Raw genomic sequence first — 57,671 nt, forward strand, 5'->3', positions numbered from 1 at the left:
TGCTGGCGCCAGCTTCGTCATCACGCAGTACCACACCTCGGTGATGTTCGCGCCGAAAGTGGTGGGCACTGCCAATGCCGCTGCCGCCGGCTGGGGCAATGCCGGCGGCGGTGTCGCCCAAGCCGCCATGCCGTTGCTGATGTCCGCCATGGTGATGCTGGGCGTGACCGAAACGCTGGGCTGGCGCGCAGCCCTGGTCGTGCCGGGCGTGCTGATGATCGTCATGGCCTTCGTCTACTACAACTTCACGCAGGACTGCCCGCAAGGTAACTACAAAGAGCTGCGCGCTGCGGGCGTGGCCATTGAAGGTGGCAAGAAAGGCGGCTGGTCTTCGTTCAAACTGGCTGCCGCCAACTACCGCGTATGGCTGCTGTTCATCACTTACGGCGCCTGCTTCGGTATCGAGATCTTCATTCACAACATCGCCGCGATTTACTATGTCGATCATTTCAAACTGACGCTGGCACAAGCCGGCATGGCAGCGGGTTCCTTTGGTCTGCTGGCGCTGTTCGCGCGGGCATTGGGCGGCTGGGCGTCCGACAAATTCGCCGCTGGCGGCAACCTGAATAACCGCGTCATCCTGCTGTTCGTGCTGATGCTGGGCGAGGGGGCTGGCCTGCTGATGTTCGCGCACGCAGGCAATGCCGTACTGGCCATCGCCGCCATGCTGTTCTTCGGCCTCTTCACCCACATGGCCTGCGGCGCGACTTACGCCGTGGTGCCTTTCATTGACAAGCGCGCCCTCGGTGGCGTGGCCGGTATCATCGGCGCGGGCGGCAATGTCGGCGCAGTCGCTGCCGGCTTCCTGATGAAAGGCCTGGGCGATACCCAGCAGACGCTGAGCATCCTTGGTGTGCTGGTCGCCATCTCCGCACTGTGTGCGCTGGCTGCGCGCTTCAGCAGCGTCACCGTACAAGAAACCGCCATCGCCACCGCCTGAAGGAGCCGCATCATGAAAATTATCGTTATCGGTCATGGCATGGTTGGCCACAAATTCCTGGAAAGCCTGGCGAACAGCGGTGCCGGCAATCTGCAAGTGACGATATTGTGCGAAGAGCCACGTCCTGCTTACGACCGCGTACACCTGTCCGAATTCTTTTCGGGTAAAAGCGCCGAAGACCTGTCGCTGGTAAAGCCAGGCTTCTTCGACCGCACTGATATGGTGCTGCGCCTGAATACCCGTGCCACCGACATCGATACCAAGGCAAAGACAGTCACCATCGCCGATGGCAATGTACTGGGCTACGACAAACTGGTCATCGCTACCGGTTCCTTCCCATTCGTGCCACCGCTGCCGGGCAAGGATCGCCAGGACTGCTTTGTCTACCGCACCATCGAAGACCTGGAAGCGATGCTGGAATGCGGCAAGCGCGCCAGGACCGGCGTGGTGATCGGCGGCGGCCTGCTGGGGCTTGAATGCGCCAAAGCGCTACGCGACATGAAGCTGGCGACGCACGTCGTCGAGTTCTCGCCGCGCCTGATGGCTGTGCAGGTGGACGACCACGGCGGCCGTGTGCTGCGCCGTAAAATCGAAGAGCTGGGCGTCACCGTTCATACCGGGAAAAATACCACCGCCATCGTCGATGGCGCCGAAGCCACGCACCGCATGGAGTTTGCCGACGGCGGCCATCTGGAAGCCGACATGATCGTATTCTCGGCCGGTATTCGTCCGCGCGACATGCTGGCGAAAGAAGCGGGCCTCGCCGTCGGCCCGCGCGGCGGCATTGAGATCAACAACAACTGCGTCACCTCCGATCCGGACGTCTACGCGATTGGCGAGTGCGCGCTGTGGGGCGGCATGATTTTCGGCCTGGTCGCGCCGGGCTATGAAATGGCGCGCGTCGCCGTCAGACACCTGCTGGGCGAAGCGGCAGAATTTGCCGGCGCCGACATGAGCACCAAGCTGAAACTGATGGGCGTGGACGTTGCGTCCATCGGCGACCCGCACGGCAAGGAAGAGGGTAGCCATGCTTATCAGTTCATCGACGAGCGCAAACAGATCTACAAGAAGATCGTGGTGTCCAGCTGCGGCAAATACCTGCTGGGTGGAGTGATGGTTGGCGACGCCAGCGAATACGGCACGCTGCTGCAAATGATGCTGAACAGGATCGAGCTGCCGGAATCGCCGGAGTTCCTGATCCTGCCGCAGTCCGATGGCGCGGCCAGGCCAGCGCTGGGCGTGGATGCATTGCCGGATTCTGCACAGATCTGCTCCTGCAATAACATCTCCAAAGGCGCGCTGTGCGCTGCGGTGGCGAACGGCGCCTGCACCATCGGCGAACTGAAAAGCTGCACCAGCGCCGGTACCGCATGTGGCGGTTGCGTCCCACTGGTCACGCAAGTGATGAAAGCCGAGATGAAGAAGCAGGGCATGGAAGTGAACAACCATGTCTGCGAACATTTCGCCTACTCGCGTCAGGAGCTGTTCCATCTGATTAAAGTCGGCCAGATCAAGTCTTTCAGCGACCTGCTGCACAAACACGGTAAAGGCCTGGGCTGCGACGTTTGCAAACCGCTGGCCGCCAGCATTCTGGCCACCGTGTACAACGACTTCGTGCTGAAGAAGGAACACGCCAGCCTGCAAGACACCAACGACTACTTCCTTGGCAATATCCAGAAGGACGGCACCTATTCGGTCGTGCCACGCATGCCCGCTGGCGAGGTTACGGCGGATGGCCTGATCGCTGTCGGCCAGGTCGCCAAGAAGTACGGCCTGTACACCAAGATCACCGGTGGCGCCCGCGTGGACCTGTTCGGCGCCCGCGTTGAACAGCTGCCGCTGATTTGGGAAGAGCTGATTGCAGCGGGCTTCGAGTCCGGGCACGCTTACGGAAAATCGCTGCGGACGGTGAAGTCCTGCGTCGGCTCGACCTGGTGCCGTTACGGCGTTGATGACTCCATCGGTCTGGCGATTGAACTGGAAAACCGCTACAAGGGCCTGCGGACACCGCACAAGATCAAGTTCGGCGTCTCCGGCTGCACCCGCGAGTGCGCGGAAGCACAAGGCAAGGACGTCGGCGTCATCGCCACCGAAAAGGGCTGGAACCTCTACGTCTGCGGCAATGGCGGCATGAAGCCACGCCACGCGGAGCTGCTGGCGACCGAGCTGGATAAGGCCACGCTGGTCAGGTACATCGACCGCTTCCTGATGTTCTACAGCCGCACCGGCGACCGCCTGCAACGCACCAGCACCTGGCGCGAGAATCTTGAAGGCGGGCTGGATTACCTCAAGCAGGTGGTGGTGCAGGACAAGCTGGGCATCGGCGCCGAGCTGGAAGCCGATATGCAGCACGTGGTCAATACCTACGCCTGCGAGTGGAAAGAAGCGGTCGAGAATCCGGAAACCCGCAAGCGCTTCCGTCACTTCGTCAACAGTGACAAAGGCGATGAGAACGTGCTGTTCATGGAGGAGCGTGGCCAGATTCGTCCAGCCACCATTGAAGAACGCAAACGCGTTATCCCTATCGCAGTCAAGGCAGCTTAAGGAGAAGACCATGCATCGTGATATTCAAACCGATCACTGGATCGCCGTGTGTGACCTGGACGATATCGTGCCTAACACCGGCGTGTGTGCCTTGCTGAACGAAGCACAGGTGGCCGTGTTCCATGTGGACGATGGCGGCCCGCGTGTATTCGCCATCGATAACTACGATCCGAATTCCCAGGCCTCGGTGCTGTCGCGTGGCCTGGTCGGCTCGCTTGGGGAGCGTATTGTCGTGGCGTCGCCAATCTACAAGCAGCACTTCGACCTGCAAACAGGCGAGTGCCTGGAAGCGCCCGAGTATTCCGTTGGTACTTATCCTGTCCGCATCGACGGCGGCAAAGTCTGGGTCGGTCTATGAAACCCGCGCTGGTCGTGATCGGCAACGGCATGGCCGGCATGCGTACGGTCGAGGAGCTGTACAAGCTTGCGCCGGATATGTACGACATCACGGTGTTTGGCGCCGAGCCGCACGGTAATTACAACCGCATCCTGCTGTCGCCAGTGCTGGCGGGCGAGAAGAGCATTGACGACATCATGCTCAACACGCGTGAGTGGTATGAACAGCACAACATCACGCTGCACGCCGGCGACCCGGTGACGCATATTGACCGCCGCCAGCGCATCGTGCGCGCCCGTTCCGGGCTGGAAGTGCGCTACGACCGTTTGCTGATCGCCACCGGCTCCAAGCCTTTCATCATTCCTGTGCCCGGCCACCAGTTGAACGGTGTGCTGGCCTTCCGCGACATTCAGGATGTCGAGAAGATGCTGGCGATGGCGCGCAATCACCGCAATGCTGTCGTTATCGGCGGTGGCCTGCTGGGACTGGAGGCGGCAAATGGCTTGCAGCGTCAGGGCATGAGCGTCACCGTGATCCATGTGACCGATACGCTGATGAACCAGCAGCTCGACAAACCTGCCGCGCTGCTGCTGCAAAAAACGCTGGAAGCCAAGGGGCTCAGGTTCATGATGGGCGCGCAGACGGAAGAAATCCTTGGCCTGGACCGCGTAACAGGTGTGCGCTTCAAGGATGGCACGGAGATTCCTGCGGACCTGGTTGTCATGACTGCGGGCGTACGCCCGAACATTGAGCTGGCCAAATCCGCTGGTCTGCACTGCGAACGCGCGATTGTGGTTGACGACACGCTGCAAACCTACGATCCGCGCGTCTATGCGGTTGGCGAATGCGTGCAGCACCGCAGCGCTACCTTTGGCCTTGTGGCGCCAATCTGGGACCAGACCCGCGTATGCGGCGCGCACCTCGCCGGTGCCGGCGTTCGTCGCTATGTCCAATCGACGTCGCCAACCCGCTTGAAGGTGACGGGCGTGGAGCTGTACTCGGTGGGGGACTTCATCGGTGGCGAGGGCAGCGAAGACCTGGTGCTGCGCGACGCCCGCCGCGGTGTCTACAAGCGGCTGGTACTGAAAGATAACCGAGTCACTGGCGCCGTGCTGTATGGCGATGTCAAGGACGGGCCGTGGTACTTCAACCTGATCCAGAACCGCAGCGACATCACACCAATCCGGCAGACCCTGTTATTTGGCGAAGCCCTGTCCACCCGGGCTGCCTAGAACCAAAGCGAGAAGCATCTTGAACCTGTCTACCGACCATCTGGCTGTCCGTACCACCTGTGCCTACTGCGGCGTGGGCTGCGGCGTGCAAGCCACGCCAAAGGACGACGGCAGCTTCGCCATTGCAGGCGACAAGCTGCATCCGGCGAATAAAGGGCGCCTGTGCGTCAAAGGCTCGGCATTGGGCGAGACGGTCGGCCTGGAAGGCCGTCTGCTGTACCCACAGCTGCGCGAGGCCGATGGCCTGCGCCGCGTATCGTGGGATGAAGCGCTGGACAAAGTCGCTGGCGAATGGCGGCGCATCATCGCCGAACATGGCCCCGATGCGGTCGCGCTGTACGTTTCCGGCCAGCTGCTCACCGAGGACTATTACGTCGCCAATAAGCTCATGAAGGGCTACGTCGGCAGCGCCAATATCGACACCAACTCGCGCCTGTGCATGTCGTCCGCCGTGGCGGGCTACAAGCGCGCGTTCGGCGAAGACCTGGTGCCGGTCTGCTACGATGATCTGGAGCTGGCCGATCTGGTCGTGCTGGTCGGCTCCAATACTGCATGGTGCCACCCGATCCTGTTCCAGCGCATCCTGAAAGCCAAAGAAGCGCGGCCGGAAATGAAGCTGGTGGTGGTCGATCCACGCCGCACCGCGACCTGCGAGCTGGCGGACCTTCACCTGCCCGTGAAAGCCGGTACCGACGTGTGGCTGTTCAATGGCTTGCTGAGTTATCTGTCGCGCATCGGTGCTGTCGATCCGCGCTTCATCGAGCAGCATACCAACGGCTTCGAAGCAGCGCTCGACGTCGCCCACGCAGACTGCGCCGATCCGGCCGTGGTGGCAAAGATCTGCCGCATCGAGCTGCCGGTGCTGATGGAGTTCTACGAACTGTTCGCCGCCACGCGCAAAACCATCACCGCGTATTCGATGGGGGTGAACCAGTCGTCGGCAGGCACGGACAAAGCCAACGCCATCATCAACTGCCACCTGGTTGGTGGCCGTATCGGCAGGCCCGGCATGGGACCGTTCTCCATCACTGGCCAGCCGAACGCCATGGGCGGCCGTGAAGTCGGCGGGCTGGCCAACATGCTGGCGGCGCACATGGATCTGGAGCGTGCCGAACATCGCGATGTCGTGCAGACCTTCTGGGAGTCGCCAGCGATGGCAGACAAGGGCGGCCTGAAAGCGGTTGATCTGTTCAAGGCGATTGAGGACGGCAAGGTCAAATCGGTCTGGGTCATCGCCACCAATCCCGTCGTCAGCCTGCCCGACGCTGACCAGGTGCGCCGCGCGCTCGACAGGTGCGAGCTGGTGATCTCCAGCGATATCATGCAGGACACTGATACCACGGCCTATGCCGACGTCCTGCTGCCGGCGCTGGGCTGGGGCGAGAAGGATGGCACGGTGACCAATTCCGAACGCCGCATCTCACGCCAGCGCGCCTTTCTGCCCGCGCCGGGCGAAGCACTGCCAGACTGGAAAATCCTGTCGCTGTTCGCACAGCGTATGGGCTACAGCGGCTTTGATTTCTGCGGCCAGCACGGCGTGTTTGACGAACATGCGCGCCTGAGCGGTTTCCGCAACGCGGTTGGAGATGTCCCGCGCGCTTTCGATATGTCGGGCCTTGGCGGCCTGAATCAACGCCAGTACGATGAACTGGAGCCGACGCAGTGGCCGGTGCGCCGCACCGCCAACGGCGAGCTGCAAGTGGATGTGCGCCTGTTCGAAGATCATGTGTTCGCCCATACGGATGGCAAGGCACGCTTCATCGCCACCGTGCCGCGCCTGCCGAAACATGCCGTCAGCGAGGACTACCCGCTGTCGCTGAACACGGGTCGTGTGCGCGACCAATGGCACACCATGACCCGCACTGGAAAGTCCGCCACGCTGGCCGACCATATCGCTGAATCCTTTGTCGACATGCATCCGCAGGATGCGCTCCTGAGCGGCGTGCGTGACGGTGAACTGGCGCGCGTCACGTCGGAATGGGGCGCCATGGTGGCGCGCGTGCAGCACGGCGGCGGCATCCCGCGCGGCAGTGTATTCATCCCCATCCACTGGAACGGACAGAACGCGTCGGATGCCCGCGTGGGCGCGCTGGTTAATCCGGTCGTTGATCCTGTCTCCGGCGAACCGGAATTCAAACACACGCCGGTGCGCGTGGAGCAGTTCCGCGTCAACTGGCATGGTTTCATCCTGAGTCGCGACGCGGTGAACCTCGACAGCGTCGCCCACTGGACGCGCATTCAGGGTCGCGAGTTCGCGCGCTACGAACTCGCGGGCCGCAACACCGTCAAGGACTACAGCGGTTGGGCGCGCGGCCTGTTGGGTGTCGACGATCCCGATGCCGACTGGCTGGAGTACGAGGACAAGACCGCTGGCGTGTACCGTGCCGTGCACGTGGTGAACGACCGCATCGAACAATGTATTTTCATGTCGCCGCGCCAGGACATGCCATCGCGTGCCTGGCTGGCCAGCCTGTTCGTCAAAGAACAACTGAGTGAGATCGATCGCGTTGGCCTGCTGGTCGGCATGCCGGTGGAGAAGGGCGCGGATACCGGGCCTACCGTGTGCTCTTGCTTTGGCGTCGGCCGCAACACCATCTGCAACGCCATCCGCGAAAAGGATCTGAAGACGGTGCCGGAGGTGACAGCCTGCCTGAAAGCAGGCGGCAATTGCGGTTCCTGCGTCCCGGAGATCAAGAAGATACTGGTACAAACCCGCACGGAGGCAGCAGAAATAAGGTTGTGATTATGGTAAGCTAGGCCTGTCGATCGCTGGATCACAGAAAAAGAGCGCGCGCATGTCTATCCGTGAAAACTTCTCCGATGCTGATATGGACCAGTGGCTCAACGATAATCGAGTCACTGAAATCGAATGTCTGGTGCCTGATTTGACAGGCGTTGCACGCGGTAAGATTCTGCCGCGCGCCAAATTTACGCAGGACCGCGGCATGCGTATTCCGGAAGCGGTGCTGGGCATGACCGTCACCGGCAACTACCCGACCGAAGACCCGGCCTACGACCGCGCCATTTCCAACACGGACCGCGACATGATCCTGCGCGCGGACCCCGGCAGCATTACCACCGTGCCGTGGGCCATCGACCCCACCGCGCAGGTGATCCACGACTGCTATTTCGCCGACGGCACGTTGGTGGACTTCGCGCCGCGCTCCGTGCTGCGCCGTGTGCTGAAACTGTATGCGGACAAAGGCTGGACGCCAGTGGTGGGGCCGGAGCTGGAGTTCTATCTCACCGAAAAAAACATCGATCCCGATCTGCCGCTGAAAGCACCGATAGGCCGCAGCGGCCGTTCCGAAACCACGCGTCAGGTCTACAGCATCGACGCCGTCAATGAATTCGATCCGCTGTTTGAAGATATCTACGACTACTGCGCGCTCATGAATCTCGACGTGGACACGCTGATCCACGAAACCGGCGCGGGCCAGATGGGCCTTAACTTTCAGCACGGCGATGCAATGGCGCTGGCCGACAATGTGTTCTACTTCAAGCGCACCTTGCGCGAGGCGGCGCTCAAGCACCATATGTACGCCACCTTCATGGCCAAGCCGATGGCGGGAGAACCCGGATCGGCCATGCACGTGCATCAAAGCGTGAGCGACACCGCCACGGGCCGCAATATCTTCAACCTGCCGGACGGTTCGCCATCGCCGCACTTCCGCCACTATATCGGCGGCCTGCAGCGCTATACGCCAGCCGCGATGGCGATACTGGCGCCGTATGTGAACTCGTATCGCCGCATCGTGCGCCACACGGCGGCGCCTATCAACATCCAGTGGGGCATGGATAACCGCACCGTGGGCTTCCGCATCCCCATCTCCGGTGTGGAGCAGCGGCGCGTGGAAAACCGCATCATCGGCGCGGACGCCAATCCCTATCTGGCGATGGCGGTGACGCTGGCGTGCGGCTATCTGGGCCTGGTCGACCAGCTGGAGCCGACGCCCATGTACACCGGCAGCGCCTACGACCATTTATACGAGCTGCCGCAAGGCCTGCCGCAGGCGCTCACGCTGTTGCGGCAAGAGGACCGGCTGCGTGATGTGCTGGGCGAGCGCTTTATCGACGTCTACACCGCGATCAAGGAACTGGAACACCAGGAGTTCATGACGGTCATCAGCCCGTGGGAGCGGGAACACTTATTGCTGCATGTTTGAGCGCTGCCTTTATAATCACCGGTTCGGCAAATATTATTTTACTTTTTTAATAACATGACCATAGAGCGAGCTGCTGAACCTTTCCTCCTGATCCGCAACCTGGTTAAGGAATTCGACGGCGTCCGTGCCGTCAATGACGTCTCGGTCGCGATCAACAAGGGCGAAATCTTCGCACTGCTGGGCAGCTCGGGCTGCGGCAAGTCGACGCTGTTACGCATGCTGGCAGGCTTTGAGACGCCTACCTCCGGCAGCATTACGCTGGCCGGCCAGGACATCGTCAGCGTACCGCCATACCAGCGCCCTATTAACATGATGTTCCAGTCGTATGCGCTGTTCCCGCACCTGTCGGTCTGGGACAACATCGCTTTCGGCCTACGCCGCGACGGCCTGCCGAAGGACGAAATCGCATCGCGCGTGGAAAAGATGCTGTCGCTGGTGCAGCTGACCGAATACGCCAAACGCAAACCGCACCAGCTGTCGGGCGGCCAGCAGCAGCGCGTGGCGCTGGCGCGTTCGCTGGCCAAGCGTCCGCAGTTGCTGCTGCTGGACGAGCCGCTGGGCGCACTGGATAAGAAGCTGCGCGAGCGCACGCAGATGGAACTGGTCAGCATCATCGAAGAAGTGGGCGTGACCTGCGTGATGGTGACCCACGACCAGGACGAGGCCATGAGCATGGCCACCCGCATCGCCGTCATGAGCGCTGGCCGCATTTTGCAGGTTGGTGCGCCGGACGAGATCTACGAAACGCCGAATTGCCGCTTCGTTGCCGACTTTATCGGCAGCGTCAATCTGTTCAACGGCAGCGTCGCTGTCGATGAAGCGGACCACGTCATCATCGATACGCCGGAGGGCAAGCACTACGTCACCCACGGCATTACCGGCACCATGGGCATGCCGGTATCGGTGGCGGTGCGTCCCGAGAAGATCGCGCTGCAAACCGAAGCGCCAACGCAAGAGCAGCGCGCCAAGGCGGTGGAACACGGCTATAACTGCGTGCAGGGTGTGGTCAGTGGCATCGCTTACTTCGGCAACGAGACCAGCTATCACATCACGCTGGACAGCGGCATGGTGCTCAAGGTGTCGCGTACCAATGCGGCGCGTCACGATGAATCGGCACTCAAGCGCGATCAGCGCGTGTATGCATGGTGGGACGGCTCCGATGTCGTCGTGCTGACCCGCTAAGGCAGGCCGTGATGAACTTCCTCAAGAACCTGTTCAAGAATCCGGGCCGCAGCCTGGTGATCGGCGTGCCTTTCGTGTGGCTGTCGTTTGCCTTCCTGGTCCCGTTCCTGATTGTGCTGCGTATCAGCTTCACCGATCTGGATAGCAATGGTGGCAATCCTTTCGGCACGCTGATGACCGTGGCCGATGGTGTGCTGACGCTGAAAGTCAAAATCGCCAATTACCTGTTTATCGCAGAAGATGAGCTGTATGCGCTGACGTATCTGAACTCGCTCAAGTTCGCTGCGATTACTGCGGCGCTGTGCCTGATCATCGGCTATCCGTTCGCCTACTTCATGGCGCGCGCCAAGCCGACGCTGCGTCCGGTGCTGCTGATGATGGTGATGATGCCGTTCTGGACTTCCTTCCTGCTGCGTATCTACGCGTGGAAGGGCATCCTGGCCAACAACGGTATCCTCAACAGCTTCCTGATCGATATTGGCGTGATTACCGAACCGCTGCATCTGATGAACACGCAGTTCTCGCTCATCATCGGCATGGTGTACGCGTACCTGCCGTTCATGATCCTGCCGCTGTACGCCAACCTGGTGAAGATGGACCTGCGCTTCCTGGAGGCGGCGGCCGACCTGGGCGCAACGCCGTGGCAGACCTTCTGGCGCATCACCGTGCCGCTGTCGAAGTCGGGCATCATCGCCGGCACTATGCTGGTGTTCATTCCCGCCGTGGGCGAGTACGTGATTCCGGAACTGCTGGGCGGTCCTGAGACGCTGATGATCGGCCGCCAGCTGTGGGACGAATTCTTTACCAATAACGATTGGCCGCTGGCGTCTTCGGTGACGGTGGTGGTGATCCTGCTGATTCTTGTACCAATGGCGATCTTCAACAAATATCAGGCAGAGCAGGGAGGCCGTAAATGACCAACTTCCTGCAACGCTGGTTTGGGCGTGGCTGGCTGTCGCTCGGCTATCTGTTCCTGTACATCCCGATTGTGGTGCTGGTGGTGTTCTCGTTTAACAGCTCGCGCCAGGACATGGTGTGGAGCGGTTTCTCGACGCAGTGGTACACGGCGCTGCTGAGCGACCAGGAAATCATCAGCGGTTTTGGCCTGTCGCTGCGCATTGCGCTGCTGACGGCTTGCGGCTCGGTGATCCTCGGTACCTTTGCCGCCTTCGTGCTGGACCGCTATCAGCGCTTCGCCGGCCGCACGCTGTTCACTGGCATGGTGAGCGCACCGCTGGTGATGCCCGAGGTGATTATCGGCCTGTCGCTGCTGCTGATGCTGGTGTCGGTGCAGAAGATGTTCGGCTTCCCGGAGCGTGGCCTGGTCACCATCTGGCTGGGCCACACGCTGCTGGGCATGGCCTATGCTACCGTGGTGGTGCAATCGCGTTTGCAGGAGATGAACAAGTCGCTGGAAGAAGCGGCCATGGATCTGGGCTGCCGTCCGTTCCAGGTGTTCTTCCTGGTGACGCTGCCGAATATCAAGCAGGCGCTGGGTTCCGCATGGCTGCTGACGTTCACGCTGTCGCTGGATGATGTGGTGCTGTCGGCCTTCCTGTCCGGCCCTGGCTCGTCGACAATGCCGATCGTGATTTTCTCGCGCGCGCGCCTGGGCCTCGATCCACGCGTGAATGCGGTGGCGGCGCTGACGATTCTGGTAGTGTCGATTGGCGTGATCGCTTCCAGTCTGTACATCGCCCGCGCCGAGCGTCTGCGCCAGAAGCAGATCTCCAACGCCGCCAAGGGTTAATCCTTGTAACCCTGGCGATACTCCCAGAAGGCGCTGGCAATGAAGATTGCGGCGCCACACCACAGAACGGCGGGCAGCGCATTGATGCCCGCCGTTTGCATGAGCACTCCCGTCACCAAAGGTCCGCCGGCGCTGGTAATGCCCCAGCTGGCGTTGACCACCGCGCTGGCTGCAACCAGCGATTGGCCGTCGAAGCGCTCGCCGCAGGCGACCAGCGACAGCATATAGATCGCGCCAGCCACGGCGCCCAGCACCAGCAGCAGCGTCCACCACAGCCATGGCGTACCAGCAGCGAAAGGCAGTATGGGCAGCAGTACGCAGACGGCGATGCCACAGCCGATGTGCACCTTGCGGCGGCCCACATGGTCGGCCAGCCAGCCGAAGGCGAATTGCAGGGCCGTGTCGCCGACCAGTACCACGGTGGCCGACAGTACCGCCAGTTCGGTCGCTATGCCGTGGCGCATGGCGTACAGCGGCAGCAGGCTGAGTGCCACCGTGTCGAACATGGCGAAGAACGCGGCGCCAATGGCGATCATCCACATGCGCGGCAGGATGCGCTGCCAAGCAACCGGTGGTTCGTCTTTGTCGCCGTGCGCGCCGCCGCTAATCAGCAGCATGCCGGGCAGGGCAAGCAGGAACAGCGCGCCACATGATGCAAATGGCGGTACGCTGCCGCTCAGGCCCGCCACCATGGCGGGACCGATCAGCTGGAATAGCGTGAATGCCGTGGTGTACATCGCCACCACGCGCCCGCGAGAATTCTCCGGCGCCAGATTATTGACCCACGCTTCACCGATGGTGAACAGCACGCCCATGCAGGCGCCAAATATAAAACGCAGTACGCCCCATGCCAGCAGGCTATCGGTGGCTTCCATCAGCGCGGTGGACAGCGCAGCCATGATGATTGCGCCTATCATGCAGCCGCGCGGCCCGTGTCCTGCCACCCAGCGCGAGACGAAAGGCGCGGCGGCTAAAATGCCGAACGCGCTGCTCGCCGTCATGATGCCGATGATGCCGGAGCCGATACCGCGTTGGTCCAGCGTCAGTGCGGTGAGCGGAATGGTGGCGCCCAAGCCCAGGCCGACGACGCCAATGCTGGCAACGAGTGCGCTGAAATCACGCCATGGCATATTCTTCATGCGTGCACCTCCGCTGCGATGATGGCGCCCAGCTGGCGGCCGTAGTCGGTGATCTGTTCCGGCGTACAGTAGGCGTAGCCGACCAGCAGGCCGCGCCGCACTGGAGGCTTCATGTAATACGTGGACAGCGCCTTGACGGAAATCTCCTCTGCGGCCGCACGCTGAGCCAGGGCGACGTCGTCAACGTGGTCTGGCAGTTCAATCACAAGATGCAGGCCCGATTCTTCTTTGGAGATGGTGACGCCTTGTGGCAGCCGTTGCGCCAATAAACGGCGCAGCAATTCGCGGCGCGCGCCGTAGGTCTGGCGGATCTTGCGCACATGGGCGGTGAAGTGGCCCAGCGTAATGAAGTCCGTCAGCGTGGCCTGCACGGTCAGTTGACCGGGACGCTGCAAGTCATACAGCGCGCTGCGGAAGGCGGGGATCAAGGCCGGCGGCACCACGAGATAACCGACCTTGATGCCGGGGTAGAGCACCTTGGAGAAGGTGCCCATGTAAAGCACACGGTCATCGTTATCCAGGCCTTGCAGCGCGGCCAGCGGCCGGCCGGTGTAGCGAAATTCGCTGTCGTAATCGTCCTCCAGTATCCACGCGTCCTTGCGCACGGCGACATCCAGCAGCTCGCGGCGGCGTGCGAGGCTCATCACCGCTCCCGTTGGATACTGGTGCGATGGCGTGACGTAGATCAGGCGCGGCTTGGTGGCGAGGTCGGATGCATTCAGCGCCATGCCGTCGCCATCCACCGTGACCGGCCGCAGTTTCAGTTCGCGCGCCTGGAACACGCGGCGCGCACCCCAGTAGCATGGATTCTCGACCCAGGCGGTATCGCCCGCATCGGCCAGCAATTGCGCGCACAGGTCCAGCGATTGCTGCGTGCCGCCGGTAATCATCACCTGCTCAACCTCTACTTTGACCGAGCGTGAGATGCGCAGGTATTCAGTAATTGCCTGGCGCAGTGGCAGATGACCGCCGGACTGGCCGTAGTCCAGCAGGTCGTTGCGGGCTTCGCGCCAGACGCGGTTTTGCAGCCGTTGCCACAGCTTGAACGGGAACGTGGAAAAGTCAGGATCACCCGCTGCAAAAGGCTGTATCTCGAATTGCGGGCCGGCCGCGTAGCTGGTCAATTCCTGTCCGCGCTTTGACAGCAGCGCAGCACGTGGCGCCGCGCGTGCCGACGTCCGGCCTTTGGGTTGCACGCCAGTGCCGCGCATGGACGCGCTATGTGCCTGCAAATCCGCCACATAGGTGCCACTGCCTTGTGCGCTGGTGACATAGCCTTCAGCTGCCAGTTGTTCAAACGCGGCGATGACGGTATTGCGCGCGATGCCCAGATCACGCGCGAGATCGCGGCTGGACGGCAGCTTGCTGCCCGCCCCCAGACGCTGCTGATGGATCGCATCCTTTGCTGCCTCATAAAGACGGCGTTGCTGCGATAGGCGAGGATGGAAACTGGTTTGCGCCAGTGCGTGCGCAAGCAGGTCGGAAGTTGGGGACATCTGGAAAGTGGTTCTATCAAAGATCAAAAAGTGGTGCTAACAATAATACCAAAAAAAGCATATTATTGAGTCAAATCAAATAGATGAAAGCTCCTATGCGTAGCCCTATCGTTTTGGTTCCTGCGTGCGTCAATCGGATTGGCGCACATCCGTATCACACCGCGCAGCTTAAATATGTGGCGGCGGTGGCAGACGGCGCGCACTGCACGCCGCTGATCGTGCCTGCGTTGGGCGCAAACACTGACTTTGAAGCGCTACTGGCGCTGGCCGACGGCATCATGCTGACCGGCTCTCCATCCAATGTCCATGCCAGCTTATATGGCGAGGACGTACTTGATCCTTCGCTGCCGCAAGATGCGGCCCGCGATGCCACAACACTGCCGCTGATACGCGCTGCCATCAAGCGCGGTATTCCGATGCTGGCGATTTGCCGCGGCTTTCAGGAAGTGAATGTGGCGCTGGGCGGTTCGCTGCATCAGGCGGTGCATGCAGTCCCTGGCATGGCCGATCACCGTGAGCACAAGGAGCACACACTGGACCAGCAATACGCACCATCACACCGCGTGCTGCTGGATCCTGGCGGGCGCATGACGCAGATACTGGGCGGAGCCGCCGAGATCATGGTCAATTCGCTGCACGGGCAAGGCATCCACCGGCTGGCGCCTGGCCTCGTGGCCGAAGCACACGCTGATGATGGCCTGGTCGAAGCCTACCGTGTGGCGGACGCCAAAGGATTTTCGCTCGCGGTACAGTGGCATCCAGAGTGGCGCTTTTCCGAGAACCCGGACTCCGTCAAATTATTCAGAGCCTTTGGCGACGCCTGCCGCGCCTACAAGGCCACCCGATAAAAACTAATGAGAGAAGCAAATGGCAATTCGAGAAAATTTTACTTACACCGATATGGACCTGTGGCTGAACGAGAAGCACGTCACGGAAATTGAATGCCTGGTGCCCGACCTGACTGGCGTGGCACGCGGGAAGATCCTCCCTCGCGGTAAATTCACACAGGAGCGCGGCATGCGTATTCCTGAGGCGGTGCTGGGCATGACCGTGACCGGTAACTATCCAACGGAAGACGCGGGCTACGACCGCGCCATCTCCAGCACTGACCGCGACATGATCCTGAAGGCCGATCCGACCACCATCACGATGGTGCCGTGGGCTACCGATCCGACCGCACAGGTGATCCATGACTGCTATTTTGCAGACGGCCGCCTGGTCGACTTTGCGCCGCGCTCCGTGCTGCGCCGCGTGCTCAAACTGTACGCGGACAAGGGCTGGAGGCCAGTCGTGGCGCCGGAACTGGAGTTCTACCTGACCGCCAAGAACAGCGATCCTGACCTGCCTCTGAAACCGCCTATCGGCCGTAGCGGCCGTGCTGAAACCAGCCGCCAGGTCTACAGCATCGACGCGGTGAATGAATTCGATCCGCTGTTTGAAGACATCTACGACTATTGCGACCTAATGAATCTGGACGTCGATACGCTGATTCACGAAATCGGCGCAGGCCAGATGGAGATTAACTTCCTGCACGGCGAGCCGTTGGGTCTTGCGGACAAGGTGTTCTTCTTCAAGCGCACCTTGCGCGAAGCAGCGCTCAAGCACGATATGTACGCGACCTTCATGGCCAAGCCGATGGCTGGCGAACCGGGATCGGCGATGCACGTGCACCAAAGTGTGGTGGACAGCAAGACCGGCAAGAACATCTTCAGCGCAGATGACGGCTCGGCCTCGCCGCTGTTCAAGCACTACATCGGCGGTTTGCAGCGCTACATGCCGTCGGCGATGGCGATTGTGGCGCCATATGTAAATTCCTATCGCCGCATCGTGCGCCACACGGCGGCGCCGATCAATATTCAGTGGGGTATGGATAACCGTACGGTGGGCTTCCGTGTGCCGGAATCCGGCGTGCAGGATCGCCGCGTGGAGAACCGTATTATCGGCGCGGATGCCAATCCGTATCTGGCGCTCGCGGTCACGCTGGCCTGTGGCTACCTTGGCATGATCGATCAGGTTGATCCTACGCCGATGACCACTGATAGCGCCTATGACCTGAAGATCGAGCTGCCGCAAGGCTTGCCGGAAGCGCTGCAGTCGCTGCGCGCGGAAGACCGCCTGCGCACGGTACTGGGCGAGCGTTTTATTGACGTCTATGCCGCCATCAAGGATCTGGAACATCAGGAATTCATGACCGTCATCAGCCCGTGGGAGCGCGAGCACCTGCTGCTGCACGTTTAAGGAGCCAGTCTATGACTAACTACGATACCAGCGCTATCCAGAAGCTCGATACGGCGCACTACATCCATCCCTTCACCGATCACAAGGCCTTGGGCGAGAAGGGCGCGCGCGTGATGGTGCGCGGCGAAGGCATTTATCTGTGGGATTCGAACGGCAAGAAAATCATCGACGGCATGTCGGGGCTGTGGTGCGTGAATGTGGGCTATGGCCGCACCAGCATTTCGCAGGCGGTGTACAAGCAGATGGAGACGCTGCCGTTTTATAACAGCTTCTTCAACACCACCAACCTGCCGGCGGTGGAGCTGGCGGCCAAGCTGGCGCAGATTTCGCCACCGCAGTTCAATCATGTGTACTTTACCGGTTCCGGCTCGGAAGCCAACGACACCAATGTGCGTATGGTGCGCCGTTATTGGGATGTGCTGGGCTACAAGGAGCGCCACACCATCATCAGCCGCCACAACGCTTATCACGGCAGTACCATGGCCGGTGCTTCGCTGGGTGGCATGTCAGGCATGCACGAACAGGGCGGCTTGCCGATACCGGGTATCGTGCATATTGAACAGCCTAACTATCTGGAATCGGGCAAGGGCATGACGGAGGAAGCCTTCGGCATCGAGGCTGCTTCCTGGCTGGAGAAGAAGATACTGGAGGTAGGACCGGAGAAGGTGGCGGCGTTTATCGGCGAGCCGATTCAAGGCGCGGGCGGCGTGATTATTCCACCGTCGACTTACTGGCCTGAGATACAGCGTATCTGCGACAAGTACGGCATCCTGCTGATTGCGGACGAAGTGATTTGCGGTTTTGGCCGTGTGGGCCGCTGGTTCGCGTCCGAGCTGTTTGGCATCAAGCCGGACCTGATTACGTTCGCCAAGGGCGTCACCTCCGGTTATGTGCCGCTGGGCGGCGTGCTGGTTGGCGACCGCGTTGCCAAGGTGCTCATCGAACAGGGCGGCGAGTTCAATCACGGCTTCACGTATTCCGGCCACCCGGTGGCTTGCGCTGCGGCGCTGGAAAATATCCGCATCATTGAAGATGAAAAACTGATCGACCGCGTAGCCAACGACACCGGACCCTATCTGAAGAAGCGCTTTGCGGAGCTGGCGGACCATCCGCTGGTAGGTTACGCGAACAGCTGCGGCTTTGTGGCCGGCTTGAACCTGGTGCGTAGCAAAGGCGCGACGGTACACGACAACGTGGCCTTCGATGAATCTCAGGCGGTCGGCATGATCTGCCGTGGCTACATGTTCGGCAATGGCATGATCATGCGTGCCGTCGGCGACCGCATGATTATCGCGCCACCACTGGTGCTGACCACGGCGCAGATCGACGAAATGCTGGCGCTGATACGCCATTGCCTTGATCTGACTTACGCGGATCTGAAAGAACGCGGCTGGGTATAAGGAGAATACGATGACGATTAACTGGCATGACAAGGCTGCCGCCGTCCAGGCAGATGGCCGCGCTTTCATCAACGGCGAACGTGTGTGGGCAAAGTCCGGACAGCAGTTCGAGAATCTGTCGCCTATCGACGGCCGCAAGCTGGGCATGGTGGCGCGCTGCGATGGCGCTGACGTGGATGCGGCTGTGGCAGTGGCGCGCGCGGCGTTTGAAGACCGCCGCTGGGCAGGCAAGTCGCCTGCGCAGCGCAAACGTGTGCTGATCAAGTTTGCTGACCTGATGCAGAAGTACGGCCAGGAACTGGCGCTGCTCGAGACGCTGGACATGGGGAAACCCATCAAGTACAGCCAGACGGTGGATGTTGGCGGCGCTGCCAACTGCATCCGCTGGTATGGCGAAGCGATTGACAAGATCTATGACGAGATCGCACCAACGCCAGCCAACAGCCTGGCATTGATTACGCGCGAACCAGTCGGCGTGGTGGCCGCCATCGTGCCGTGGAATTATCCGATGCTGATGGCGTCGTGGAAGATCGCACCTGCGCTCGCAGCGGGCAATAGCGTGATACTCAAGCCTTCGGAGAAATCTCCGTTGACGGCATTGCGCCTGGCGGAAATTGCACTGGAGGCAGGCATTCCACCCGGTGTGTTCAATGTGCTGCCGGGTTACGGTGCGGAGGCTGGATCGGCGCTGGCGCTGCATATGGATGTGGACTGTATCGGCTTTACCGGTTCCACGCGCGTGGGCAAGCAGATCATGCAGATGGCGGGACAGTCGAATCTCAAGCGGGCCTGGACGGAGCTGGGTGGCAAATCGGCGAACATCGTTTGTGCGGATTGTCCGGATCTCGACGCTGCGGTGGAATCGGCCATCGGTTCGATCTTCTTTAATCAGGGCGAGAGCTGCAATGCGCCTTCGCGCCTGTTTGTGGAGGCGTCCATCAAAGAGCGCTTCATGGAGAAGGCGCTTGCCATGGTGCCAGCCTTTGAACCGGGTGATCCGCTAGACGAGAACACGATCATGGGTGCGATCGTCGATGCCACGCAGCTCAAGACCGTGTTGGGCTATATTGAATCCGGCCATGCGGATGGCGCCAAGCTGCTCGCAGGCGGCAAGCAGGCGCGTACCGAGACGGGCGGCTTCTACATCGAACCAACGCTGTTCGATCAGGTGGACAGCAGCATGACTATCGCGCGTGAAGAAATCTTCGGGCCGGTGCTGTCAGTGTTGAGTTTCACCGATGTGCGGGAGGCGGTACGGCAGGCGAATGCCACCAGCTACGGCCTGCATGCTGCCGTGTGGACGTCGGATATGAGCAGGGCGATACAGACAGCGCGCGCGCTGCGTGCAGGGACGGTGCACGTCAACCAGTATGACAGTGACGATATTACCGTGCCTTTTGGCGGCTACAAGCAATCTGGCAATGGCCGCGACAAGTCGCTGCACGCCTTTGACAAGTACACAGAATTGAAGACTACATGGATACAAATAGGATAGCGGAACTGCAAGCGGAGCTGGCGGCGCAAGGCGTGCGTTACGTCTTTGCGCAATTCACGGATATTCACGGTGCGGCAAAAGGCAAGCTGGTACCACTGGCGCATCTGGGCGATATCGTCATGCCAGGGGCTGGTTTTTCGGGGCCATCGATCTGGGGCACAGGCTTGCCGCGCAATGGTCCGCGCTCGGAATACTATGGACGTGCGGACCTGACGACCTTGCAGCCCATGCCGTGGCTCCCCGGTTATGCACGTGTGGTGCTGGACGGCCATGTGGCGGGCGAGCAGTTTGATGCTTGCCCGCGTCAAGTCCTGCGCAAACAGGTAGCGCGATTGGCAGCCCGTGGCTGGACGCTGAATGCAGGCCTTGAACCAGAGTTCTTCCTGCTGCAAAAAAGCGCAGGTGGCTATGACGCCGAAGCTGATGACGCGCTGGAGAAGCCATCCTACGATACCAGGAGCTTGCTGCGTCAACGCACCTTCCTCGACAAGCTCACGACCTCGCTGAATGAATGTGGCCTTGGCGTCTATCAGATTGACCATGAAGACGCGACCGGCCAGTTTGAAGTCAATTATCACTACGCCGATGCACTACGCGCAGCGGACAACTTCATGCTGTTCAAGATGGCCGCGCATCACATTGCGGAAGAAGAGGGCATGCTGTTCTCCATGATGCCCAAGCCATTTGCCGAGCGCCCCGGCAGCGGGCTGCATTTCCATTTGTCGCTCGCTGACGCGAATGGCAAGCAGATATTCGCTCACGGTGCGGCGGATAGTGCGGAGCCGCAGGGCCGTGACCTGGGTTTCTCGCCGCTGGGCTATCAGTTCCTTGCAGGTCTGCTACGTCATGCGCCGGCATTGACAGCGCTGTGCGCGCCGACCGTCAATTCATATAAGCGCCTGATGTGCGGGCAGTCGTTGTCCGGCACAAGCTGGGCGCCGGCCTTCATCGGCTATGGTGACAATAATCGCACGGTAGTGGCGCGCACCGTGCATCAGCGTATCGAGTGGCGCCTGCCTGACAGTGCCGCCAATCCTTACCTCGCGCTCGCAGGTGTGATTGCGGCCGGACTGGATGGTATAGACCGTCAACTTGATCCTGGTGATCCAGTTAATCATGACGTCTATGAGATGAGCGATGCGCAGCGTGCCGGCTTGGGTTTGCAACTGCTGCCGCAAAACCTGGGCGCGGCAGCAGCGGCGCTAAAGGCGGACAGCGTGTTGACCGAGGCGCTTGGCACGAACATCGTCAACGAATTCACCGCGCTGAAAAGCGCTGAATGGATAGAGTACAGTCAGCACGTCAGCGCCTGGGAAACCGGGCGCTATCTAAACCGCTTCTGAGGAGGGCGCGATGAGCCAGGCCATGAAGGACTTTCTACGCGAGCGCAACATCCATGAAGTGGAATGCGTTATCGCGGACATGACTGGCATCGCGCGCGGAAAAATCCTGCCCAAGGATCTGTTTCTCCGCGAAGGCGAAATGCGCTTGCCAAAAAGTGTGTTGCTGAACACCGTCAACGGCGAACAGCCGAACAACTTGCCCTACGTTGGCGCGACCGATCCCGATATGATCTGCGTTCCCGATCTGGCAACGCTGCGGCAGGTGCCATGGGCAGCGGAGAACGTCGCACTGGTGATCCACGATTGCCAGAATTTCGACGGCTCACCGGTAGGCCTGTCGCCGCGCGCCGTACTGCGCAGAGTGCTCAAGATGTACGAAGATCGAGGCTGGCAACCGGATGTGGCGCCGGAGATGGAGTTTTATCTGGTCGCCCGCAGCAGCAATCCGCACGAGCCACTGGCGCCACCCATGGGCCGCAGCGGCAAAACAGAATCGGGGCGACAGTCCTACTCGATTGATGCGGTGAATGACTTCGATCCCTTCTTCCTTGAGCTATCGGCGTTCTGCAAGCAGCATGACCTCGGCGTGGAGACGCTGATCCATGAAGCGGGAGCGGGGCAAATGGAGATCAACTTCACGCACGGCGAGGCGCTGGAACTGGCCGACCGCGTGTTCCTGTTCAAGCGCGCCGTGCGCGAGACGGCGCTGCGGCACGGGATCTTCGCCACCTTCATGGCCAAGCCAATGGAGACAGAGCCGGGCAGCGCAATGCACATCCATCAGAGCGTGCTTGATACGACCAGCGGCGATAACATCTTCTCGCGCAAGGATGGCGACGCCAGCGATTTGTTCTTCAACTATATCGCCGGGCTGGAAAAGTATATTGCGCCTGCCACCCTGCTGTTTGCGCCGCATGTGAATTCCTACCGTCGCCTGTCGCGCTTCATGTCGGCGCCCACCAATGTGCATTGGGGCTATGACAATCGAACGTGCGGCATACGCGTGCCGAATTCCGCGCCGATTAACCGGCGCGTAGAAAACCGCGTACCAGGCGTGGACGTGAACCCCTATCTGGCGATGGCTGCCACGCTGGCCTGCGGCTACCTCGGCATGACGCAGGGTCTCAAGCCATCTGCGCCGACTTCAGGCAGTGCGGAGCACGTGCACGACCAGCTGCCACGCAATCTGGAAGATGCCATCCAGCGTCTACGCGAATGCAAGCCATTGAGCGAAATGCTGGGCGAGCTGTTTGTGCAGGCGTTCTGCGAGGTGAAGGAACTGGAATTCGCCACCTACAGCCGCGTAATCAGCTCGTGGGAGCGCGAGCATTTGATGCTGCTGGTATGAACACGCGTGCAGGCCTGAACTGGCAACGCGTGCAGGCGCTTGCTGCGGCGGAGCGGGCCAGCTATGTCGCCCGCAATCCCGAATCGGCACGGTTGGCCGAAGACGCCGCGCGGCACCTGCTGTTTGGCGTGCCTATGCACTGGATGAACGATTGGTCGACGCCATTCCCGCTCACCGTCCGCGAAGCTTCGGGCGCCCGCTTCCGCGATGCGGATGGCCATGAGTATGTCGACTTCTGCCTGGGTGACACGGGCGCCATGTTCGGCCACGCGCCGCAGCCGGTGGCGCGCGCCATCGCCCGCCAGTCAGCGCGCGGCTACACGGCGATGCTGCCGTCAGAAGATGCGGGTCCAGTCGCGGCCGAATTGTCGCGGCGTTTTGGCCTGCCATATTGGCAGTTCGCCTTGTCCGCGTCCGACGCCAACCGATTCGTACTGCGCTGGCTGCGTGCCGCAACGGGGCGCAGCAAAGTCCTGGTTTTCAATGGCTGCTATCACGGCACTGTGGATGACGTGTTTGTCGACCTGGTCGACGGCGTGCCGACGCAGCGTGATAGCCTGCTTGGCCAGGTACACAAGCTGACCGACCACACGGTTGTGGTGGAGTTTAATGACCTGTCAGCGCTGGAGGCAGCACTGGCGCAGGGAGACGTCGCTTGCGTATTGGCCGAACCGGTAATGACCAACATCGGCATGGTCCTGCCGCAGCCGGGCTACTGGGAAGCCGCGCAGCAGCTCATCAAGCGCCATAGCACGCTGCTGGTGATCGACGAAACGCACACCATCAGCAGCGGCACAGGCGGTTACGCCCGCGCGCACAACATGCAGCCAGATGCACTGGTCGTCGGCAAGCCAATCGGCGGCGGCGTCCCTTGCGCAGTATATGGATTTACGGAAGAACTGGCGCGCCGTGTAGAACACGCCAAACGCAGCGCCCCGCCGGGCCACTCCGGTGTCGGCACCACACTGAGCGCCAACATGTTCGCCATGGCGGCAATGCGCGCGAACCTGGAAGAGGTGATGACCGAGCAGGCCTACCAGCACATGTTCGCGCTGGCGGGCCAACTAGCAGACGGTTTGCGTGCAGTAATCGCACGCCACCAGCTACCATGGTGCGTCACGCAAATCGGCGCCCGCACCGAATTCCAGTTCAGCGCCACAGCGCCACGCAACGGCACCGAGGCCCACGCCGCCATGGACGGCGAACTGGAACAAGCAATCCACCTCTACCTGCTCAACCGAGGCCTGCTGATCACACCCTTCCACAACATGCTACTGGTTTGCCCAGAGACGGCCAGCGCCGACATAACTCAACTTCTGGGCGCATTCAACGACTGCCTGACAGCCCTATAGAAATTCGGGGCAGTTTAGAAGCAGTGTTCCAGCGCCGGGAAACTGCCGTCCTTGACGGCGGTGACGTAGGCGCTGAACGCGGCGTCGATGCTGGTCTGGCCTTCCATGAAGTTTTTCACGAAGCGCGCTTTGCGGCCCGGGAAGACGCCCAGCAGGTCGTGCATCACCAGCACCTGGCCGGAGCAGTCCGGGCCGGCGCCGATGCCGATGGTTGGAATCGCCAGCAGGTCGGTCACTTCTTTGCCCAGCGCCGAAGGAATCGCCTCCAGCACCACCAGCGATGCGCCGGCGGCTTGCAGTTTCAGCGCGTCTTCTTTCAGCAGGTCGGCGCTTTCGGTGGTTTTGCCTTGGACCTTGTAACCGCCCAGCTGGTGCACGGATTGCGGCGTCAGGCCCAGGTGGGCGCAGACCGGCACGGCGCGGTCGGTCAGGAATTTGACGGTGTCGGCCAGCCATGCGCCGCCTTCGATCTTGATCATGTGCGCGCCAGCCTGCATGACCTGCACGGCGTTGGCATAGGCGGTTTCCGGCGTGCCGTAGGCGCCGAACGGCAGGTCGGCGACGATCATCGCCGACTTGGTGCCGCGCGCGACGGAAGCGGTGTGGTAGGCGATGTCGTTGACGGTGACCGGCAGCGTCGATTGATGACCAGCGCAGACCATGCCCAGCGAATCGCCGATCAGCAGGATTTCGACGCCGCAGCGGTCCATCAGTGAGGCGAAGCTGGCGTCGTAGCAGGTCAGCATGGTGATTTTTTCACCGGCGCCGCGCAGCGTGGCCAGGGTGTTCACGGTGACGGCTTTGTTCACGACCGCTTTGGCCGGTGCAGGTGCGGTGGCGGAAGCAGGCTGTTGGCCCGCGGCCAGTTCGTTTCCTTGCAAATAACCAGACATGGTAAATCCTTTAGATGATGAGCTCAGACCGCGATAGTGTAGTCCTGATTGCTATCGCTTGCAGAAAGTTAGACGAGAGGCTCTATGCCTTGATCGGCCACGCCGGCGGCGTATTGCGCAGCGGCGCCCTTACCGGGGATGTGGATGGCGGGCGCCAGCTCCAGCAGCGGCACCAGCACAAACGCGCGCTCGGTCATGCGTGGATGCGGGACGGTCAGCGTGGCGCTGTTGATCACGGCGTCGCCGTATAGCAGCACGTCCAGGTCCAGCGTGCGCGGGGCGTTGCGGTAAGGCCGTTCGCGGCCATGTGCCTGCTCGATGCCTTGCAGCGCCTGCAGCAGCGCTTCCGCATCCAGCGTGGTGGCGATGCGGGCGACGGCGTTGATGTAGTCGTCGCCGGAGGAGTCAATCGGCGCGGTGCGATACAGGCTGGAAGAGGCCATCAGCGTGCAGCCGGGCTGGCGTTGCAGGCGCGCCAGTGCATCCAGCACGTTGGCGCGTGCATCGCCCAGGTTGGCGCCGATGCCGATGTAGGCGATGGCGAAGCCAAATGGCGCCTGATCGTCCTTCAGTGTGGCCGGTCCCAGACCGGCGCTAATCACGGAGTTCATGATGGTGGTGCAGCTCAGTCGGCGCTGTCATGGCCGGCGTCGGCGCCTGCGTTGTCGGCGCCGCCTTCTTCACCGCGGTTGCGGTTACGGCCGCCACGGCGCGGGCCGCGCTTGCGCTTGGCGCCACCGCCGGCAGCACCTTCACGGTTCGGCTGGCTGGCCGAGTTGAGCAGCTCTTCGCGGGTGATTTCGTCGCCCTCGTAGAAGGCTGTCCACCATTCGCCCACTTCGGCGTCGATCTCGCCGGACGCGCAGCGCAGCAGCAGGAAGTCGTAGCCGGCGCGGAAGCGCAGGTGCTCCAGCAGCTTGTGCGGCGCCTTGCCGGTGCGGCGTTCGAAGCGCGGCTGCATGGCCCAGATGTCGCGCATGTCGGAGCCTATCTTGCGCTGCAAGGCCAGCTTCTCGGTCTGCGAGTCCAGTACGTCGTCGGCCGCCAAGTGCAGGGCCGGGATGGTCTGCTCGCCCGCTGCGCGGTAGGCGGTCCACTTCTCCAGCACCTGGTGCCACAGCAGCGACGCAAACAGGAAGCCTGGCGACACGGTCTTGCCGGCGTGGATGCGGGCGTCGGTCGAGTCCAGCGCCAAGGTCACGAACTTGACGCCCAGCGGCTGTTCCAGCACCACGTCCAGCAGCGGCAGCAGGCCGTGGTGCAGGCCTTCCTTGCGCAGCTGCTGCAGGCAGGCCAGCGCGTGGCCGCTCATGAGCAGCTTGAGCATTTCGTCGAACACGCGCGCGGCGGGCACGTTGTTGATGAGCGGCGCCATGACCTTGATCGGTGCACCGGTTTCCGGCTCGATCGAGAATTTCAGCTTGGCGGCAAAGCGCACCACGCGCAGCATGCGTACCGGGTCTTCGCGGTAGCGCGCTTCCGGCTGGCCGATGATGCGCAGCGTCTTGGCGCGGATGTCTTCGATGCCGCCGTGGTAGTCCAGCACCTGCTGGTTGGCCGGGTTGTAGTACATGGCGTTGATGGTGAAGTCGCGGCGTTCTGCGTCTTCCGCCTGCGAGCCGAAGGTGTTGTCGCGCAAAACGCGGCCATGTTCATCTTTCGGCGCGTTGGCCGAGGTGGTGCCACGGAAGGTGGTCACTTCCAGCAGATCCTGGCCGAACATCACGTGCACGATCTGGAAGCGCTTGCCGATGATGAAGGCGCGGCGGAACAGGCGTTTCACCTGCTCCGGCGTGGCGTTGGTGGCGATGTCGAAGTCTTTCGGCTTCACGCCCAGCAGCAGGTCGCGCACGGCGCCCCCCACCACGAAGGCTTCATAGCCGGCTTCCTGCAGGGTGCTGGTGACGCGGACGGCATTGTTCGACAGCAGGCGCGGGTCGATGCCGTGGGCCTCGGGGCCGAGCACGACGAGGGTATTGCGTCCGCCCTTGCTGCTCTTATCCTTGGTACCCAGGATTTTGCGGATCAGTTTCTTAATCATTGAATAGGTCAATTAAAGGCCAGCCTTGCGCGGCGGCGTGCGTTTTCAGTTTTTCATTGGGGTTGGTCGCCACCGGATGGCTGACAATCGACATCAGCGGCAGGTCGTTATGCGAATCGCTGTAGAAGTGGACGGTGCCAAAGTCTTCCAGCGTCTTTCCCATTTTTTCCAGCCAGGCCTTGGTGTGGACGATTTTGCCCGGTCCTTGCGTCGGCGTGCCAACCAGCTTGCCGGTCAGGTTGCCGTCGGCGTCGACTTCCGGCATGGCGGCGATCAGGTGTTCCACGCCCAGCGCCTTGGCGATCGGCGCGGTGACGAAGTGGTTGGTGGCGGTGACGATGGCCACCAGGTCGCCGGCGTCCACGTGTTTTTGCAGCAGCGCGCGCGCTGCCGGGCGGATCGCCGGGGTCACCACTTCGGCCATGTACTGGGCCTGCATTTCGTCCAGCCTGGCGCGCGGGAAGCCGGCCAGTGTGCCGAGCGAGAACTCCAGGTATTCTACCGGATCAAGCGTGCCGGCCTGGTATTGGGCGAAGAATTCCTTGTTGCGGCGGTCGAATTCCACTGCGTCGACGGCGCCGGTGCGGACCAGGAACTGGCCCCATTCGTAGTCGGAGTCGATCGGCAGCAGCGTGTGGTCGAGGTCAAAAAGGGCGAGATTCATCATTCTTTCGCTTCCGCCTGCAGCCACTCGCGCAGCAGCGGCAGAGTGATCGGGCGTTGGGTTTCAAGGGAATATTGGTCCAGCGAGTCGAGCATGGAGGACAGCGACCGCATGTCACGCTGGAAGTGCGACAGCAGGTAGGGTATCACGCCCGCCGACAGCGTCAAGCCGCGGGCGGTCGCGGCGGCGGCCAGGGCGGCGATCTTTTCATCGTCGGTGAGGCCGTGGATCTGGTAAATCAGGCCCCAGCCCATGCGCGTGCGCAGGTCCTCGCGCACCGGCAGCACGGCCGGCGCGACGTTGCCGCTGCAGACCATCCAGGCGTTGTTGGCGCGGATTTCGTTGAACAGCGCGAAGGCGTCGATCTGCGCCAGCGGCGACAGCTTCTCGCAATCGTCCAGCAGGTACAGGTCCACCTCCGGCGAATAGACGAATTCGGATTCGATCGAGAACGGCGAAATATAGCGCGCGCGCAGCTGATCGGCCTCGCTACCGGTACTGGCCAAGGCTTTCAACAGGTGCGATTTGCCGACGCCGACCGCGCCCCACAGGTAGGCGAAATGCTCGCGCGAGGTGCGCGAGGCGAATTGCATCATCAGCGCTGCCGCTTCGGCATTCTGTCCCACCTCGAACGATGCGAGGCTGTGCGTTGGCTCGGCGCCTAAATCGAGCACCAGCTGTTTCATGGCGTTCGCCTTGTGGTCTTTTGCATAACTATTTTTTGTTTCACGTTACGCATTATAAAAGCTGCTGCTCAGATAGTGGCGTCTAAGGTGTTTGAAGGCCACCATGAGCACCGCCGAAGCGGGCAAAGCCAGCAGCACGCCGACAAAGCCGAACAGCTGGCCAAAGGCCAGCAAGGCAAAGATCACGGCCAGCGGATTGAGGCCGATACGCTCGCCCACCAGGCGCGGCGTCAGGAAGAAGCCTTCCAGCACCTGGCCGCAGCCGTAGATGATGGCCACCGCAATCAGGCCGCTCCAGTCGGAAAACTGCAGCACGGCCGAAATCAGCGCCAGCACCAGGCCCAGGCCAAAGCCCAGGTAGGGGATGAACACCAGCAGGCCGGTGATGATGCCGACCGGCAGGGCGACGTCGAAGCCGGCAATCGCCAGCGCCACCGAGTAGTACACGGCCAGCACCAGCATCACCAGCAGTTGGCCGCGCAGGTACTGGGCCAGCAGGACGTCGACTTCCTGCGCCATGCCCATGGTGGCGGCGATGTAGCGGCGCGGCACGCAGCCGGCGATGCGCGCCAGCATGGCGTGCCAGTCCAGCAGCAGATAGAACAGCACCACCGGGACCAGCACCACGGTGGCGATCCAGCCCAGCACGGCGGTGCCGCCGACGCGGGCCGAGTTCAGCACCGCGCTCCAGATAGCGTCGCCGCTGGCGGCCATCTGTTCCGAGGCCAGCTGCTTGATGCCGGCGCTGTCCAGGCGCACCTTGACGCCCAGTTCTTGCAGTTTCGGCGCCAGCACATCATTGGCCTTGGCCAGGAAGGCCGGGATCTGCCCCTGCAGCAGCGGGATTTCCTTTTGCAGCACCGGCACCACGATCAGCACCAGCATGGTGATGGCGGCAAAGAACAGCGTCACCACGATCAGCACCGACAGCGCGCGCGGCATGGTGATGCGGCGGCCGAAGCGCAGGCGGTCCAGCCGGTCCACGCCCGGATTGAGTGCGTACGCGAAGATGGCGGCGGCCAGGAAGGGCGTCAATACCGGTCCCAGCGTCACCAGCAGGAAGAAAAACGCCGCCCAGACCGCCAACCAGAATGCCGTTTGCTTTTGCTCTACCGTGAGGGGAAATGGCATGGAGGATGAATTCGATGGTTAATAAAAAGGCGGTTGGACGGGGCAATTTTGATAAAATAGCGGATCGACTTGGTTTGGGCGCCGATTTTTGCGCTTTTTCGGGTGTTTTAGTTGAGTAAACATCACGAAAACAGGTCTCCGCCTTCTATTTTACCGCCTCCGCTGCGAAATACACCATGAGCCAAACTTCTAATGTTTCCCTGTCCTACCGTGACGCCGGCGTCGATATCGACGCGGGTGATGCTTTAGTCGAAGCGATCAAGCCTTACGCCAAGCGCACCATGCGCGAAGGCGTGCTGGCCGGCTTGGGCGGTTTCGGTGCGATGTTCGAGATTAGCAAAAAGTACAAAGAGCCTGTACTGGTCTCCGGCACCGATGGCGTGGGGACCAAACTGAAACTGGCGTTTGAACTGAACCGTCACGACACCGTGGGGATCGACCTGGTCGCCATGAGCGTCAACGACATCCTGGTGCAGGGCGCCGAGCCGCTGTTCTTCCTCGACTACTTCGCCTGCGGCAAGCTGGATGTGGCCACTGCGTCCAACGTCATCAAGGGCGTGGCCCAGGGTTGCGAACAGGCCGGCTGCGCGCTGATCGGCGGCGAAACCGCTGAAATGCCATCGATGTATCCGGACGGCGAGTACGACCTGGCCGGTTTCGCAGTAGGCGCGGTCGAGAAATCGAAAATCATCGACGGCACCAAGATCGCGCCGGGCGACGTGGTGCTGGGTCTGGCCTCGTCGGGCGTGCACTCGAACGGCTACTCGCTGGTGCGCAAGATCATTGAAGTATCGAAGCCGGACCTGAACGGCGACTTCCACGGCCGTCCACTGGCCGACGTGCTGATGGCGCCAACCCGCATCTACGTCAAGCCGCTGCTGGCGCTGATGGAATCGATCGAAGTCAAAGGCATGGTGCACATCACCGGCGGCGGCCTGGTGGAAAACATCCCGCGCGTACTGCAGCCTGGCCTGGTGGCTGAGCTGGACGCGAAATCGTGGACGCTGCCACCGCTGTTCCAGTGGCTGCAACAGCACGGCGGCGTGGCCGATGCAGAAATGCACCGCGTATTCAACTGCGGCATCGGCATGACCGTGATCGTATCGGCAGACAATGCCGCTGCGGCCAAGGCGCAGCTGGAAGCGGCTGGCGAAACCGTCTACACCATCGGTAAAATCCGCGCCCGCGTGGGCGACGAGCACCAGACCATCGTCGTGTAACTGGTGACGGCTGCATCAGAAAGCGGACCTTGATGGTCCGCTTTTTTTATTGGTGGTCGGGTGGTGGCGGTGGGCCACCTTCCGGCATTGCCGCCAGCACTACACCAGCCTTGCGGCAAGTGCCGCTGACCGTTTCGCCGTGACGGCCCGTGAACTGCACCTTGGCGCCTTCCGCCTTGCCCTTGCAAGCCGCCACTGCTTCGGCCGGCGGCCCATCCGGTGGCGGACCATTCTGCGCCGAAGCGCCCAGCGCACCACCGGCCAGTACGGCCACCAACATCCAACGTTTAATCAACTTCATCAAAACCTCCTGTAAGTGAGGCATCGATTGTCGGCCGGGGCGCTGTTAGCTGCCGTCAAGGCGCTGTAAAGCACAGTAAATTATCTCCGGCGTTTCGCACCACCATGACGGTGCAAGTCTTCAATATCGATATTGAAGACAATTCCGGCGGACATCTGGTTTGGAAGCTCATGGGCTTGCCTGGCAGTATTGACTAAGGGAGGATTTGTTACGATGCACCCCGGTGAATATCTCGTCCTGTCCTATGTCGAACCTTATAAAAAAAGGTCGAGCCGAGTGCGGTTCGACCTTTCATGTTTCCGCCGCGCGAGGATGCGGCTTAGCGCTTGAGGATTTTTTCTACCGGGGCAGGGCGCAGGCGGAAGGCGTCGGGCAGGCCGGAGCCGAGCAGGGGGCGCAAATACATGCGGAAGGCGTCGGTGACGTCGGTGCCGCTGGCGCTGATGAACTCGTCCTCCATGACGCGGGTCTTGCCGGCCACGTCGGTCAGCGGCAGCAGTTCATAGTCGACCGAGTAGAAGCCGGTGCGCCTGATGGCCACCGAGCCATCGCGGCCGCCCCACATGGCAAACTGCACGGCTTTCTCGCCGACCTCGCGCGCTTCGCGCTGATCGACGTCCGAGACGCAGCCGATGAACGAGCGCTGCAAATAGCCAAACGTATCGCCGCGCACGCGCTTGATGCCGAGCTTGGCCTTGATCTCGTCGCACAGCAGATCAGCCAGCGCGCCGGTGCCGGACAGCTGTACATTGCCGTGTGCATCGCGTTCGACTTCCTTGGCCAGTAGCGTGGCGATCGGCTCGCCGCTGGCATCGTGAATGCCTTCCGAGACGGCGATCACGCAGCGGCCATAGCGTGCGTACACCGCCTTCACATCGGCCAGGAACTGGTCCAGCGAAAATACCCGTTCGGGGAGGTAGATCAGGTGCGGGCCATCATCCGGGAATTTCTTGCCCAGCGCGGCGGCGGCGGTGAGGAAGCCGGCATGCCGGCCCATCACCACGCCCACGTACACGCCGGGCAGCGCGGCGTTGTCCAGATTGGCGCCGGCAAACGCCTGCGCCACAAAGCGCGCGGCCGAGGGGAAGCCCGGCGTGTGATCATTGCCGACCAGGTCGTTGTCGATGGTTTTGGGGATGTGCATGCAGCGCAGCGGATAGCCGCCGGCCTGCGCCTGCTCGCTGACGATGCGCACCGTATCGGACGAATCATTGCCGCCGATGTAGTAAAACTGTTCGATCTGGTGCGCCTTGAGCACCTTGAAGATTTCAGCGCAATACGCCAGATCCGGCTTGTCGCGCGTCGAACCCAGCGCGGAGGAGGGCGTGGCGGCCACCTGCTCGAGGTTGTTGCTGGTCTCGCGCGTGAGGTCGACCAGATCCTCGTTGATGATGCCGCGCACGCCATGCAGCGCGCCATACACCCGCGTCACGTCGCGGAAGCGGCGCGCCTCCAGCACCACGCCCGCCAGCGACTGGTTGATGACAGCGGTCGGCCCGCCTCCCTGTGCGACCAGAATTTTTCCCGACGACATGCTCGCTCCTCCGTGTAAGGTTGAAAGGCTTGCTGCTCCGAGACTATAGCGCGAACCTCAGGGCTTGCCGATATTCTTCTCGAGGAAGCGCTCGACCCGGCGCCAGAAATCTAGCCGGTTCTTCACCAGCCGCCAGCCGTGGCCTTCTTCCTCGTACCACACCCATTCGACGTTGGGATTGGTCTTGCGCACCGCATCGTAAAACAGGCTGCCGTGTATCATCGGCACGCGCTGGTCGACTTCGCCATGTGCCAGCAGTAGCGGCTGTGTGACGCGGGCCGCTTGCTGCAATGGAGAGGTGGCCTTGAACTGGGTTGCGTCTTTTTCGAGGTCGCCCATCAACACCGGGAAACCGTACTGCTTGTAGACGTCATCCAGGTCTGACTGGCCGCTCCAATGGCCCTTGTTCCACATCGGGATGTCGGTGATGCCTGACCAGGAAATGCCGCACTGGTACAAGTCCGGGTCGTTAATCAGACCCATCAGCGTGGCATAGCCGCCGTAGCTGGCGCCGGCGATGCAGATGCGTTTGGGATTGGCATAACCCTGGGCAATCGCCCAGCGCGTGCCATCGGCGATATCGTCCTGCATCTTCAAGCCCCATTGCTTCCAGCCGGCCATAAAATGCTTGAGGCCGTAACCGGTGCTGCCGCGATATTCCGGCTCCAGGACGGCGTAGCCGCGTGAGGCCAGGAACTGCGATTCCGCGTCCCAGTCCCAACTGACGCCACGCATCCACGGGCCGCCGTGCACCAGCACCACCATGGGCAGGTTCTTGCCGTCGCTGGCCTTGGGAGTGGTGAGGTAGGCCGGGATTTCCAGCCCGTCACGCGCCTTGTAGCGCACCATGATTTTGTGCGACATCTGGTCGGCCAAGATGGCCGGACGGGAACGGCCCAGAATTTTCAGCTGGGCGGTTTTGGTGTTGTACAGGCTGAACACGGGCGGCTGGACGTCGGAATTCGAGGTGACCAGCACGGTGTCATTCTGCGAGCGGCGCGCCACCGCGATCATGTTGTTGGTGCCTGGTAGTGTCGCGTCCACCGCCTTCTGGACGGCTTGCATGCGCTCGTCCACCCAGTAGGTGCCGTGCGCATCGACCTCGTAAGTGAAGCCGAGGATCTTCTGGTCGTCGGCAATCATCTCGCCTTCAAAGTCATAGCCGGGCGTGCTGATGATCGGTATTTCGCTGCGCTCCTGCTTGGTCAGGTCGTAGCGGAACAAGGCATCGGCGCCATTCAGGCCGGCGGTGACGTACAGGTCGCCGGCCGGGCCGAAGAAGCGCGGCTGGAACAAATTGTCAACGCTGTAGATGTCCTGCCTGGCCACCTGCTGCCACGGCTGGCCGTCGTGCTCGCGATAGTAAATCGACTGTTGGTTTGCCTTGGAGGCAAAGGCGATGCGCGGCACGCCCTTGCGGTCGACCAGCCAGCCGTCATTGTTGCGCGGCCGGTCGGTCTTGATGGCCTTGCCGGTCAGCGTGTTCAGGTGCATCAGGTCGCCGTTTACCTGTACGTAGACAAACTCAGAGTTTTGCGCACCCCACTGGCCGGCCAAGTAGCTCTCCACCGGCAGGTTCGACAACTGGTTGAAGTTGTAGTCGTAACGGCCTTGCCGGATCAGTTTGGTCGGCTGGCTGCCGTCGTAATTGGTGGCGAACAAACCGGGCCAGAAGAACAACTCGCCGGCGGCGCGGTTGAGGTCGGTCAGGGTGTAGACCAGGCGCTGGTCGCTGATCCACTGAAAATACGCCACGTCGGAGTCGGCATAGGCGGCCGCCAGCTTCATCTCGCCGCTCTCGACGTCGATGGTCACCAGGTAGACCCGGCCCATCGGCTTGGCCATGCTGAAGGCGACGTGGCGGCCGTCCGGCGACAGTTTGGCCGATTGCATGGCGGGGTTGTCGAAGAATGCGCTCAAGGGGAGCGGGGCGCTGCGGGCCGGCGCCAGCGCGGCGCAGGCGCACAGCAGTAGCGCGTGCAAGACCTTTTTCATGGCACCGCCTTGCCGATATTCTTGTTCAGGAACAGCTCGACCCTGCCCCAGAAGTCGATGCGGTTCTGCGGCAGCGCCCAGCCGTGGCCTTCTTCGTTGTACTCCACCCATTCCACGTTCGGGTTGCTGCGCTTGACCGCATCGTAGAACTTGAGACCGTGGTTGATCGGCACGCGTACATCGGCGCCGCCATACGCCAGCAGCAGGGGCTGTTTGATGCGCGACGCCTGCAATAGCGGCGAGGTGGCGTTGAGTTGTTCGGCATCCTTGACGCGGTCGCCGATCAGTTGCGGCATGCCGTACTGCTTCCACCCGTCCGACAGGTCGGAACTGTAGAACCAGCCGCTGTCGTACATCAGGTTGATGTCGGTCACGCCGACCCAGTTGATGCCGCATTTGTACAGGTCAGGGTCCTTGGCCAGGCCCATCAGCGTGGCATAGCCGCCGTAGCTGGCGCCGGCGATGCAGATGCGGTTGCCATCTGCATAGCCCTGCTGGATCGCCCAGCGCGCGCCGTCGGCGATATCGTCCTGCATCTTCAAGCCCCATTCCTTCCAGCCGGCCAGAAAGTGCCGGGTGCCGTAGCCGGTACTGCCGCGGAATTCCGGTTCCAGCACCGCATAGCCGCGCGAAGCCAGGAATTCGGCGTCCGCATTCCAGTTCCAGCTGCCGCCGCGTATCCACGGGCCGCCATGCACCAGCACCACCATGGGCAGGTTCTTGTTCTTGTGCTGGCCGCCTGGCGGCAGCGTCAGCCACACGGGGATTTTCAGACCGTCGCGCGCCTTGTAGTAGTAGAGCTCGCGCGGTCCCATCTCGGCGGCCTGGATCTGCGGCGCGCTGCGGCCCACCTCGCTCATGCGGCCGTTTTCCGCGTTATAGACCAGGTAGCGGCGCGGCTGCTTGTCGGAATACGATTCCACCAGCACCCACGGGGTTTCCGGCCGCGTCGGCGGCGTAATCAGGTTGACGGTGCCGGGCAGCTTGGCGTCGACTTTTTCCTGCATGGCCTTCATGCCGGCGTCGAACCAGTACGTTCCTTCGGCATCGCTGTGCACGCGCACGCCAAGCAGCTTGTCCTGGCTGATGATGAGATTGCCGTGGAAATCAAACCCGTCCAGGTCCACCAGGTACTGCGCCGGCAGCTGGTTGTTGGCCAGGTCATAGCGGAACAGCGCGCGCGTGTCGCGGCCGTGGTTGCTGACCACGTACAGCGCGCCATCGGGACCGAATGCCAGCGGTTCGAAGCCGTTGCCTTCGCCGGTGTAGGCGTCAAAGCTGGCCAGCGTGCGCCACTGTTTTGTCGCAGGATCGAGGTACAGCACTTGCTCGATATTCTTGTCCAGCGTCTTCATGATGCGCGGCTCACCATGCTGGTCCAGCAGCCACCCCTTGCTGACGCCAGGATGCTCCACCGGCGTGGCGACGCCGGTGCGGGTGTTCAGGCGCAGCAGATCTTCCGACTGCACAATGCCGGCGCCAACGATGCCCAGGTCGGCCACGTACATGAAGTCGCTTGCCTGTGCGCCGGCTTGCTGCAGCATGAAGGTGTGCCATGGCAGCAGCTCGCGGGTGTCGTCGCCGCTGCGCAGGAACGGGTTGCGGCGCAGCGCCAGCTGGCGGAAATGCTTGCCGTCGCGGTCCACTGCAAACAGGCCCGGCGCGTAACGCACATCGCGCCGGCCAGCGCTCTTGTCGACCGTGCTGAACAGCAGGCGCTCGTTGTTGACCCACTGCGCGCGGCCGATGTCGGTATCGCTGAACTGCGCCACCATTTTGGCGCTGAGGTCGTTCAGGTCGACCACGGCCAGGCCATCGCGCTTGTCGTTGGCGCCGATGAAGGCGGCCAGGTAGCGGCCGTTTGGCGACAGCATGGCGCCGTTGAACGGCGAGTTATCGAAGAAGGCGGCAATCGGCGGCGGCGCGGCATGGACATGCGCGCCCACCGCCAGCAGCAGCGCTGCCAGCAGGTGACGGCCGGTGATCAACGGGAAGCTCCAATCTGCTTGTTGAGGAACTGCTCGACACGGTTCCAGAAATCGATGCGGTTTTCCGGCAGGCGCCAGCCGTGACCTTCTTTCTCGTACACGATCCACTCCACGCCAGGATTGCTGGGCTTGACCGCACTTAAAAACTTTTCGCCATGGTACAGCGGCACGCGGTGGTCGTCGCCGCCGTAGGCCAGCAGCACAGGCTGCTTGATGCGCGCGGCTTGCAGCAGCGGCGAGGTGGCGTTCAGTTGCGCCGCATCGCGTTCCGGGTCGCCGATCAGCATTGGCGCGCCGTAGCTCAGCCAGCGGTCGCTCATGTCGGAAATGCCGCTCCAGCTGCCGGTGTACATGAGTTTGATGTCGGTGACGCCGGCCCAGTTGACGCCGCATTTGTACAAGTCGCCGTCATTCACCAGGCCCATCAGGGTGGCATAGCCGCCATAGCTGGCGCCGGCAATGCAGATGCGCTTGCTGTCGGCATAGCCTTGCGCGGCCGCCCAGCGCGCGCCGTCGGCAATGTCGTCCTGCATCTTCAGGCCCCATTGCTTCCAGCCGGCCTTGAAGTGCTGCCAGCCATAGCCCACGGTGCCGCGGTAGGCCGGCTCGATCACCATGTAGCCGCGCGATGCGAGGAACTGGGCATCGGCATTCCAGCCCCAGTCGCTGCCATGTACATACGGGCCGCCATGCACCAGCATCACCAGCGGCAGCTTCTTCTTGTCCGTGCCACGCGGCCAGGTGATGAGCGCCGGAATGCTGAGACCATCGCGCGCCTTGTAGTTCACCAGCTCCTGGCGGCCCATCTGATCGGCACGGATGGCGTTGTGTTGGCCACCTACCTTGACCAGCTTGCCGGTCTCGCTGTTGTACATCAGGTAGACCAGCGGCTGCACGTCGGAATAGCTGCTGACCAGCACCCACGGCGTTTCCGCGTGGCGTGGCAGCGTGATGACGTTGACCAGGCCCGGCAGCAGGCGATCGATCTGCTCCTGCAGCGCCTTGCCCTTGGCATCCAGCCAGGCGACGCCACGCACGTCGGCGCTATAGCCGATGCCCACCAGCTTGTTGTCGCGGACGATCAGGTCGTCGCCGTTCGCATCTTCCAGATCGGACATATAGTCGTAGTTGTCGAGGCCGACAAGCGGTTCGGCGGCCAGCTGCCGTTTGGCCACGTCGTAGCGGTACAGCGCGGTTTTATCGCTGTCCTTGCGGGCCGCCACATACAGCGCGCCATCCGGGCCAAAGCCCACCGGTTCGAATGCGTGGCCGATATAGGGCTCGGACTCCATCAGTTTGGTCCAGCTGTCGCCCTCGCGCAGATACACCACGTGCTGCTTGCCCAGGTCGTTGATGGCCAGGCGCGGCTCGCCTTGCTGGTCGAGCAGCCAGTTGCTGGCCTGGCCCGGACTGTTCACGGGCACGGCGTGGCCGGTGACGGTGTTCAGGCGCAGCAGCGTATAGTTTTTGACTTCGCTGTAGTTGTTGCTGAATTGCGCCTTGTAGATATAGACCTCATCGCTGTCCTGGCGACCAGGCTGGCCCAGCAGGTAATGGTTCCAGTCCAGCAGCTTTTCCTTCATCTTGCTGCCGGTGGCTGCCTCATCGCCCTGGCGGTAGTCGGTCTTGCTCAGCTGGCGGTAATTGCTGCCGTCGCGGTTGACGGCAAACAGGCCGGCGGCATGCAAGTCATCGCTATAGGTCATGCGGCGGTCGGCGCCATTGAAGACCAGGCGGTTGTCATTCACCCATTGGAAGTAAGCAATGTCGGCGTCGCCAAACATGGCTGCCACTTTGACGCTCATATCGTCCAGCTTGATCACCGACAGGCGGTCCCGCTCGCCGGGCGTGGAGACGCGCGCCGCCAGGTAGCGGCCGTTCGGCGACAGTTTGGGACTGCTGAAGCGGCTGTTTTCAAAGAAAGCGCTGGCGGGCGGCAGTTCGGCGGCGGTGACGACACGCAGCGGCCAGGCGCTGGCGGCCAGCAGGACGCTGGCGCTCAAGATACGATGCAATTTCACTGTGCGCTTGCTCCGATATTCTTATCCAGGAATTTCTCCACCTTGCCCCAGAAGTCGATGCGGTTCTGCGGCAGATACCAGCCATGGCCTTCGTCCGGGTAGAGCACCCATTCCACCTTGGGGTTGGTTTTGCTCACGGCGTCCTTGAAGGCGCTGCCATGGACAATCGGCACCGTGAGGTCGGCGCCGCCATGCGCCAGCAGCAGTGGCTGCGTGATGCGGCTAGCCTGCTGCAACGGCGACGTGGCGTTCAACTGGGCGGCGTCGTCGCCGATCAGCACCGAGAAGCCAAACTTTTCAAACGCGCCGCCGCTGGACCAGCGCGTACCGATGCTCCAGTGGCCGTTCTTGAGGAAATTCAGGTCCGTCACACCGGCCCAGGCGACGCCGCACTTGTACAGGTCCGCATCTTTGGCCAGTCCCATCAGCGTGGCGTAACCGCCATAGCTGGCGCCGGCAATGCAGATCCGCTGCTTGTCGGCGATGCCCTGGCCAATGGCCCAGCGGGCGCCATCGGCGACGTCATCCTGCATCTTCTTGCCCCATTCCTTCCAGCCAGCCTGGAACAGCGCATAGCCGTAGCCGGTACTGCCGCGGAACTCCGGTTCCAGCACAGCGTAGCCGCGCGACGCCAGGAACTGCACTTCCGCGTCCCAGTCCCAGTGCACGCCGCGCAACCAGGGGCCGCCATGCACCAGGACTACCAGCGGCAGCTGCTTGCCGTTGCCGGTCTTCGGCGTGGTCAGATAGGCCGGGATTTCCATGCCATCGCGCGCCTTGTAGCGCACCATGGCCTTGTTGGCCATGAGTTCCGGCGCGATCGCTGGATGGGAGGCGCCCACCAGGCTCAGGCTGCGCGTTTCCGTGTTGTACAGGCGGTAGACGGGCGGCTGCACATCGGAGCTGGATTCCACCAGCACATACGGCACTTCGGGGCGCTGCGGCGTTTCGATCAGGTTGTTGGTTGCCGGCAGCAGCGCATCGACTGCCTGCTGCACTGCCTTCATCTTGCTGTCCACCCACCACGTCCCCCTGGCGTCTACCTCATAGGTGTAGCCTTGCACCTGGTTCTTGTCGTAGACCAGGTGGCCCTGGAAGTCATAGCCGGGCGTGCTGATGGCCGGTTTCTCGCTGAGCTTGCGGTTGGCGAGGTCATAGGTGTAGAGCGCATCCGCACCTTGCATGCCGGTGCGAACGTACAGCGTGCCGTCTGGACCAAACCCTTCCGGTTCAAACGCATCCGGTGCGCTTGGATACATGGCAAAGCTGGCCAGCTGCGTCCACGGTTGCTCGTCTTTTTCGCGGTAATAGATCAGCTGGTTGTTGTCGCGATAGGCCACTGTAATGCGCGGCGTGCCTTGGCGGTCCACCACCCAGCGCATGGTGTCGGCCGGATGGCCGTAGGTTTTGAACTTGCCGTTGACCGTGTTCAGGCGCAGCAGGCCAATCTGCTTCATCCAGTTGGTGGCGCCGTATTCGTACTGGGTGACCAGAATCTCGTCGCTATCAAGGTTGCCGACGCCGCTGTAGAGGAAGGTATTCCATGGCAGCAGCTTGCTCTCCAGCCGGGAAATGATGTCGTTCTGCGCGCTGTCGCGGCGTACCAGCTGGCGCAGGTTATTGCCGTCGCTGTCCACGGCCCACAGCCCCGGTCCCCAGCGCACGTCGCCCTGCGCCTGGCCGAGGTCGTCGACGTTGAAGGCCAGGCGGTGCTCGTTGACCCAGTGGTACTGGTGAATGTCGGCGTCGTCAAACGCCGCAACCACCCTGGTTTTGCGGCTTGCGACATCGACCACAGCCAGGCGCACGCGGCCGGTTTTACCGACCACCTTGACCGCCACCTGGCGGCCGTCCGGCGAGATGCGCGGATCGCTGAAGTTGGCGTTTTCAAAGAAGCTGGCGGCAGGAATGCTGGCCGGGGTGGTATGCGCAGCGGCCGGCAGTGTCGCCAGCGCGCTCAGTACAGCAACAACAGGAAGCAATTTCATTGTGGAGTTCCGATATTTTTATCCAGGAATTTCTCGACCCGGCCCCAGAAGTCGATACGGTTTTTCGGCAGTTTCCAGCCATGGCCCTCCTCGTCGTATTCGATCCATTCGACGTTGGGGTTGGTCTGTTTGACGGCCTTGTAGAACTTGGTGCCGTGCGGCAGCGGCACGCGCATGTCGGCAGTGCCGTAGGCCATCAGCAGCGGCTGTTTGATGCGTGATGCCTGCTCCAGCGGCGAGGTGGCTTTGAGCTGGGCGGCGTCCTTGACCTGGTCACCGATCATTTGCGGCATGCCGTACTGTTTCCAGTCTTCCGACATGTCAGAGGTGTAGAACCAGCTGCCGTCATACATCAGGTTGATGTCGGTGACGCCGGCCCATTCGACGCCGCATTTGTAGAGGTCGGGGTCGTTGATCAGGCCCATCAGCGTGGCGTAGCCGCCGTAGCTGGCGCCGGCAATGCAGATGCGCTTGCTGTCAGCATAGCCTTTGTCGATCGCCCAGCGCGTGGCGTCGGCCACGTCATCCTGCATCTTGAGGCCCCATTGCTTCCAGCCGGCGCGGAACAGACGGCTGCCGTAGCCGGTGCTGCCGCGGAATTCCGGTTCCAGCACGGCGTAGCCGCGCGAGGCCAGGAATTGCGCGTCCGGGTCCCAGTTCCAGCTGCCGCCGCGCACCCATGGGCCGCCATGCACCAGCACCACCATCGGCAGCTGCTTGCCCGGGCCTTGCGGCAAGGTCAGCCAGGCGGGAATGGTCAGGCCATCGCGCGATTTGTAGCGCACCAGTTCCTTGTGCGCCATCTGGTTCGGGTTGATGCCGGGATGGGATTCGCCGACCATGGTCAGCTTCTGCGTCTCGCTGTTGTAGAGCATGATGCGCTTGGGCCAGATGTCGGCAAACGCGGTCACCATGATCCACGGCGATTCCGGATGGGTCGGCAGCGTCAGCAGGTTGATGGTGTTGGGCAGCATGGCGTCGATCTTGGCCTGCATGGCCTTCATGTCCGGGTCCAGCCAGGTGGTGCCCATGGCGTCGGTCAGGTGCTGCACGCCCAGCAGCTTGTCCTTGCCCATGATGAGCTGGCCATGGAAGTCGTAGCCGTCCAGCTTGACCAGCGGCTTGCTCGACAGCTTGGCGGTATTGAGGTCATAGGTGAACACGGCTGTCGTATCGCCCTTGGGTTCGCGGCTGAGTACGTACAACGTGCCGTCCGGGCCGAACGCCAGGGGACGGAAGGTGCCGCCGCTGCCGGTAAAGCGGTCGAAGTCGGTCAGCTTGCGCCATTCATTGGTGGCGGGATCGCGGTAGTAGACGCTGCTGCTGCCTTTGTCTGCTGTGATGGTCAGGCGTGGCTCGCCTTTGTGGTCGAGCAGCCAGTAGTGGCTGGCGCCGGGGCGTTTGACCGAGACCGAGGTACGCCCCGTCACGGTATTCAGGCGCAGCAGGTCAACGTGGTTCAGCTCGCCGGGACCGCTGATGTCGCGGTCCTGCACATAAATGAAATCCGAATCCTGGGCGCCATCCTGGCCCAGCAGATAGGTGTGCCACGGCAGCAGCTCGCGCGAGCCCAGCGTTGAGCCGCTGGTGACGAAGGCTTTGCCATTGCGCATGGCCAGCTGGCGGAAACCGGTGCCGTCGCGGTTGATCGCGTACAGGCCGGGCGCGTAACGCATATCGCCTGGCGCCAGGTCCTTGTCGGTGGCGGTGAACACCAGGCGCTGGTCGTTGACCCAGGCATAGCGGCCGATATCGGCATCGGAGAAGTTGCCGACCACCTTGACGGCGTTGGTGCCCAGCTCCACCACGCCCAGCATGTCGCGCTTGCTCTTGTTGCCCAACCGCACAGCCAGGTATTTGCCGCTGGGGGACAGCACGGCGTCGCTGAACTCAGGATTGTTGAAGAAGTCGCCGATGGCTGGCAGCGGTTTGCTGCTGTCTGCGGCCAGCACCGGGGCGCCAATGAAGGCGCCGGCCAATGCCATGGCGCGCAGGAGGGAAGAGAAGCGCATATGCCTGGTTGCGAAATTGGTAATTAGTGCACAATAGCATCAAGTTATCAAATCCGCCACAGCGTAAATGTATATTATTGTTCCGGTGCGCGGATGTAGTCGACCAGCGCGGCGCTCTGCCGCCCCGGCGCCGGCGTCAGCAGACTGACCGCCACGATGGTCAGCAAGCCCGCCGGTACGCCAAAAATGCCGGCCGAGATAGGGGCGATGTGGAACCACAGGCTGGCCATGCTGCCGCCCAGGATCGGATTGGTATGCAGCATGTAGTAGATACATACTAAAAAACCCACGGTCATGCCGGCGATCGCGCCCTGGTGGTTGGCGCGCTTCCAGAACACGCCCAGCACCAGCGCCGGGAACAGCGTCGAGCCGGCCAGCGAGAACGCGGCGCCCACCAGCGACAGGATGTCGCCTGGCTTGGTCGAGGCGGCATAGGCGGCAATGAAGGCCACGGCCAGCAACAGCAGCTTGGAGATGGTCACGCGTTTCTGGGTCGAGGCGCTGCGGTCCACCAGCTTGTAGTAGACGTCGTGCGACAGCGCGTTGGAGATCGCCAGCAGCAGGCCGTCCGCCGTTGACAGCGCCGCCGCCAGGCCGCCAGCGGCCACCAGCCCGGAAATCACATACGGCAGGCCGGCGATTTCCGGCGTGGCCAGCACCAGCACGTCGGCATCGATGGTGATTTCCGCCAGTTGCACCACGCCGTCGTGGTTGACGTCGCTGATGCTGAACAGCGGATTGAGCTTGTCGACGTTGGCCCAGTACGACACCCAGTTGGGCAGGTGGGCGTAGTCGGTGCCCACCAGCGAGCTGTAGATATCGTATTTGACCAGCACTGCCAGCGCCGGAATGGTCAGGTAAATCAGCAGGATGAAGAACAGCGTCCAGAATACCGATACGCGCGTTTCGTGCACGGACGGCGTGGTGTAGGAGCGCATCAGGATGTGCGGCAGCGCGGCCGTGCCCAGCATCAGGCAAAACACCAGCGCCAGGAAGTTGTTGCGCTTGATGTCCGAGGTTTCCTTGTCACCCGGGTAGGGCGTGGCGTGCGGCGTGATCGGTTCGGCGTGCTGCAGATTCTGTTCGCGCGCTTCGGTCCACAGGCGTTCCGCCTCATCGGCGTTTTTGGGATAGGCCACCAGCTCGCGCTCGGCATTGCGGATCTCCAGCAGCGAGGCATTGCGGGCCTTGATCTGGTCGAGCTTGCGCTGCGCCTCGATGCGGCCGGTCTCCCATGACGTCGGCAAGCTGCGCAGCCGCGCATCGTAATCCGCCGCGCGCTGGCGGTAGATGGCGCGCACTTCGGCTTCCTTGGGGTCTTGCTGCAGCACGTGCTCGCGCGCGCTGAGCTTGGGCAGCAGCTTGCCATAGGCGACCTGCGGAATCGGATTGTCGCTGTGCTTGGCCGACAGCCAGATGGCGGGTATCAGGAAGGCCACCAGGATGATGATGTACTGCGCCACCTGGGTCCAGGTGATGGCGCGCATGCCGCCCAGGAAGGAACACACGAGAATACTGGCCAGGCCGAGGAAGATGCCGACCGAGAAATCGACGCCGGTGAAGCGCGAGGCGATCAGGCCCACCGCATAAATCTGCGCCACCACATAGGTAAAGGAGACGATGATGGTGGCGATGACGGCAAGGATACGCACGCCGCGGCCGCCATGCTCGGCCTGGTCGGCGCCGCCGTAGCGTTCGGCCAGGAAGTCGGGAATCGTGTACTGGGCGAACTTGCGCAGGTAGGGCGCGATGAGCAGCTGCACCAGACAGTAGCCGCCGGTCCAGCCCATGACATAGGCCAGGCCGTCGAAGCCGTGCAGGTACAGGCCGCCGGCCAGGCTGATGAAGCTGGCGGCCGAGATCCAGTCGGCCGCCGTGGCCATGCCGTTGAACATGGCCGGCACGCGCCGTCCCGCCACGTAGTATTCCAGCACATTCGAGGTGCGGCTGATGACGCCGATCAGCGCATACAGCACGATGGTGGCAAACATGAACAGATAGCCGATCCACACGCGCGGCATGCCTTCCTGCTCCAGCGCCGCCAGCGCGATCAGGAAGCAGCCAAAGCCGGCGGCAAACAGGCTGTAGTAGTAGCGCAGGCGCTGGAAGAAAGTGCGTTGCTGCTTCAAGCGCGCGTCTCCTGTGCACGGGCGGCCTGGTCCAGCTTGCGCATGCGCCAGGCGTAGAAACCCAGGATGCCGAGATACACCAGTGAAGCGCCTTGCGCCGCCAGGTAGAACGACAACGGCCAGCCGAACACGCTGAGCCCGGCCAGTTCGCGCGCGAAGAACGCGGCGCAAAAGCCGGTGAGCATCCACAGCAGGAGCAGCAGGCCGGTCAGGCGGCGGGTGCGTTGCCAGTGTTGTGCGCGTGTCAGCCGCGCGGGCGGGGTGGGTTTATCCATAGTACGGCGATTCTTCGTCTTCTTGCGTGGCGGCTGGCGGCAACGGGAATGTCAAACGGAACAGGGCGCCCGGCAGCCGGGGCTGGGTGGCGCGCGGATTGCTGAAAATATCGACTTCGGCGCCGTGCTGCTGGGCGATCTCGCGCACGATGGCAAGGCCCAGGCCGCTGCCTTCCGCAGTATTGCCGAGGATGCGGTAGAAACGTTCGAACACGCGCCCGCGCTCGGCCGGCGCGATGCCGGGGCCGGTATCCTCGACCTCCAGGTAGCCGTGTTCCCGTTCGTCGCTGCGCACGCGCACGGTAACGCTGCCGCCGGACGGCGTGTAGCGCAGCGCATTGTCGATGAGATTGGACAGCAGCTCGCGCAGCATGGTCGGGTTGCCGGTGATGGTCAGCGGCTGCGGCGGCGCCTCAAAGCCCAGGTCGATCTGGTGCGCGAACGAGGCCTGCACCCAGTCCTGCACCACGGTGCGCGCCAGATCGCCCAGGTCCAGCGCCACCATGGCGCTGCCGGCCGGCTGCTGGTTTTCTGCGCGCGCCAGGGCCAGCAGCTGGTTGACCAGGCGCGTGGCCGCTTCCGAACTCTTGGCCAGCTGTTCCAGCGAGCGGTGGATTTCCTGCTTGTCGGTCTGGCGCAGCGCCAGCTCGGACTGCATCCGCATGCCGGCCAGCGGCGTACGCATCTGGTGGGCGGCGTCGGCAATGAAGCGTTTCTGCATGTCGATGGTCAGCGACAGCCGCGACAGCATCTCGTTGAGCGAGCGCACCAGCGGCGTGATTTCCTCCGGCACCTGGCGCGGCGCGATGGGACTCAGGTCTTCCGGACTGCGCGCGCGGATGCGCTCCTGCAGCTGGGCCAGCGGCGACAGGCCGCGCGCCAGCGCAAACCACACCAGTGCCAGCACCACCGGCAACACGATGAACTGCGGCAGGATCACGCCCTTGATGATGGCGTTGGCCAGTTGCGCGCGCTTCTCCAGCGTTTCCGCCACCTGCACCAGCGCCAGCGGTGGTGTGCCGCCATCGCTGCGTTCCAGCTGGACGTAGGCAAACGCGATGCGGACCGGCGTGCCGTGCATGCTGTCGTTGCGGAAGCGCACGCCGCCGGAGCTGGTCTTGTCTTCGTCATCCAGCACCGGTTGCGGCAGGTCGCGGTCGCCGTCGATATGGTCGCCGCGCGGCCCCTGGATCTGGAAGTAGACGTTGTCGATGTCGTCGGCGCGCAGGATGTCGCGCGCGGAACCGGACAGGCTCTTGATGACCTTGCCGTCCACCGAACGCACCTGCTGCGTCAGCACGGTGACGCTGTCTTCCAGCGCATGGTCGAACGGCTGGTTGGCGATAGACTTGGCCACCAGGTAGGTGATGGCGATACTCATGGGCCACAGCAGCAGCAGCGGCGCCAGCATCCAGTCGAGGATTTCGCCGAACAGGGAGTGTTGTATGTCTTCGTCCGCCTCAGGGGGCGGCGGCTGGTACTCCGGTTCGGCGGCTTCCTGCGACGGGTTCACTTGTGGCTGTCCCCGGCTTCCGCGCTGGCGCGCGCGGCTTCGTTGAATTTCTCCAGGCAGTAGCCGAGGCCGCGCACGGTGGCGATGCGGATGCCGCCCACTTCGATCTTCTTGCGCAGGCGGTGCACATACACTTCGATGGCGTTGTTGCTGACTTCCTCGCCCCATTCGCACAGGTGGTCGACCAGCTGTTCCTTCGACACCAGGCGGCCGGTGCGCGCCAGCAGGATTTCCAGCAGGCCCAGTTCGCGCGCCGACAGGTCCAGCATCTGCTCGTTGATGTAGGCGCTGCGGCCGACCTGGTCATAATTCAGCGGGCCATGCTTGATGACGGTGGCGCCGCCGCCGGCGCCGCGGCGGGTCAGCGCGCGCACGCGTGCCTCCAGTTCCGACAGCGCAAACGGTTTGGCCATATAATCATCGGCGCCGAGGTCGAGGCCGTTGACGCGCTGTTCGATGGAATCGGCGGCGGTCAGAATCAGCACTGGCAATAGCGAGCCGCGCGAGCGCAGGCGGCGCAGCACTTCCAGGCCGGACAGCTTGGGCAGGCCCAGGTCCAGGATCAGCAAATCGAATTCCTGGGTCGACAGCGCGGTGTCGGCCTCCTGGCCGTTTCTGACGCAGTCGATGGCGTAACCGGACTGGCGCAGGGATCTGGTCAGCCCGTCGGCCAGCACACTATCGTCTTCGGCAAGTAAAATACGCATTGAAAAACACTCCAGCTGCACAAGACCCTATTTTGGCGAGTTTTTGTGCAATCTCAAAGAAATACCAAAAATCCCGCTTGCATTAAGCACTGTTTTTTTATACAGTGCTACCTGTATTGAACAACCCCACTGGCTGAAAGCACATTATGGACGAGAAAAAAGGCGTAGTACCTGCATCTGAAAAAGCCAAGGCGCTGGCAGCGGCGCTGGCCCAGATCGAGAAGCAGTTCGGCAAAGGCTCCGTCATGCGTATGGATGCCAGTGCTCCTATCGAAGAAGTGCAAGTGGTCTCGACCGGCTCGCTGGGCCTGGACGTGGCGCTGGGCGTCGGCGGCCTGCCGCGCGGCCGTGTGGTGGAAATCTACGGCCCGGAATCGTCGGGTAAAACCACGCTGACCCTGCAAACCATCGCCGAGATGCAGAAACTGGGCGGCACCTGCGCCTTCATCGACGCTGAACACGCGCTGGACGTGGGCTATGCACAGAAGCTGGGCGTGAACCTGCACGAGCTGCTGATCTCGCAGCCGGACACGGGTGAACAGGCGCTGGAAATCTGCGATGCGCTGGTACGTTCGGGCTCGGTTGACCTGGTGGTGGTCGACTCGGTGGCGGCGCTGACCCCACGCGCCGAGATTGAAGGCGACATGGGCGATTCGCTGCCAGGCCTGCAAGCGCGTCTGATGTCGCAAGCGCTGCGCAAGCTGACCGGTTCGATCAACCGCACCAACACGCTGGTCATCTTCATCAACCAGATCCGTATGAAGATCGGTGTGATGTTCGGCTCGCCAGAAACCACCACCGGCGGTAACGCGCTGAAGTTCTACGCCTCCGTGCGTCTGGACATCCGCCGCACCGGCTCGATCAAATCGGGAGACGAGGTGATCGGTAACGAAACCAAGGTCAAGGTCGTCAAGAACAAGATTGCGCCACCGTTCAAGGAAGCGCACTTCGACATCCTGTACGGCGCCGGCACCTCGCGTGAAGGCGAAATCCTGGACCTGGGCGTGGAAGCCAAGATCGTTGAGAAGTCGGGCTCGTGGTACAGCTATAACGGCGAGCGCGTCGGCCAGGGCAAGGACAACGCCCGCGCCTTCCTGCAAGAGCGTCCGGAACTGGCATGGGAAATTGAAAACAAGGTGCGTGAGTCGCTGGGCGTACGCGCGCTGCCACCACTGGCCACCGACAACACCGTGGTCAAGCTGAAGCCGGCCAAGCCTGAAGCCGACGCTGCTTAATATCGCATCATGGCTGCGCCACAACTGAGCTTGAAAGCGCGTGCGCTGCGCTTTCTTTCCCTGCGTGAGCACAGCCGGCTGGAACTGGCCCGCAAGCTGGCCCGCCACGCCGAGGAGGGCGACGATGTCGAAGCCCTTCTCGATTTCTTGGAAAAGAATAACTGGCTGTCGCAGGAACGCTTTTCCGAATCGCTGATCCATCGCCGTGCTTCCCGCTACGGCAACAGCCGCATCGTCGCCGAGCTGCAGAGCCACGGCGTCAACGGTGAGGCCCTGCAAGAACTCAAATCCACTCTGGCTGACACCGAACTGGCACGCGCGCAGGAGATCTGGCAGCGCAAGTTTGGCGTGGTCGCCACCGATCCCCTGGTCCGCAATAAACACATCCGCTTCCTGCTGCAACGCGGCTTTTCGCAGCGTGTGGTGCAAAAGGTCATCAAAGGCGCTGACCTCGACGAGTAATTTCCCTTCGGTCCGGGGTGTGCTACACTTTGCGGGTTTTTGCAGCACCGCGGGTGCGGTGGTTGTCCGTAGAAGCTGCGGCAACGTGCGTTTTTAATAAGAGAAATGCGCCAGGCTGCTAACTAATTAATGCCGCGAGAGCGGTATCAATCTTATGTCCTTGTTAACTCCAATTACCCAACCTGCGCTGAGTACGCGCGCGCGTGCTTTCCTGAGCAAGGATGGCGTGCGGGATATTGGCGGCACCCCTCTGCAGCAAACACCGTTTCGCATCACCAGATCCCATGTCCTGCACCGCATTGCCGGCGCAGTGGCACTGTTTTACCCGCGCTGGGTGGACAAAGCAGCACCGGGTAGCGCGTAGCAAGCATCTGCTTAACAATCAATCAACCGATTTTTACACATCAGCATCAGAAGGGAAGCCAGCATGAAAATCCATGAGTATCAAGGCAAAGAAATCCTCCGAAAATACGGAGTGACGGTACCGCGCGGCATTCCGTGCCTGACCGTTGAAGAAGCAGTTAAAGCTGCTGAAACCTTGGGCGGCCCGGTCTGGGTTGTGAAAGCACAGATCCACGCCGGTGGCCGTGGTAAAGGCGGCGGCGTTAAAGTTGCCAAGTCGCTGGAACAAGTCAAAGAATACGCTGACCAAATCATGGGCATGCAGCTGATCACCCATCAGACTGGTCCTGAAGGTCAAAAAGTACGCCGCTTGCTGATCGAAGAAGGCGCGGACATCAAACAAGAACTGTACGTATCGCTGGTTACCGACCGCGTGACCCAGCGCGTTGTGCTGATGGCCTCGTCGGAAGGCGGCATGGACATCGAAGAAGTTGCTGAGTCCCACCCAGAAAAAATCCACTCGATCGCTATCGATCCGGCCGTTGGCCTGACCGACGCTGAAGCTGCTGGCATCGCTGCAAAAATCGGCGTACCAGAAGGTTCGATCGCTGATGCCGTGACCAACCTGCAAGGCCTGTACAAAGCCTACTGGGAAACCGATTCGTCGCTGGCCGAAATCAACCCACTGATCGTGACCGGTTCGGGCAAGATCATTGCACTGGACGCCAAGTTCAACTTCGACGCCAACGCACTGTTCCGTCAACCAGAAATCGTCGCTTACCGCGATCTGGACGAAGAAGATCCAGCTGAAGTAGAAGCCTCGAAATTCGACCTGGCCTACATCTCCCTGGACGGCAACATCGGCTGCCTGGTGAACGGCGCCGGTCTGGCCATGGCCACCATGGACACCATCAAACTGTTCGGCGGCGAGCCAGCCAACTTCCTGGACGTGGGCGGCGGCGCAACGGCTGAGAAAGTCACCGAAGCGTTCAAGATCATGTTGAAAAACCCAGGCCTGAAAGCCATCCTGGTCAACATCTTCGGCGGCATCATGCGCTGCGACGTGATCGCTGAAGGCGTGATCACCGCATCGAAAGCGGTTTCGCTGCAAGTACCGCTGGTGGTCCGCATGAAGGGCACCAACGAAGATCTGGGCAAGAAAATGCTGGCTGACTCCGGCCTGCCGATCATCGCCGCTGACACCATGGAAGATGCAGCTAAGAGCGTTGTTGCAGCCGCTGCTGGTAAATAATTAAGGAACCGATATGTCTATTCTGATCAACAAAGACACCAAAGTCATCACCCAGGGTATCACCGGTAAAACCGGTCAGTTCCACACCCGTATGTGCCGCGAATACGCGAACGGCAAAAACGCCTTCGTAGCAGGCGTGAATCCGAAGAAAGCCGGCGAAGACTTCGAAGGCATTCCAATTTTCGGTTCGGTCAAAGAAGCCGCATCGAACACCGGCGCCACCGTGTCGGTGATCTACGTGCCGCCAGCAGGCGCCGCTGCCGCCATCTGGGAAGCCGTTGAAGCTGAACTGGAACTGGCCATTTGCATTACCGAAGGCATCCCAGTCCGCGACATGATGGCACTGAAGGATCGCATGGCCAAAGCCGGTTCGAAAACCCTGCTGCTGGGCCCTAACTGCCCAGGCCTGATCACCCCAGACGAAATCAAGATCGGCATCATGCCAGGTCACATCCACCGTAAGGGCCGTATCGGCGTGGTATCGCGTTCGGGCACCCTGACCTATGAAGCAGTGGGTCAGCTGACCGCACTGGGCCTGGGCCAATCGTCGGCAGTTGGTATCGGCGGCGACCCAATCAACGGTCTGAAGCACATCGATGTGATGCGCATGTTCAACGAAGATCCTGAGACCGACGCGGTCATCATGATCGGCGAAATCGGCGGTCCGGACGAAGCCAATGCTGCACGTTGGGTCAAAGACAACATGAAGAAACCGGTGGTTGGCTTCATCGCCGGCGTTACCGCTCCTCCAGGCAAGCGCATGGGCCACGCCGGCGCGCTGATCTCGGGCGGCGCTGACACCGCGCAAGCCAAGCTGGACATCATGGAAGAGTGCGGCATCAAAGCCACCAAGAATCCATCGGAAATGGCACGTCTGCTGAAAGCCATGCTGTAATTAACAGCCGCTTGATTGTGGAATAATAAAGGGGAGCCTGCGGGCTCCCCTTTTATTTTCCGGAGATCAGATTGGCGAAGCTCATCATCTCGCGCAACGGGCAAGTCGAGCAGCAAATACAACTGAGCAAGGAACGGATGACGCTGGGCCGTCACCCGCGCAATGACATCGTCCTGGCCCATCCCGCCATCAGCGCCGCGCATGCGGCCATCACCACCATCCTCGACGATTCCTTCCTGGAAGACCTGCACAGCACCAACGGCACGTTCGTGAACGGCCACCGCATCGGCAAGCATTTCCTGCAACATCAGGATCTGATCAAGATGGCCAAGCTGGAATTGCAGTTTGTGGCCGATGGCATCCGGCCGCTGGCGGCAGCGCAACCCGTGCTGGCGGAGATTTCTGTCTTAAACGGCAACAACGCGGGCAAGCATGTGGCGCTGACCAAGCCGCAGACCACATTGGGCCGCGCCGGCGTGCAGGTGGTGGTGATCCAGCGCCATCCCGCTTTCTACACGATGACCCACACCGAAGGCGCGCTGGCGCCTCTGCTCAACGGCACGGCACTGGATCTGCATGTGCCGGAGCGGCTCAGCGATGGCGATGTCATCGACCTCAGCGGCACCGAAATGGCCTTCCGCATCGCCTGACAAAAATTGTCAGCCCAGCCTGTGCTGACAAAATGCGGCGCTCCGGACTGACAAAAAACGGCACTTCACGGCATGTTTTGCTGAAATTTTGAGCAAAAACCGGGTGGCACACCAATTGCACTAAGCAGGGTGTAGCACCCAACAATGTGTTTAACCGTGAGGAGTCGCAAAATGAAATCCATGAAAATGATGAAAAAGCAGGCACAAGCCGGCTTTACCCTGATCGAGCTGATGATCGTTGTGGCGATTATCGGTATCCTGGCCGCAGTCGCGATTCCTGCCTACAGTGATTACACGGCCAAGGCCAAGGCCGCCAACGCGATGTCGGCAGTGGATTCGCTCAAAACCGCCGTGGCGCTGTGCGCCCAGGAAGCGGGCGGCGATGCCAGCGGCTGCTCGTCGGGTCAAAACGGCGTCCCTGCTGACAACACCTTTACGGCCACCAAGGAAGTGGCCAGCGCCACTACCGCCGCCAACGGCGTGATCACCGCGACCCTGGCGACTGGCGTCGGCTCGGGCATGGACGGCAAAACCATCACCTTCGCGCCGAAAGTCGCCGCTGGCGCTTCGGCCATTACCTGGACCATCACGACCACGGTCACCAATACAGCGGCGGCGGCGGCCATCACCAAAAACAGCGTGCCTTGATAAAAGGCTGGCCTGAATGCAAAAGCCCGGCAACTGCCGGGCTTTTTTACGTTAAACGATTTTCTGGCGGTCCGCGATCAGGGCTTCGTAAGTCAGGTTTTGCAGCATGGTGTAATGCACCGGGTCGAGGTCAACGAACTGCAGGCCGTAGGTGAACACTTCCGGCTTGTCGCCCGAAGCCGGCTTGACCACGTTGATATTGCGCACCGTCGCATTGGGATTGATGCGTACCTGGCGGTTGCCGGGCTGGGCGATCAGATAAAACGACAGGCCAACCTGGCCGTCGCCATCCGGCAGCTGCTTGGGCGATTCGATGAGCGCGCCGGACACGCTCAGGTTGACCAGGAACACCGAGGTGGCACCGGCCGGGGTCGTGATCTGCGCCGGAATATCCACCTTGACCCGCATTGCCGCCCGCAGGCTGGTGCCCTGGATCGATACCGGGAAGCTCAGGTGCACATAAAACAGTGGACGCGGGAACACGCGTTGCACCACGCACGAGAACGAGCACACGTTCACGCCCGAGAACACGCGGATGGTCAGCTTGTCGCCTTCATTGAGGGAAATCGGCGCGCCATTTTCAAACGGCACTTTGACGATCATGTACTCATCCTTGACCCAGCCGATCAGGGTCGAGAAGTGCTGGATAGGTTTGATCGTCCGGTGAGTGATGAACTGTATCCTGCCGCCTACTTGCAGGTTCATTTGCTCGAACTCGTACTCCTGAGTCTTGGCTTCGCTTGGCGGAGGGTTGCTGCTCATGCAAACTCTTTCTTATGTGCGCAAAACGGCTACGGTGACAACACCGTCAAAAAATTGTTCCAGCGACACTAATTATATACCCGCCAAGTTTGGGTAACAATCAGACAATACAACACCTTGCTAACTGGTTGCACTCCAGTCACCCGACTTGCCGCCGTGTTTTTCTGTGACGCGGATGTTGGACATGACCATGCCGCGATCCACCGCCTTGCACATGTCATACACCGTGAGCAGGCCAACTTGCACCGCAGTGAGTGCTTCCATTTCGACGCCGGTCTTGCCGTAGGTTTCAACCTGGGCTTTGCAGTGGACGCTGGCGTTGGCCTCGTCGGTTTCGAACTCCACCGCCACGCGCGTCAGGGCCAGGGGATGGCACAGGGGGATCAGGTCGCTGGTGCGCTTGGAGGCCATGATGGCGGCGATGCGGGCGATGCCGAGCACGTCACCTTTCTTGGCCGTGCCGCTCATGATGATGGCCAGCGTCTCCGGTTTCATGCGGATCGAGCCGGTGGCCAGGGCGATGCGGTGGGTCTCCGCCTTGGCGCCGACGTCGACCATGTGGGCTTGTCCGGTGGCGTCAAAGTGGGTCAGGTGTTCGGTGGTCATGATGGCAACGTAAAATGAGTCATAATCTGGTGCTAAGCTTTCGCACCCAAGTTGCGGGTATCATATCATCGTGAATGTAAAACGCTCCTCTTACTCTGGCCGCCTGCGCGCGGTTGCCGCCGCCCTGCTGGTCGCCATGCCGATGGCCATGGCGCAGACCGCGCTCGCGCCGGCCAAGATTCCGAACCTGCCTTCGCTGGGCGGTACCGAAAACCAGGATCTTTCCCCGCTTATGGAACGCAAGCTGGGCGAGGAGATCATGCGCGATATCCGCCGCGACCGCGATTATCTCGACGATGGCCCCATCCTCGAGTACATGAACAACTTCGGCAATACGCTGGTGGACGCCCGTCCCGGTGCGCGCGGCGAGGCCAAGTACGATTACTTTTTCTTTGTGGTGCGTGACCCGCAGCTGAATGCGTTTGCGCTGCCGGGTGGCTTTATCGCGGTGCACTCGGCGCTGCTGCTGGCGGCGCAGAACGAGTCCGAACTGGCTTCGGTGCTGGGCCACGAGATCGGCCACGTGGTGCAGCGCCACATCGCCCGGTCCATCGGCCAGCAGAAGCAGGACGCGCTGATTCCACTGGCGGCCATGATTCTGGCGGCGCTGGCTTCGCGCCAGGGCGGCGATGCGGCGATGGGCGTGTTCCTCGGCGGCCAGGGGATTGCGATTCAGCGGCAGCTCAATTTTGGCCGCGATGCGGAGCGCGAGGCGGACCGCATCGGTTTCCAGATCATGGGCGAAGCGGGGTTTGATACCTCGGGCATGGTGGCCTTCTTCCAGCAGATGCAGAATGCGACCAAGGCCTATAGCGACCTGGTGCCTTCTTGGTTGCTGACCCACCCGCTGACTTCCGAACGTATCGCCGACATCCAGGCGCGCATCCGCGAGCAGCCGTACAAGCAGCGGGTCGACAGCCTGGACTTTTATCTGGTGCGCTCGCGCGCCCGCGTGTTGCAAGACCAGAGTGCCAGTGGCTATAACGAGGCCAGGATGTTCTTCCAGTCGCAGATTCTGCAGGAGAGCTGGCAGCAGAAGGCGGCGGGCCAATACGGTCTGGCGTTCCTGAGCATGAAGCAGGGCGACACGGCCGCCGCGCAGAGCTGGCTGGACCAGGCTTACGCGACCGTGAATGCGCCGGTACCCAAGATCGGCCTGTCTTCCGCGCCGCGCGGCCGGGCGGAGACCATCTTTGCCGCCACCTCGATCGAGATCAAGCTGGCGCAGCCGGACAACAAGGAAGTGCTAGCCAAGGCCGTCAAGGAAGCCGAGGCGGCGCATCTGAAATTCCCGCTGTCGCGCGGTATCGCACATCAGTACGGCGAGGCGATGCTGGCAGCAGGTCAGCTGGAAGAAGCCGCTGTGTATCTGCGTGACCAGGCGCAGCTGTATCGTGAAGACATTGAAGCCTACGATCTGCTGGCGCAGGTGTATGCCAAGCAGGGCAAGCTGGCCTTGCAGCACATCGCACTGGCGGAATCCTACGCGTTGCAGGGCGGTGTGCTGTCGGCGCTGGACCAGTTGAACTTTGCGCGCAAGGCGCCCGATGCGTCGTTCTACGATCAGTCGCTGATCGATGCGCGTGAACGCGAGTGGCAAGCGCGTCGCCGCGAAGAGATGGGCGACAAGGGCAAGAAGGATATGGCGGAAACGCGTCCGGCCTTCAAGGCCGAGTTCAAGTCAGGGCCGGACAAGGACGCCAGCCCGTTTGACCGCTACAACAATATGTTCAACCAGTCCACCAATCCGTTTGACCGTCTGCGCAAGCAGAACGATAACGACATCACGTCGCCGGGGCTGATGGCTCGCTGACGAAACCGAAGCGCGCCGCCAGTCCGTCGGCGGCGATGCGTTCTACCGGCACGCCTTGCAGCGTCAGCTCGCCTGCGCTGCGGCCTTCCATCCAGTCCAGTAGCACTTCATCCGCCACTGCGGCGCCGTTCATGTGCAACTGCGGCAGCACTTGCGCGAAGTCGCGGTCATCGAGTTGCGCGACTACCTCGCCGCTGCGCAGGATCAGCGCGCCGGTGTCTGTGAGGAACGCGGCATCAATGGCGTCCAGCGCGGCGCCGGTGTGCAGCATCCAGCCCGCAGCCGGATCGGTGCGGACGATGTACGGCGTGGCTTGCAGTTGTACGTACACGCGCTGCGGCCCGTTCTGGAAATACCAGCAGCCGCGCTCATCGACCGCATAGTTGCGCGTGATGAAGCCGACCAGCGCGGCGTTGCTCAGCTTGTCGCCAGGCAGATTGAAGTGCTGGGCGCGCTCATCGCGCATGCGCCAGTTGCCGCGCGCGTCGAGCGCCAGCCAGCCATAGCAGTGGGGCACGTTGGGCCACTTGGCCAGCGCCTGTTTGACGATGTCATCCATGTTGTTCGAGGAAATGAAGCAGCTTGGTCGGCAGCCAGTTGATGCGGCCCGGCAGTCCACCGACGGCAAAGCCGACATGGCCGCCGTGTTCAGGATAGTCCAATACCACGCGCGACGACGCACGCTGCGGCAGGTGACGGCCGGGCAGGAAAGGATCGTTCTTTGCGTTCAGCACCAGCGTAGGAACGGTAATATCGTCGAGCACGTGTTTGGCGCTGGCGCGGTGCCAATAATCGTCCGTGTCGCGGTAACCGTGCAACGGCGCGGTGACCACGTTGTCAAATGCATACAGGTCACGTGCTGCGTGCAAGGCATCCACGTCGAACAGGCCGGGAAACTGTTGTAGTTTGGCTACGCACTTTGGTTTCAGGGTTTGCAGGAACATGCGCGTGTACAGCATGTTGAAACCGCTCGACAGCGAGGCGCCGCCTTGCGCCAGATCCAGTGGCGCCGAGACAGCGCATGCCGCATCCACAAAATCGGCCTGGTGCTGGGATTCGCCAAGCCAGCGCAGCAGTGCGTTGCCGCCCAGCGAGACGCCGGTGGCGTAGAACTTGCCGCTGTCTCCCGCGCGGCGTTGGTGCAGACGGCGGATGATCCAGTTGATTTCTGCGGCGTCGCCGGAATGGTAGAAACGCGGTGCGCGGTTGGCTTCGCCCGAGCAGCCGCGAAAATGCGGCACGGCGCCGGACCAGCCGCGTGCCTGGATGTCCGACATCAGCGCGCGCGCGTAATGGCTGTCCGACGAGCCTTCCAGGCCATGGAACAGCACCACGAATGGCTGGCCTGGCTGGCCGTCGACAAAATCCACATCGATGAAGTCACCGTCGGGCGTATCCCAGCGTTCGCGCCGGAACGCCACCGGCGGCTTGCGGATCGCAATGGCCGGATAAATGGTTTGCAGATGGCCGCTAGGCAGCCAGAACGGTGCGGTGTACTTCACGGTGAAAACTAATGCAGGATTTGTGCGCGCGTATCGACCGGCGCCGCCCCCGGCGCGACGGACACATGGTGCAGCACGATGCGCCAGCCTTTTGGCGTTTTCGCATACACATTGGTCGCCAGCAGATGCGCCGGATCGCTGGTTCCGGCAGTCGAGCCTTCCACCACGGTGTGGACCGAGCTCATCAGAGTATGGGTTTCGTGCAGCTGCGACGGCAGGATGTGCAGGCCGCCGTGTTCAAGGATGGCGGCCCAGGAGGCGCGGATCGCCGCGTGGCCGATCAGGCGTTGGCCGCCCGGATGCACGCAGACGATCTCATCGTCATCGGCCCACAGGGCCATCAGCGCTTCCAGGTCAGCGCGGTTCAGGGCGTCGTAGAAAGCCGCTTCGGTTTCAGCGGCGCTACCGTTGTGCTCTTTCTTGGCTGGCATGGTGGGCGCTGGT

Annotated in this window: 49 protein-coding genes (1 of these 49 running past the window's edge); 25 read left to right on the plus strand and 24 right to left on the minus strand. The window is 61.9% G+C overall.

Annotated features, from left to right (window positions below):
• The 9 genes in view from GTP58_RS16020 to GTP58_RS16060 are tightly spaced (at most 54 nt apart) and all read left to right on the plus strand, a layout consistent with a single transcriptional unit that may run on beyond the window.
• Positions 1-940, plus strand: the 3' portion of a protein-coding gene (locus GTP58_RS16020; RefSeq protein ID WP_161078323.1) for an MFS transporter. Its footprint begins 356 nt before the window's first position; the window shows 940 of its 1,296 coding nt (coding positions 357-1,296); its start codon lies off the left edge, out of view; the stop codon is at positions 938-940.
• Between the two features lie 12 nt (positions 941-952).
• Positions 953-3,484, plus strand: coding sequence for a nitrite reductase large subunit NirB (gene nirB / locus GTP58_RS16025; RefSeq protein WP_161078324.1), 2,532 nt, complete (start codon positions 953-955; stop codon positions 3,482-3,484).
• A gap of 10 nt (positions 3,485-3,494) precedes the next feature.
• A complete protein-coding gene (nirD, locus tag GTP58_RS16030; protein WP_161078325.1) occupies positions 3,495-3,842 on the plus strand; it encodes a nitrite reductase small subunit NirD in 348 nt (115 codons plus the stop codon).
• On the plus strand, positions 3,839-5,053 hold the full coding sequence (locus tag GTP58_RS16035) for an NAD(P)/FAD-dependent oxidoreductase (RefSeq protein ID WP_161078326.1): 1,215 nt from the start codon (positions 3,839-3,841) through the stop codon (positions 5,051-5,053). The genes nirD and GTP58_RS16035 overlap by 4 nt, the downstream gene beginning before the upstream one ends.
• 19 nt (positions 5,054-5,072) lie before the next feature.
• Positions 5,073-7,796 carry a nitrate reductase gene (locus GTP58_RS16040; RefSeq protein ID WP_161078327.1) on the plus strand — a complete coding sequence of 908 codons (2,724 nt, stop codon included), beginning with the start codon at positions 5,073-5,075 and terminating at the stop codon, positions 7,794-7,796.
• A gap of 52 nt (positions 7,797-7,848) precedes the next feature.
• Positions 7,849-9,219 carry a glutamine synthetase family protein gene (locus GTP58_RS16045; RefSeq protein WP_161078328.1) on the plus strand — a complete coding sequence of 457 codons (1,371 nt, stop codon included), beginning with the start codon at positions 7,849-7,851 and terminating at the stop codon, positions 9,217-9,219.
• A 54-nt stretch (positions 9,220-9,273) separates the two neighbouring features.
• A complete protein-coding gene (locus tag GTP58_RS16050; protein WP_161078329.1) occupies positions 9,274-10,401 on the plus strand; it encodes an ABC transporter ATP-binding protein in 1,128 nt (375 codons plus the stop codon).
• Positions 10,402-10,412: 11 nt separating this feature from the next.
• Positions 10,413-11,318 carry an ABC transporter permease subunit gene (locus tag GTP58_RS16055; RefSeq protein WP_161078330.1) on the plus strand — a complete coding sequence of 302 codons (906 nt, stop codon included), beginning with the start codon at positions 10,413-10,415 and terminating at the stop codon, positions 11,316-11,318.
• Complete coding sequence (locus GTP58_RS16060) at positions 11,315-12,151, plus strand: ABC transporter permease (RefSeq protein ID WP_161078331.1); 837 nt, start codon at positions 11,315-11,317, stop codon at positions 12,149-12,151. Before GTP58_RS16055 ends, GTP58_RS16060 begins: the two co-directional genes overlap by 4 nt.
• Here GTP58_RS16060 and GTP58_RS16065 read toward each other — a convergent pair.
• Together GTP58_RS16065 and GTP58_RS16070 are read right to left on the minus strand one after the other, a co-directional pair.
• Positions 12,148-13,290 carry an MFS transporter gene (locus GTP58_RS16065; RefSeq protein ID WP_161078332.1) on the minus strand — a complete coding sequence of 381 codons (1,143 nt, stop codon included), beginning with the start codon at positions 13,288-13,290 and terminating at the stop codon, positions 12,148-12,150. The genes GTP58_RS16060 and GTP58_RS16065 overlap by 4 nt on opposite strands.
• Positions 13,287-14,786 (minus strand): PLP-dependent aminotransferase family protein, encoded by a 1,500-nt coding sequence (locus tag GTP58_RS16070; protein ID WP_161078333.1) that lies wholly within the window; start codon positions 14,784-14,786, stop codon positions 13,287-13,289. The genes GTP58_RS16065 and GTP58_RS16070 overlap by 4 nt, the downstream gene beginning before the upstream one ends.
• Before the next feature lie 95 nt (positions 14,787-14,881).
• Between GTP58_RS16070 and GTP58_RS16075 the strand changes: the two genes are divergently transcribed.
• The 7 genes from GTP58_RS16075 to GTP58_RS16105 are packed head-to-tail and all read left to right on the plus strand — an operon-like array spanning position 14,882 to position 23,962.
• A complete protein-coding gene (locus GTP58_RS16075; protein ID WP_161078334.1) occupies positions 14,882-15,634 on the plus strand; it encodes a gamma-glutamyl-gamma-aminobutyrate hydrolase family protein in 753 nt (250 codons plus the stop codon).
• A 19-nt stretch (positions 15,635-15,653) separates the two neighbouring features.
• Positions 15,654-17,024, plus strand: a complete 1,371-nt coding sequence (locus GTP58_RS16080) for a glutamine synthetase family protein (RefSeq protein WP_161078335.1) — start codon at positions 15,654-15,656, stop codon at positions 17,022-17,024.
• Between the two features lie 11 nt (positions 17,025-17,035).
• Entirely contained in the window at positions 17,036-18,424 is a 1,389-nt protein-coding gene (locus GTP58_RS16085) for an aspartate aminotransferase family protein (protein ID WP_161078336.1), read from the plus strand.
• A 10-nt stretch (positions 18,425-18,434) separates the two neighbouring features.
• Positions 18,435-19,919, plus strand: a complete 1,485-nt coding sequence (locus GTP58_RS16090) for an aldehyde dehydrogenase (protein ID WP_161078337.1) — start codon at positions 18,435-18,437, stop codon at positions 19,917-19,919.
• Positions 19,901-21,262 (plus strand): type III glutamate--ammonia ligase, encoded by a 1,362-nt coding sequence (gene glnT / locus GTP58_RS16095; RefSeq protein ID WP_161078338.1) that lies wholly within the window; start codon positions 19,901-19,903, stop codon positions 21,260-21,262. Before GTP58_RS16090 ends, glnT begins: the two co-directional genes overlap by 19 nt.
• A gap of 10 nt (positions 21,263-21,272) precedes the next feature.
• On the plus strand, positions 21,273-22,610 hold the full coding sequence (locus tag GTP58_RS16100) for a glutamine synthetase family protein (RefSeq protein WP_161078339.1): 1,338 nt from the start codon (positions 21,273-21,275) through the stop codon (positions 22,608-22,610).
• The gene (locus GTP58_RS16105) at positions 22,607-23,962 is read left to right on the plus strand and encodes an aspartate aminotransferase family protein (protein WP_161078340.1); all 1,356 of its coding nucleotides are present in this window, start codon (positions 22,607-22,609) and stop codon (positions 23,960-23,962) included. Before GTP58_RS16100 ends, GTP58_RS16105 begins: the two co-directional genes overlap by 4 nt.
• Before the next feature lie 14 nt (positions 23,963-23,976).
• Here GTP58_RS16105 and panB read toward each other — a convergent pair whose 3' ends face one another.
• From panB to GTP58_RS16135, 6 genes are all read right to left on the minus strand, one after another.
• A complete protein-coding gene (gene panB / locus GTP58_RS16110; protein WP_202413734.1) occupies positions 23,977-24,855 on the minus strand; it encodes a 3-methyl-2-oxobutanoate hydroxymethyltransferase in 879 nt (292 codons plus the stop codon).
• 68 nt (positions 24,856-24,923) lie between these two features.
• Positions 24,924-25,466, minus strand: a complete 543-nt coding sequence (folK, locus tag GTP58_RS16115; protein WP_161078341.1) for a 2-amino-4-hydroxy-6-hydroxymethyldihydropteridine diphosphokinase — start codon at positions 25,464-25,466, stop codon at positions 24,924-24,926.
• Between the two features lie 14 nt (positions 25,467-25,480).
• Complete coding sequence (gene pcnB, locus GTP58_RS16120) at positions 25,481-26,896, minus strand: polynucleotide adenylyltransferase PcnB (RefSeq protein WP_161078342.1); 1,416 nt, start codon at positions 26,894-26,896, stop codon at positions 25,481-25,483.
• On the minus strand, positions 26,889-27,560 hold the full coding sequence (locus GTP58_RS16125) for an HAD family phosphatase (RefSeq protein WP_161078895.1): 672 nt from the start codon (positions 27,558-27,560) through the stop codon (positions 26,889-26,891). The genes pcnB and GTP58_RS16125 overlap by 8 nt, the downstream gene beginning before the upstream one ends.
• Entirely contained in the window at positions 27,560-28,246 is a 687-nt protein-coding gene (gene hda / locus GTP58_RS16130) for a DnaA regulatory inactivator Hda (RefSeq protein ID WP_072785898.1), read from the minus strand. Before hda ends, GTP58_RS16125 begins: the two co-directional genes overlap by 1 nt.
• Before the next feature lie 45 nt (positions 28,247-28,291).
• Positions 28,292-29,377 carry an AI-2E family transporter gene (locus GTP58_RS16135; protein ID WP_161078343.1) on the minus strand — a complete coding sequence of 362 codons (1,086 nt, stop codon included), beginning with the start codon at positions 29,375-29,377 and terminating at the stop codon, positions 28,292-28,294.
• A 176-nt stretch (positions 29,378-29,553) separates the two neighbouring features.
• Between GTP58_RS16135 and purM the strand changes: the two genes are divergently transcribed.
• Positions 29,554-30,597, plus strand: a complete 1,044-nt coding sequence (gene purM, locus GTP58_RS16140) for a phosphoribosylformylglycinamidine cyclo-ligase (RefSeq protein ID WP_072785902.1) — start codon at positions 29,554-29,556, stop codon at positions 30,595-30,597.
• A 46-nt stretch (positions 30,598-30,643) separates the two neighbouring features.
• Here the strand turns inward: purM and GTP58_RS16145 are convergent, their stop codons facing one another.
• The 11 genes from GTP58_RS16145 to GTP58_RS16195 all read right to left on the minus strand — a co-directional run bounded on the left by GTP58_RS16145 (position 30,644) and on the right by GTP58_RS16195 (position 47,060).
• Positions 30,644-30,898 carry a hypothetical protein gene (locus GTP58_RS16145; RefSeq protein ID WP_202413736.1) on the minus strand — a complete coding sequence of 85 codons (255 nt, stop codon included), beginning with the start codon at positions 30,896-30,898 and terminating at the stop codon, positions 30,644-30,646.
• A 319-nt stretch (positions 30,899-31,217) separates the two neighbouring features.
• Entirely contained in the window at positions 31,218-32,432 is a 1,215-nt protein-coding gene (locus GTP58_RS16150) for a 6-phosphofructokinase (protein ID WP_161078344.1), read from the minus strand.
• Positions 32,433-32,489: 57 nt separating this feature from the next.
• The gene (locus GTP58_RS16155) at positions 32,490-34,427 is read right to left on the minus strand and encodes a S9 family peptidase (protein WP_161078345.1); all 1,938 of its coding nucleotides are present in this window, start codon (positions 34,425-34,427) and stop codon (positions 32,490-32,492) included.
• Positions 34,424-36,415 (minus strand): alpha/beta fold hydrolase, encoded by a 1,992-nt coding sequence (locus GTP58_RS16160; protein WP_229215607.1) that lies wholly within the window; start codon positions 36,413-36,415, stop codon positions 34,424-34,426. Before GTP58_RS16160 ends, GTP58_RS16155 begins: the two co-directional genes overlap by 4 nt.
• Positions 36,412-38,418 (minus strand): S9 family peptidase, encoded by a 2,007-nt coding sequence (locus GTP58_RS16165; protein ID WP_229215608.1) that lies wholly within the window; start codon positions 38,416-38,418, stop codon positions 36,412-36,414. Before GTP58_RS16165 ends, GTP58_RS16160 begins: the two co-directional genes overlap by 4 nt.
• Before the next feature lie 14 nt (positions 38,419-38,432).
• Entirely contained in the window at positions 38,433-40,424 is a 1,992-nt protein-coding gene (locus tag GTP58_RS16170; protein WP_161078346.1) for an alpha/beta fold hydrolase, read from the minus strand.
• A complete protein-coding gene (locus GTP58_RS16175) occupies positions 40,421-42,436 on the minus strand; it encodes a S9 family peptidase (RefSeq protein WP_161078347.1) in 2,016 nt (671 codons plus the stop codon). The genes GTP58_RS16170 and GTP58_RS16175 overlap by 4 nt, the downstream gene beginning before the upstream one ends.
• Positions 42,437-42,510: 74 nt before the next feature.
• The gene (locus GTP58_RS16180; RefSeq protein ID WP_161078348.1) at positions 42,511-44,565 is read right to left on the minus strand and encodes a sodium:solute symporter family protein; all 2,055 of its coding nucleotides are present in this window, start codon (positions 44,563-44,565) and stop codon (positions 42,511-42,513) included.
• Positions 44,562-44,840 (minus strand): DUF4212 domain-containing protein, encoded by a 279-nt coding sequence (locus GTP58_RS16185; RefSeq protein ID WP_161078349.1) that lies wholly within the window; start codon positions 44,838-44,840, stop codon positions 44,562-44,564. Before GTP58_RS16185 ends, GTP58_RS16180 begins: the two co-directional genes overlap by 4 nt.
• Entirely contained in the window at positions 44,833-46,353 is a 1,521-nt protein-coding gene (locus tag GTP58_RS16190; protein ID WP_072785920.1) for a sensor histidine kinase, read from the minus strand. The genes GTP58_RS16185 and GTP58_RS16190 overlap by 8 nt, the downstream gene beginning before the upstream one ends.
• Positions 46,350-47,060, minus strand: a complete 711-nt coding sequence (locus GTP58_RS16195) for a response regulator transcription factor (protein ID WP_072785923.1) — start codon at positions 47,058-47,060, stop codon at positions 46,350-46,352. The genes GTP58_RS16190 and GTP58_RS16195 overlap by 4 nt, the downstream gene beginning before the upstream one ends.
• A 146-nt stretch (positions 47,061-47,206) precedes the next feature.
• Between GTP58_RS16195 and recA the strand changes: the two genes are divergently transcribed.
• The 7 genes from recA to GTP58_RS16230 all read left to right on the plus strand — a co-directional run bounded on the left by recA (position 47,207) and on the right by GTP58_RS16230 (position 52,544).
• Positions 47,207-48,295, plus strand: a complete 1,089-nt coding sequence (gene recA, locus GTP58_RS16200; protein ID WP_072785925.1) for a recombinase RecA — start codon at positions 47,207-47,209, stop codon at positions 48,293-48,295.
• 9 nt (positions 48,296-48,304) lie between these two features.
• The gene (gene recX / locus GTP58_RS16205) at positions 48,305-48,757 is read left to right on the plus strand and encodes a recombination regulator RecX (RefSeq protein WP_072785927.1); all 453 of its coding nucleotides are present in this window, start codon (positions 48,305-48,307) and stop codon (positions 48,755-48,757) included.
• A 154-nt stretch (positions 48,758-48,911) separates the two neighbouring features.
• Positions 48,912-49,121: a hypothetical protein gene (locus GTP58_RS16210; RefSeq protein ID WP_161078350.1), complete on the plus strand. Its 210-nt coding sequence runs from the start codon at positions 48,912-48,914 to the stop codon at positions 49,119-49,121.
• A gap of 63 nt (positions 49,122-49,184) precedes the next feature.
• A complete protein-coding gene (gene sucC, locus GTP58_RS16215; protein WP_072785929.1) occupies positions 49,185-50,351 on the plus strand; it encodes an ADP-forming succinate--CoA ligase subunit beta in 1,167 nt (388 codons plus the stop codon).
• 13 nt (positions 50,352-50,364) lie between these two features.
• A complete protein-coding gene (gene sucD, locus GTP58_RS16220; RefSeq protein WP_154379791.1) occupies positions 50,365-51,246 on the plus strand; it encodes a succinate--CoA ligase subunit alpha in 882 nt (293 codons plus the stop codon).
• Positions 51,247-51,317: 71 nt separating this feature from the next.
• Positions 51,318-51,896: an FHA domain-containing protein gene (locus GTP58_RS16225; protein WP_161078351.1), complete on the plus strand. Its 579-nt coding sequence runs from the start codon at positions 51,318-51,320 to the stop codon at positions 51,894-51,896.
• Between the two features lie 171 nt (positions 51,897-52,067).
• Positions 52,068-52,544, plus strand: a complete 477-nt coding sequence (locus GTP58_RS16230; protein ID WP_161078352.1) for a pilin — start codon at positions 52,068-52,070, stop codon at positions 52,542-52,544.
• Positions 52,545-52,595: 51 nt separating this feature from the next.
• Here GTP58_RS16230 and GTP58_RS16235 read toward each other — a convergent pair whose 3' ends face one another.
• Positions 52,596-53,306, minus strand: a complete 711-nt coding sequence (locus GTP58_RS16235) for a flagellar brake protein (RefSeq protein ID WP_072785935.1) — start codon at positions 53,304-53,306, stop codon at positions 52,596-52,598.
• Positions 53,307-53,426: 120 nt separating this feature from the next.
• Positions 53,427-53,912 (minus strand): cyclic pyranopterin monophosphate synthase MoaC, encoded by a 486-nt coding sequence (gene moaC, locus GTP58_RS16240; RefSeq protein WP_072785936.1) that lies wholly within the window; start codon positions 53,910-53,912, stop codon positions 53,427-53,429.
• Positions 53,913-54,060: 148 nt separating this feature from the next.
• Here moaC and GTP58_RS16245 point away from each other — a divergent pair, with 148 nt between their 5' ends.
• Positions 54,061-55,725 carry a M48 family metalloprotease gene (locus tag GTP58_RS16245; RefSeq protein ID WP_202413766.1) on the plus strand — a complete coding sequence of 555 codons (1,665 nt, stop codon included), beginning with the start codon at positions 54,061-54,063 and terminating at the stop codon, positions 55,723-55,725.
• Here the strand turns inward: GTP58_RS16245 and GTP58_RS16250 are convergent.
• Genes GTP58_RS16250 through GTP58_RS16260 form a run of 3 tightly spaced genes read right to left on the minus strand, consistent with a single transcriptional unit; the run spans position 55,697 to position 57,658 of the window.
• On the minus strand, positions 55,697-56,284 hold the full coding sequence (locus GTP58_RS16250; RefSeq protein ID WP_161078353.1) for a DUF2946 family protein: 588 nt from the start codon (positions 56,282-56,284) through the stop codon (positions 55,697-55,699). The genes GTP58_RS16245 and GTP58_RS16250 overlap by 29 nt on opposite strands.
• Positions 56,277-57,227: an alpha/beta fold hydrolase gene (locus tag GTP58_RS16255; RefSeq protein ID WP_161078354.1), complete on the minus strand. Its 951-nt coding sequence runs from the start codon at positions 57,225-57,227 to the stop codon at positions 56,277-56,279. Before GTP58_RS16255 ends, GTP58_RS16250 begins: the two co-directional genes overlap by 8 nt.
• A gap of 8 nt (positions 57,228-57,235) precedes the next feature.
• On the minus strand, positions 57,236-57,658 hold the full coding sequence (locus tag GTP58_RS16260) for a nuclear transport factor 2 family protein (RefSeq protein WP_072785939.1): 423 nt from the start codon (positions 57,656-57,658) through the stop codon (positions 57,236-57,238).
• Positions 57,659-57,671 lie beyond the last annotated feature (13 nt).

This window comes from Duganella sp. CY15W, from assembly GCF_009857555.1.
Taxonomy (GTDB): Bacteria; Pseudomonadota; Gammaproteobacteria; order Burkholderiales; family Burkholderiaceae_D; genus Rugamonas; species Rugamonas sacchari.

Excerpts from the sequence above, each read along its gene's own strand:
- nirB (WP_161078324.1), top strand. The coding sequence starts at position 953 with ATGAAAATTATCGTTATCGGTCATGGCATGGTTGGCCACAAATTCCTG.
- nirD (WP_161078325.1), top strand. The coding sequence starts at position 3,495 with ATGCATCGTGATATTCAAACCGATCACTGGATCGCCGTGTGTGACCTG.
- GTP58_RS16035 (WP_161078326.1), top strand. The coding sequence starts at position 3,839 with ATGAAACCCGCGCTGGTCGTGATCGGCAACGGCATGGCCGGCATGCGT.
- GTP58_RS16045 (WP_161078328.1), top strand. The coding sequence starts at position 7,849 with ATGTCTATCCGTGAAAACTTCTCCGATGCTGATATGGACCAGTGGCTC.
- GTP58_RS16050 (WP_161078329.1), top strand. The coding sequence starts at position 9,274 with ATGACCATAGAGCGAGCTGCTGAACCTTTCCTCCTGATCCGCAACCTG.
- GTP58_RS16055 (WP_161078330.1), top strand. The coding sequence starts at position 10,413 with ATGAACTTCCTCAAGAACCTGTTCAAGAATCCGGGCCGCAGCCTGGTG.
- GTP58_RS16060 (WP_161078331.1), top strand. The coding sequence starts at position 11,315 with ATGACCAACTTCCTGCAACGCTGGTTTGGGCGTGGCTGGCTGTCGCTC.
- GTP58_RS16065 (WP_161078332.1), bottom strand. The coding sequence starts at position 13,290 with ATGAAGAATATGCCATGGCGTGATTTCAGCGCACTCGTTGCCAGCATT.
- GTP58_RS16070 (WP_161078333.1), bottom strand. The coding sequence starts at position 14,786 with ATGTCCCCAACTTCCGACCTGCTTGCGCACGCACTGGCGCAAACCAGT.
- GTP58_RS16075 (WP_161078334.1), top strand. The coding sequence starts at position 14,882 with ATGCGTAGCCCTATCGTTTTGGTTCCTGCGTGCGTCAATCGGATTGGC.
- GTP58_RS16080 (WP_161078335.1), top strand. The coding sequence starts at position 15,654 with ATGGCAATTCGAGAAAATTTTACTTACACCGATATGGACCTGTGGCTG.
- GTP58_RS16085 (WP_161078336.1), top strand. The coding sequence starts at position 17,036 with ATGACTAACTACGATACCAGCGCTATCCAGAAGCTCGATACGGCGCAC.
- GTP58_RS16090 (WP_161078337.1), top strand. The coding sequence starts at position 18,435 with ATGACGATTAACTGGCATGACAAGGCTGCCGCCGTCCAGGCAGATGGC.
- glnT (WP_161078338.1), top strand. The coding sequence starts at position 19,901 with ATGGATACAAATAGGATAGCGGAACTGCAAGCGGAGCTGGCGGCGCAA.
- GTP58_RS16100 (WP_161078339.1), top strand. The coding sequence starts at position 21,273 with ATGAGCCAGGCCATGAAGGACTTTCTACGCGAGCGCAACATCCATGAA.
- GTP58_RS16105 (WP_161078340.1), top strand. The coding sequence starts at position 22,607 with ATGAACACGCGTGCAGGCCTGAACTGGCAACGCGTGCAGGCGCTTGCT.
- panB (WP_202413734.1), bottom strand. The coding sequence starts at position 24,855 with ATGTCTGGTTATTTGCAAGGAAACGAACTGGCCGCGGGCCAACAGCCT.
- folK (WP_161078341.1), bottom strand. The coding sequence starts at position 25,466 with ATGAACTCCGTGATTAGCGCCGGTCTGGGACCGGCCACACTGAAGGAC.
- pcnB (WP_161078342.1), bottom strand. The coding sequence starts at position 26,896 with ATGATTAAGAAACTGATCCGCAAAATCCTGGGTACCAAGGATAAGAGC.
- GTP58_RS16125 (WP_161078895.1), bottom strand. The coding sequence starts at position 27,560 with ATGAATCTCGCCCTTTTTGACCTCGACCACACGCTGCTGCCGATCGAC.
- hda (WP_072785898.1), bottom strand. The coding sequence starts at position 28,246 with ATGAAACAGCTGGTGCTCGATTTAGGCGCCGAGCCAACGCACAGCCTC.
- GTP58_RS16135 (WP_161078343.1), bottom strand. The coding sequence starts at position 29,377 with ATGCCATTTCCCCTCACGGTAGAGCAAAAGCAAACGGCATTCTGGTTG.
- purM (WP_072785902.1), top strand. The coding sequence starts at position 29,554 with ATGAGCCAAACTTCTAATGTTTCCCTGTCCTACCGTGACGCCGGCGTC.
- GTP58_RS16145 (WP_202413736.1), bottom strand. The coding sequence starts at position 30,898 with ATGAAGTTGATTAAACGTTGGATGTTGGTGGCCGTACTGGCCGGTGGT.
- GTP58_RS16150 (WP_161078344.1), bottom strand. The coding sequence starts at position 32,432 with ATGTCGTCGGGAAAAATTCTGGTCGCACAGGGAGGCGGGCCGACCGCT.
- GTP58_RS16155 (WP_161078345.1), bottom strand. The coding sequence starts at position 34,427 with ATGAAAAAGGTCTTGCACGCGCTACTGCTGTGCGCCTGCGCCGCGCTG.
- GTP58_RS16170 (WP_161078346.1), bottom strand. The coding sequence starts at position 40,424 with ATGAAATTGCTTCCTGTTGTTGCTGTACTGAGCGCGCTGGCGACACTG.
- GTP58_RS16175 (WP_161078347.1), bottom strand. The coding sequence starts at position 42,436 with ATGCGCTTCTCTTCCCTCCTGCGCGCCATGGCATTGGCCGGCGCCTTC.
- GTP58_RS16185 (WP_161078349.1), bottom strand. The coding sequence starts at position 44,840 with ATGGATAAACCCACCCCGCCCGCGCGGCTGACACGCGCACAACACTGG.
- GTP58_RS16195 (WP_072785923.1), bottom strand. The coding sequence starts at position 47,060 with ATGCGTATTTTACTTGCCGAAGACGATAGTGTGCTGGCCGACGGGCTG.
- recA (WP_072785925.1), top strand. The coding sequence starts at position 47,207 with ATGGACGAGAAAAAAGGCGTAGTACCTGCATCTGAAAAAGCCAAGGCG.
- recX (WP_072785927.1), top strand. The coding sequence starts at position 48,305 with ATGGCTGCGCCACAACTGAGCTTGAAAGCGCGTGCGCTGCGCTTTCTT.
- GTP58_RS16210 (WP_161078350.1), top strand. The coding sequence starts at position 48,912 with ATGTCCTTGTTAACTCCAATTACCCAACCTGCGCTGAGTACGCGCGCG.
- sucC (WP_072785929.1), top strand. The coding sequence starts at position 49,185 with ATGAAAATCCATGAGTATCAAGGCAAAGAAATCCTCCGAAAATACGGA.
- sucD (WP_154379791.1), top strand. The coding sequence starts at position 50,365 with ATGTCTATTCTGATCAACAAAGACACCAAAGTCATCACCCAGGGTATC.
- GTP58_RS16230 (WP_161078352.1), top strand. The coding sequence starts at position 52,068 with ATGAAATCCATGAAAATGATGAAAAAGCAGGCACAAGCCGGCTTTACC.
- GTP58_RS16235 (WP_072785935.1), bottom strand. The coding sequence starts at position 53,306 with ATGAGCAGCAACCCTCCGCCAAGCGAAGCCAAGACTCAGGAGTACGAG.
- moaC (WP_072785936.1), bottom strand. The coding sequence starts at position 53,912 with ATGACCACCGAACACCTGACCCACTTTGACGCCACCGGACAAGCCCAC.
- GTP58_RS16245 (WP_202413766.1), top strand. The coding sequence starts at position 54,061 with ATGGCGCAGACCGCGCTCGCGCCGGCCAAGATTCCGAACCTGCCTTCG.
- GTP58_RS16250 (WP_161078353.1), bottom strand. The coding sequence starts at position 56,284 with ATGGATGACATCGTCAAACAGGCGCTGGCCAAGTGGCCCAACGTGCCC.
- GTP58_RS16260 (WP_072785939.1), bottom strand. The coding sequence starts at position 57,658 with ATGCCAGCCAAGAAAGAGCACAACGGTAGCGCCGCTGAAACCGAAGCG.